Below are 57,671 nucleotides of genomic sequence, written 5' to 3'. Positions count from 1 at the left end.
TTGCCGATTACAGAATTTGCCGAAGGGGTGAAATATTATCGCCGCTACACCGATTTTTTTGGGCGCACGGGAACTAATGCTTGGGCGATAATTCGCACTGCCCTCAAGCACGGAGATATGTGGAAGGAACGGATTGAGGAGTGGCAGTCGCCGATTCTCAAACGCGAGGATTTGCCAGATTGGTTTAAGATGGCGCTGTTTAACGAGCTATATTTGCTTGCCGACGGCGGAACTTTATGGACGGCAGCAACCGAAGATGATCCTGTCGGACAGTTTGGGGTACTCGAATGCATGGACTATCGCTGGTACGAAAGTCTGGACGTGCGCTTGTACGGGTCGTTTGGACTGATGATGCTTTGGTCGCGTTTAGATAAAGCGGTGTTGGAGGCGTTTGCTAGGGCGATTCCGACGGGAGACGATACGCCTCGAATTATTGGATATAATAAAGCCCCAGCAATACGCAAGGCTAAGGGGGCAACGCCGCACGACTTGGGCGCACCGAACGAACATCCTTGGGAGAAGACCAATTACACTAGCTATCAAGATTGCAATCTTTGGAAGGATTTAGGTAGCGATTTTGTTTTGCAGGTGTATCGGGATTTCGTGCTAACGGGAGCGAAAGATGTCGCTTTTTTGTGGGAATGTTGGCAATCAATCGTAGAAACCCTCGCTTATTTAAAAAAATTCGATCGCGATGGCGATGGCATTCCCGAAAATTCTGGCGCACCCGATCAAACCTTCGACGATTGGCGATTGCGGGGGATTAGTGCTTATTGCGGCGGATTGTGGATAGCGGCACTAGAAGCTGCGATCGCTATTGGCAAAATTTTAATCGAAAATCCGCCCAGCAATCGGGATCTAGAGCCAGAAAATTACCCGCAATCGCTCCAAATTACCATTCAAACCTATCAAAATTGGTTGCAAGGAGCGCGATCGCTCTATCACGAAAAACTCTGGAATGGAGAATATTATCGTCTCGACAGCGAAAGCGGTTCGGATATTGTCATGGCAGATCAATTGTGCGGCCAATTTTATGCCCGCCTGTTAGGATTGCCAGATGTCGTAGAACGGCAATATGCCGAATCTGCCTTGAAAAAAGTCTATGAGGCTTGTTTTTTAAAGTTTCAAGACGGTAAATTCGGGGCGGCAAATGGAGTCAAACCCGATGGTTCGCCAGAAGATCCTAAAGCCACTCATCCGTTAGAAGTTTGGACGGGAATTAATTTTGGGCTGGCTGCATTTCTGTTGCAAATGGGAATGAGAGATGAGGCATTTAAGCTAACAGAAACTGTCGTGCGGCAAGTGTATGAAAATGGCTTACAATTCCGCACGCCCGAAGCGATTACAGCAGCAGGAACCTTTCGAGCGAGTCATTATTTACGCGCTATGGCGATTTGGGGAATTTATGGCGTTTTGACCGAGTTTAAAGAGATCGAATAAGTTTAGGATCGGATTGATAAGCCATCTGATTTAAATTGTGAAAAGTAGTGCGAGCATCTTGCTCGCGTGCGATTGTCTCGCACGCGCACGGTCAGATACTTGCACTACTAACCATCTTATAAATCATCTAGGATCGCTATAGAAAACAGGAGGGATTAAGATTGGCAAGAGTCCGCGTTCGTCAACACGTCAACCCACTCAGTCATAAATATCAAACTCCGATTCCACCTCCCAATTGGTATCAAATTTATGCCTCTGTGACTCAGCCATTACACCTCGATATTGGTTGTGCGAGAGGGAAATTTTTATTGCAAATGGCACACCTACACCCGCAGATTAATTTTTTAGGTGTGGAAATTCGCCAACCTCTAGTAGACGAAGCAAACGAACATCGCGATCGCATGGGATTGACTAACCTTCATTTCCTATTTTGCAATATCAATAACTCGCTCTCTTCCTTACTCGAATCTTTACCGGCCGGGGTTTTAAAATGGGTTAGCATTCAATTTCCCGATCCTTGGTTTAAGCAGCGCCACATGAAACGCCGAGTCGTACAGCCAGAGTTAGTCGATCTCCTGGCAACTCATCTGGTAGAGGAAGGAATCGTTTTTCTGCAATCGGATGTGGAATCGGTCGCTATCGAAATGCGCGATCGCTTTTTATCCCATCCTCGCTTCCAACAACAGCATTCAGAACTCTGGCTAGAAACCAATCCTTTTCCGGTTCCCACCGAACGAGAAATCGCTACTCTCGCTCATAAAAAACCCGTTTATCGAGTTTTAATAAAAATTGCGAAATGAATTGAGATCATCGTAGAATTTGCACGGGCATGACGAGATAAGTCATTTTTAAACCGCCCAGCGGCGTAACAATAACGGGTTGATTGCCTTCATTTAATTGCATCTGAATATCAGAAGATGGCAATGCCTTCAATCCATCCATTAAATATTTAATATTAAAAGCAATTTCCAGGCTATCCCCAGTAATTTCTGCACTCATGGATTCCTTGGCACTGCCCAAATCTTGAGACTCTACCGATAAAGATAATTGTCCGCGATCGCGATCGATGGTAAATTTAACCAAATTATTTTTTTGATCGGCTAGTACGGCAACTCGTTCTAAACTCCCAATCAGTCGCTTGCGTTCTACCGTCACCGTTCTGGAAAATTGTCGGGGAATGAGTTGTTGATAAGCTGGATAAGCTCCTTCTAATTTCAGACTGGTTAAACGGCGATCGCCCAATTCAAAGATAGTTTGACTTTCATCGACATATAAGGCGACACAATCAGTCGCTTGAGCCGTTGCTAGCATTCGTTCTAATTCTCGTAAAGCTCTAGCAGCAATAGTAACAGCAAAATTGTCTGAGGCGCGATCGCCTACTTCTGTATTTTCCAATAGAGTTTCCACCACTGCCAAGCGATGTCCGTCGGTTGCCGCAAATTCTAAACTATCTTGAGATCCAGCTAAATGCACTCCAGTCAACACTTGCTTGGTTTCATCGGTGCTAGCAGCAAACAACGTCCCTTTTAACCCGTCGCTCAAAGCCGATACGGGGAGTACGATGCCTTCTCCCTTTTTTACCTTCGGCAATTCAGGAAATTCCGTCGCGCTCATACCCCTGATTTGAAAGCGTCCGGAACTAGAAGTCAGGATAGCGAGCGGATTTTCTTCTTCTTCGTCTTCAGACGCCAGCGTAATTTCCTCTTCTGGCAACCGAGCTACGATATCGTTGAGGATTTTCGCGGGTAAGGTCAGTTTTCCCCCTTCGCTCACTTCGGCACTAAAACTGGTACGAATGCCGAGGCGACTATCGAAGGCAGTTAAACTGACTCGTTTCCCTTGCGTATCTGCTACGAAGAGAACGTTACCTAAGACGGGATAGGTAGGACGAGAAGGAACGGCACGACTGACCAGGGATAGATTAGCGTTCAGGTCGCTTTGAGAGCAAGTAAATTTCATCGGCAATCAGAATCGAGTTTTACCATAGAACAATAGTACTATATGCGATCGCGAGGGATCTTTCTTTGTCCATTCAACCATTCTTTTTCTAGTTTTTATCCTGTGGAAAACTTGTGGAAAATTCCCTCTAATTTTCCACAGAGTATATATACTTAATCTCTGATAACTCGTCTTCTCGCTCGAGCAAGCGATCGTAAAGGTCTAATACCAATTTTCAGGTTTTCGCGATCGACATTCTTCTCCCCTCTCCCTATTTGGGAGAGGGGTTGGGGGTGAGGGCGATCGACCATCTCTGTCATTAATGAATGAAAAATGATATAATCATAGAGAAAAACTTTCTTGAATAAAAGAAGTTAGAGTTTCTACGATCGTCCAATGAGAGCTGACTCCTAAAGAAAAACGAAAGCCGAGCCAGTGGCAGAAAAGCAGATTGTATCGTGAAGAAGTCGGATTCAGATCTGTCAGATGAGCCGCCTGCCAAAGATTGCCAACGCCAAACGCAAAGCATATCCGAACTTTAGAGCTCGGATCTAATTATCAATTAATAATTATCAATTATCAATTTTTGCCTTTTGCCTTTTTACTTCCGCGCAGCGGTACTAGTTACAGCGTTTTTTGTCGGAGGACTTCTTCTTCGATAAGGGATTGGAAGCGATGCAAACTTTCCACTAGATTCGCCTCTAACCAGCGATCTATCCCGATAGCTTCAAGAAACGCACCCACGATTCCTTTTGGCAGTTCGAAGGCAAGGGTGAGACGTAGGCGACATCCCCGCTCGGTCGGGAAGAATTCAGCACATCCAAAGTTGGGCAATCCAGAGACCGACTCCCAGGCAATCAGCTTCTGCGGGATGCGCTGGGTAATGCGTGAAGTCCATTCGGTCAGCAGAGGAAATCCTAGACCAAACTTCCAGCGTGATAACTCTTCGGTTCCCGGCAGGATCTTGACCTCCTTTACCAAAGGTATCCAACGCGGCACATTCTCGATATTTTTCCAAAGGTCGTAAACTTCCTCCGTCGAACAAGCAACCTCTACTTCCACACTGTGCTCGCTCATCATAATTTCACTCCATCGAGAGGGCTATGCAATCATGGTCAATTAATCAACCCGTTCTGAGCATTGGTTTTTGTTGGGGCGACGCAGAAGCTTCTAAGGGATCGTAGCCTAGCTGTTGAGCAATCCGTTCTCTAGCTAGGGCGCGGTACTCCCAAAAATGCTCTCCAGCAGCGCACAGACCTAAATACAGATTGAGAACTTGGGGCTTGTTCAGCAAAATCGTCCATAATTGTCGCCAAAACTGTCTCCGAATTTCCGGTCGGCGGATACCCTGATGCCAGATTAATTGAGTCACCAGCCGCAATCCCTTGCCGATAGGAAACTGCATTGTTTGCTTTTGTCTTAAACGTAAACCCAGACTAAGACATTGTTGGTAACAGCGCCTGAGATAGTTGGTAGGTTCATATAATTTCCATAAGCCTTCTACATACTCTCTAGCAATTTCTGCAATAGGACGGGTAGGAATGAAATTCATCAAAGTATTCTGATCTCCCGTCGGATGGATGCTGTCGCCCTCAATTAAACGCTGCTCTCCCTTGAGACGATTCCAGAGTGCCGTGTTGGGCGGAGCTTGAAGGATACCCAACATCGGTTGAGGAATACTGGTTTCTTCCACAAACTCTTGAATCCTCTCCCCCGCACCAGAACGCTCTCCATCAAAACCGAGGATAAATCCGGCATAGATCAGCAAACCGGCTTTATTAATCTTGCGACAGGCTTCCACCAGTGGATTGCGAGTATTTTGCAGTTTGCGCGTCAGTTGCAAACTATCTTGGTCAGGGGTTTCAATCCCCAGAAAGACGGCATAAAACCCTGATTCAACCATCAGGTGCAGTAATTCATCATCTTCTGCCAAATTGACCGAGGCTTCAGTGATGAAAGTAAATGGGTAATTGCGCTGCTTCATCCAAGGAATCAATTCTCTTAAGAAGCGTTTGACGTTGCGCTGATTGCCAATAAAGTTGTCATCGACGATGAAAACCGAACCGCGCCAGCCCAAGTCATAGAGGGTCTGCAACTCTGCTAAAATCTGGCTCGGTTCTTTCGTGCGGGGTTTGCGCCCGTAGAGAGAAATAATGTCACAAAATTCGCAGTTAAAAGGACAGCCGCGAGAAAACTGTACCGCCATCATTAAATAAGCGTCTCGCTCGAGCAGGTCAAAGCGGGGTATGGGGCTGAGTGTCACATCTGGTTTTTCAAGGGAACGGAAAGTTCCCGCTGGTTCGCCTTGAGCGATCGCATCCAGAAACAGGGGAACTGTCAATTCTCCTTCATCGAGAATAAGATAGTGTGCGCCGGATTCTAAGGCATCCTGGGGAACAGAGGTGGGGTAGGGACCTCCAACCGCTACTTTTTTACCCAACCGCACGGCTTTTTGAATCAAGGCGTGGAAATCGGATTTCTGCACGATCATGGCAGAGAGGATGACCAGATCGCACCACTCCCAATCGGCTTCTGTTTCTGGATTGACGTTGCGATCGTAAAATCGAATCTCCCAGTTTTTTGGTAGGAGGGCTGCGACAGTAATGATGCCAAGAGGTGGAATGACGGCTTTAAGTCCAGCGATTTCCATGAAGCGATCGTAAGACCAAAAGGACTGGGGAAACTTAGGGTAGAGTAATAGGGTTTTCATAAGCTCCTCAACAGATAGAGGGTTGAAATAACCGAGTTGGCGATCGCGTCGTTGCCGACTTCAATAAAATAATAAGATGCAGGTCTGCACGATGCAATACATCCTCGATCCGGTCAGACCTACATCACGCTATCAGTCTTTATTACTCTAGGCTTCCCTACCGTCGTAGAAGCCGCCGATGCGATGGTTAAAGCTGCCAGAATCGTCCTTGTCGGGTATGAAAAAAATGGTAGCGGTCGCGCGACGGTAATTATCAGAGGGAATGTATCTGAGGTGCAAGCCTCTGTTGCTGCGGGGGTTGAAACGGTCAAGCGAGTCAATGGCGGACAAGTTCTCTCCACTCACATCATTGCCCGCCCTCACGAAAACCTAGAATATGTTCTACCGATGCGTTACACCGAAGGGGTCGAGCAGTTTCGAGGGTAGGTGATGTTGGCAAAATCTATCTAAAATCTAATAATTTTTAATTAGCACTACCTAGGCGGTGGTTCGTCATATCTCTTGGGATCTTTCTTTTGCTTCTTAGTCCCATCTGATTGTTTTTTCTGTTTTTTAGATTCTCTATTGCCTTTTTTCTTTGACATAACGATTCCTAAATTGAATACTTAACACCAGAGAGGTAAGATGAACCAGTCGTCTAAAATATCTGGTAGAAGGCAATGTTTAACTCTCTCTGATTCGCGATCGGCGAAGTTGAGAGAGTCGTTTACTTTCCTATTTACGTACTAGGTTGAGTAGTTCTTTTGGCGATGCCAGTAGGTCAATCGCTACAAAGAAAATCTGGTCTTGAGGATCGAGTAAAAACCGCCAGGCAATGTTCATGCCAACACTAGAACCAAACCAAGGAGTTTGGACTTTGCCTGTAACTTTAATGGAGGTATATCCCTCTTCCATTGACTCAATAGTGCCTCGTTCTGGCATTAATTTGAGTCCCTGGCATTCTTCCCGCATATAGGCAAGGACGGCTCCGCGACCAATTATTGGTTTTTGGAAGGGTGGTTGCAAAGCACCATTAAGCGCGAATAGGTTAACAGCCCCTTCAAAGTCGTTAGCATTCATGTTGTTGATGTAACTTAGCACTGCGGTGTTAGTCACGCCTTCAATAGACGCTTGGGTACGAGCTGCTATCGTAGTGGGGACAACTACAAGTTCTCGAACTTTTTGGCGACTGCCAGAAGAATTTGAGTCAAATCCCATATCAACGACAGCATTACGCAAAATGGTAATTTGCTGTCCTGGATCGGCTGCTTGAATTGCTCTTAGCACCGCATTACCTTCATCGGAAAGCTGATAGCCTTGGGGAATTGGAGCTACAATCCCTTGTTCCATCCATTCTCCCAACTGATTCCAGAAGCCCAACTTCAGATTCGTGGTGAAGGAGCCATAAGAACGGCAGATGGGAGTGTCGGTATTGTTGGCTAGATCGCACATAACTTGCGTTTGCTCGGCAGGAGTCATCTGTTTGATCTGGTTAAGCAGTTTTTGGGCAAAGATCATACTGGTTGCGCCAGGAGCAGCAACCGTAATTGTTTTGCCCATTTCGGTATAGGCAAACCAGATTAATGCCAGTTGGTCTTCGGCATTGAGTCGCTCGAATCGCTCAATTGTACTTGGAACAACGCTTGCAACCTGAGTGTCAGAAAAAATAGACTGAGCGGACTTGATGGTAATAGACATGAGATCGATACTCCAAAAGTGGATTAAACGTGCATTGAATCGCCCAGAAATTTAGAGGAAAACCTCAATAAAAGTTGAAAAAAACTGTATGCAAATTGATATCTGCAATTAAACTGAGAACCCGTCAGTTGGATACTTAGCCTTTTTCCAGGCGGATAGACCACCAATTAGTTCAGAAACATTTTGATAACCGGCTTCACGCAGTTTGGTTGCTACCACAGCAGTTTGCTCATCCGTCTCTGCGTAAACATAAATGTCACGGCTCGATTCGAGGCTAGCAAGGGTAAGATCGGCAGGCTCGTCCATCGGCATAGGAATAGAACCCGTGATATGACTAATATTGAAGGACTCTCTGGTTCTTACGTCAATGATAGTTAGGGCTGGTTCGCCCCAATCGAGACGTTTTTTCAGATGACCAACGCCGGACTTATTCTGAATTGGTTCGGGAATGGGAATAAGTTTAGAAAATATAGCCATGAATTTCCTTCGGCACATTGCCGACTAAATCCTTAACGGGTGATGGAACAAAGTTGTAACGGTTTGAGAGCATCGATCGCGCTTTAGATCGGTGTCTTTTGTCGGCTTTATTTAAAGACTGTGCCTGAATCTAGATTCCATTCATGCCTCAAAAAATGTCGGTACATTGTTTCCCGAATCATCATTTGCTCATGCAGCATAATTAAAAACTCTTGAGCTTGTTCGCGAGACATATGCTGCACTTGGTCAGCAAAGCTTTTGAGGTGAAATTCCTGTTCTAAAGATAGTTCGGTTGGTTGATTTATCACTGTCTCCTGTGCCAATACTAAGGCGAAAACTAGAGCATCAATGGTAGCTAGATATCTTGGACTGGAACGAAATACCTAGCTCTGGTTACGCCTAGCTGATAGCAAATGCAGTCAGCAATGTGATGGCAACAAGTAGAGTAGCTCCTGCTCCCAAGGAGACATAACGCTTTTGCTGTTCTGGTGAGGGATAATCTGCCAAGTACATATCGGGTTCGGTTGCGTAGTTATTGATGATTCCCTCATCATCAATGGTGTAACCTTTTGGGAGAGGTGTATTAAGTAGTTGACTGTTATCAAAACTTGGATTGACTCGTATCTCAGCTGGAATTAATTCACTTCCATCACTAATATGATGCGCTACTACCTTATCTCTAAGGGTGATGGTTTTGGGTGTATTTTGTTTGTTCATGTTCAAAGTATAACATTTTTTAAAAAAACTTGCTTGCAACAATAATATTTAGTAAGATTTGAGACTCCTAATGATTGAGCGCAGTGTGTAAGTAGAAGTTGCTTGTTCGGTGGAGGAAGTTTACCTTAATGTCAGCAGAAGGCTACTGCTAGACCATCGGTTACGGGGAGGATAACTCTTAAAGCGGCAAGCCTGCGCTGCCGCACGAGCCTCATGAATGCTGACCCAACGCATCTAATGAAGGGATCGATGCTCTCAGTAGTTGGTGCATGCTGGCTGGATGAGCGATCGCCCAAAGGTTCAGACCCAGACAGACGCAGGCTAGGGTTAGCAAAATGTAGGTCGCAGCCATGACCACTCCAACGATGAACCAACTGAAGACGTGCAGCAGCATGGTCAAGGCAAAAAAGCTGGCAGTAACCATTGCTTGCCGCACTTGGGCTTGAGGGCGAAGTCGTCCTACCAGCAATACTGTTCGTAAGGTTAACAGCAAATTTGCTGGCACCATTAAGGTACAAATTGCGACGCAATGATTGCGTGAAAACTCAAACAGAAGATTTAGATCGAACATTAGTGTATCCTCATAACAAAAGTTAACAAAATGGCTTCAAAATCTTAAAATTTTGGATTTTCGCTATTTTTGAGCTTCTGCGATCGCAACAGTTCGCTCCCATTTAAAATTACTGTTCGGTTGGTTGGTTATTACAGATAGTGCTTTTGTCTATCAATAGACATAGGGGCAGCCATCAGTAAAATCCTCTCCAGAAGCCTTGGAGCAATACGGTTACACCACACCGCTAAATGGCTTTGCCATCCTACCAAGATTTCAGACGATTCCTCATGCAGTCCGGCAACGAGTACCTGAGCTACTTTCTTGGGAGTTATGGGCACTACCCACCGAAACCGCTGAAATTCTTGCACCATGTCAGTATCGGTCAGAGATGGCAGCAAAGCTATCACTCGAATATTGTAGGCAGCTAGTTCGCCGCGCAAGGATTGGGTGAAGCCTAAAACCGCAAACTTCGTCGCTGAATAAGTCGCCATCGTTGGTGCTGCTACCTTGCCCATCAAGCTAGAAACATTCACGATTCTTCCTTCCCTTTGTGCTGCCATGCGGCGGGCAATACAACGGGTGACAGTTAAGTTGAGACTCAATAGACTATTGATGGACGTAGAGCATAGGTATTTTCGTCTCCTAGATCTGAGCATTAACCAGAAGTTACTCTGCCATCACACTCTAACAAGGGGATCGCCGATCTGCGAAATTTCTCAATAGAAACCAGGGATTGTAATATCTTTATACACAGTTCTCAGAAACTTGGCATTCCAGTCAGGGGGCAAAAATACTTGTATAACCTTTGCGGTAAAAAGGTTATACCCTAATTTGTTTTTGGTTCCTCAGCGAAGAAAACTATGAGTGTATGAATTGCGATCGCGCTTTCTGCCCCAATTGCCATTCATTCGGGCAATGATTTGTCCTTTAAAGACGCGATCGCTTTCCTTAACATAAAGCTTAACAATATGAAGAGCGGCGAATTGATAATTGTTTGGTGATTTTTGGCTCGCAAATGCGATCGCTCGTCTGTAGGATGCTTGGCAATGCATCCTACAAACTGAAATTTAAGCTGATTTTACTAATTCTTTCACCTTACTCATAATGCTTGCCGGATCGATGCCTTGATGCGGGAATTGTTCCCACAGACCGCCGCAACCTTCTCGATAAGTGCCAAGATAAGCGTATTTGGGAGTAAATCCGCGCTCTAAGAGCCAGGAACCAAAACGGCTGCCCAATCCCGTTCGACGGTTGAACGATTCTATCACAAGGGCAAAGGGAGCATTGCCGATTTTTGCCATCATTTCTTCATCGACAACGTTTAGGGTTGGCTTGTTAATTAACCCTACATCTAGCCCTTCTTGTCTGAGACGCTCTACGGCATCGAGGGAACGGTAGAGAGCATCGCCAAAACTAATGATATAACCTTGCGTCCCCTCGCGAATCACCTCGTCTTTACCAGGAACAAATTGGTAGCCGCTGCCAAAGAAGTCGTTGCCCTTGCTGTCGAGAATATTGGGAACTTTAGAACGGGTAGAGAAAATAAACCGCAATCCAGGATCGAAGAACACGGCTTCTACGCAGGCTTTCATCTGATTTGCATCGGCGGGGAAGTACAGCCGTGTTTCGTAGCCGTCATCCAAGCCATTGTCGGCGAACATATTATTTAAACCGAAGTGGCAGGTGTTATCTGCCATGTCATCTATGCCAGCGTGGGAAAAATGGCAAAGAACGTTGGAGTAATTTAGCCTTGCCATCGTGATTTCTGAGACGCACATTTCCAAGAAGGCGCTGAAGGTGGCGAAAATCCCTTGCTTGCCCTTCTCCATGCCAAACCCGGCAGCAGCCGAGAAGTTGCCTCTCTCCATGATGCCGGAGGGGACAAATATTTCGGGATGGGCATCGCGAATCTTCTTCAAACCGCACGATCCTTCTAGATCGCTATCGATAACTCTTACGGTTTGCTTGCGCTCGGCTTCGCTCATGCGATTTAAAATTTCAACCACCGCTTCTCCAAACACGTTGCGGTTTGCCCCTAATTTGCTGCTAGAGCCAAGAAAAGTATAGGTTTGTTTGGGTTTCTGAATGCTGTTGAGGTATTCGACAGCAGCTGTTTGTCCGCGCGATTCGAGATATTTAATTGCTAATTCTACCGAAATTACGTCGTGACCGTGGTTGGAGCCTTCTAACCCTTCAATGCCAGGGCACATGGGGCGTTTGTTGATGAGAGCGATCGCGCCGGGAGTATTTACCGCTTCGCACAGGCGACGATAGAGATCGTCTACGTCTTCTCCATCTCCTTCTAGTACCTTCAACCCATGACCTGTTAAAGTTTTGGCGACGCTGAAGCCGGGTAAGTATTTAGAAGGATGTCCGGCAATGGTGACATCGTTGTCGTCAATAATCAGCTTGACGTTGAGATTCTGGGCAACAGCCAAGCGAGCCGCTTCGGCATCGTTGCCTTCCTGCTGGGAACCATCGGAACCGAGACAGAACACTATCTTGCCTGGATTTGCCATTGCCACGCCGTTGACGTAGGGCCACATATGCCCCAGTCGTCCAGAACTAAACTTCACGCCGGGAGTTAGTCCCAATTCAGGATGTCCTGGTAACTTGGAATCGGCTTCGCGATAGCGGAGAAGCTGTTCGGCTGGAAGTTTGCCATGTAAAACAGCCATTAGGTATTGGGTGGCTACTCGATGTCCTGCTTCATCAAAGAAAATCGGCACAAATTTATCCGATGCACCCTGGAAGAAAGCATCCAGGATAACTAGTTCTGGCACGGTGTCGTATGGTCCGCCCGTGTGACCGCCTACTCCTCTGGCAGCACCAGTTGCCGTAAAAAAGACGATCGCATCGCGGCAGAGTTGAATATTCGCTTTCAGGATCTCTCGCTGCTCGCTCGTCAGCGTGGCATTGGCTGGATCGAGTTTGAGAGGTTGATAAGCGCCGAGATCGATGGGAAAGCGAGTATTGGTAATAGTCATAATTGGTTTCCTGAATGCGTGTGAATTGGAAAGCGGCTAGAACAGCGCAGTCAAAATTAATACACCTATTTTTGCGTGAATATGCTTGAATTCATATACAAGTACTGATAAACATGCATAAACCCGCACGTAAATAAGTATAAACTCACAAACGTGCAAATTCAAGATCGAACACGCAACTTCAGGCAAATTAAGAATGCTAACCGCAGAACGACGACAATACATCTTGAACATTCTTCGCCGCGACAAAAAGGTGCTTTCATCGGAGCTGAGTACCATTTTGCAGGTTTCTGAGGATACAATTCGTCGGGATCTGCGAGAATTGGCAGAATCTGGTCTATTGCAGCGCGTTCATGGCGGAGCACTCCTCGTTTCTCCCGCGATCGCGAGTTATGCCGATCGCCAAAAGCAAGCACCCAAAGAAAAAGAAGCGATCGCTCGTGCAGCAGCCAAATTAGTTTGTCCGGGGCAGGTAGTCATTTTAGATGGCGGCACGACAACCCTTCAGGTAGCCCGTCATTTACCGCTGGATCTACAAGCGACAGTTATAACCAATAGTCCTCCCATTGCCGTCGCTTTAGCCGACCATCCCCTGATCGAAGTGGTCGTGTTGGGCGGACAACTCTACAAAAAAGCCTTGGTAAACATCGGTGCTGCTACGATTGAGGCATTGCGATCGATTCGAGCAGATTTGTGCATGTTAGGGGTGTGTAGTCTGCATCCAGAAGTTGGGATTAGCGTAACGAACTTGGACGAGGTGCACGTCAAACGAGCGATGATTGCTGGCGCAGCGGAGGTAGTTGGATTGGTGACGGAAGCGAAATTAGATACCGCCGCTCCCTATGTGGTGGAGTCCATTCATGCACTGACTTACCTCGTAACCGCACCAACAGTACCCGATGAAATGCTAGCCGCTTACAAAGCTTTAGGTTTGGCGATCGTCCGCGACGAGTCGGTGTAAGCGATCGAATAATACTTATCCTAAATAGAAAAAGCGATCGCGCTACTAAGAACCGTCGCGTTTTGTTTGACTGACAGGCTAAATAAAATAACATGACTTTAAATGTTCTCAAGACCCGATCGCGCTATCGTGCGTCTAATTAGCTGACCTATCTTGCTTTAGAAATTTTCTATGCTCTCTAAACTTCAATCTCGAAAAGCGAACCGTATTTGGCTTTATTTATTGCTGATCGCGATCGCGATCGCGATGCTATTTCCACTTTTGTGGTTGTTAGGTACGTCGCTGAAATCGCCCACCGAAGACATATTCGGCTTCCCGCCTAAATTATTTCCCACCCAGCCAACCTTCCAAAATTTCCAACAGGTTTGGCAAAATTACCCTTTTGGACATTATTTACTCAATAGTACGATTGTTGCCGCCCTCACCGTTGGTTTAAATCTGTTATTCTGTTCTCTGGCTGCCTATCCTTTAGCTAGGCTAGATTTTCGGGGACGGAACCTAATTTTTGCTGGGATTGTCTCCACGATTATGATTCCCTTTCAAATTGTCATGATTCCCCTGTATGTTCTCACGGTGCAGCTTGGCTTGAAAAACTCTTATCTAGGAGTCATTCTTCCCAGCATCGCCACGGCTTTCGGAATTTTCTTGCTGCGACAGGCATTTCAAGGCGTTCCCAAGGAGTTGGAAGAAGCAGCACGCCTCGATGGCAGTTCCGAACTGGGCATCTGGTGGCACGTCATGCTACCCGCCGTTCGTCCCGCGCTAATAACACTCGCGATTTTTGTCTTTGTTGGTTCCTGGAGCGATTTTTTATGGCCCCTAATCGTTCTCGATCCCGGATCTAACTCCATGACCCTACCTGTAGCCCTTTCTTACATTGCCAACCCTCGCAATCAGGATTGGCGACAGTCGGCGGCAGGTGCGGTAATTTCTATCGTACCTGTTCTTTTCCTATTTCTGTTGCTACAGCAATACATCATCCCCACGGATACGGGTAGTGGGGTTAAGGGTTAATTGAATTACTTAAATCCTTTTGCGCGAGAAGATTCCGACCAAACAAGCAATTCTCCATAACGGTAATGGTGTAATCTAGATTGCCAGAGCCAAGGATATTGCTAGACCAAGCGATTGCGATCCTGGCGTCTAGCGTATCTTTAACACTCCCACCGCTAGGTTGGGCTAAGATAAAAGCGCGATCGCTCTCATCAAAATTAGAGCAATTGTGGCTCTAAGTGTATGCATCCTTCTCATCAAAATCAAGCCCAATGGCTCAACCGAAGCCTACTACTGTTTGCCCTCGAACGAGACGGCATTCTTTCACGCTTCTTTCGACTGGCATTTATCAATATTCTTTCTAATTTGATGGTGCCCTTGGCGGGCTTTCTCAGTGTCGCCTTTCTCGGTCACTTATCAGAAATCCGCCATCTGGCTGGAGTTACGCTGTCTACTATTTTGTTCAACTATCTCTACCGAACCTTGGGTTTTTTACGCATGAGTACTACTGGCGTGACGGCTCAAGCAGTAGGACGAAAAGATCGAGAGGCGGTTTTGACCATTGGTTTGCGAAGCGGTCTAATTGCCCTATTATTGGGCATGATAATTTTGATTTTACATTCTCCCGCACGCATTCTTGGATTTGCCCTACTGAGCGCCGCCCCGGAGGTGAAAGCGTCGGGGCAAGCTTATTATGATGCCCGAATTTGGGGCGCACCTGCCACCCTTCTCAATTTCGTCCTAGTTGGTTGGTTTTTGGGACGCGAGCAAAGTGGCAAGGTTTTGTTTCTATCTATCGTCGGCAATGGAGCCAATATTTTGCTCGACTACATTTTAATTGTCCGCTGCGGGTGGGAAAGCGTGGGAGCGGGCTTAGCTACGGCAATCAGCCAGTATTTGATGTGTCTGGTGGGGATGATTTTAGTTAGTCGAGAAGTTCGCTGGCAGGAAATTCGATCGCTCGCGGGAAAAATTCTGGCTGCCTCTGCTGTGAAAGAGTCTTTCAAGCTCAATAGCAATATCTTTATTCGGACTCTAGCTTTTCTTTCTACCTTCTCGCTTTTTACCAATCTCAGTTCGGCAATGGGAACGATAGTACTAGCCGAAAATGCTTTGCTGTTGCAGGTCATCACGTTGGTAGTCTACGCGATCGATGGGCTTGCCTATGCAACCGAGAGCCTAACAGGAATTTTAACAGGTCAACGAGATAGCGATCGCCTGCTTCCCCTATTGCGCATGGCTGGCGAGACTAGCTTGCTGGTAGGGCTAACCTTAGCGCTATCATTCGCCCTCTTTCCCGACTCCCTATTTGGATTGCTGACTAACCACGCCGAAGTTCTCGACAGTCTCAATCGCGATGTTTTCTGGCTCTTACCCGTGCTGGGATTTGGCGCGATCGCGTTTGTGTTAGACGGTTATTTTCTGGGGTTGTCTGAGGGAGCTACGCTACGAAACACAGCCCTAGCTGCTACTTTAGTTGGTTTTGCTCCGATCGCGATCGCAGCATGGCTATTCCATAGCAGTTCTCTATTGTGGTTGGCAATGTCCGCTTTCATGGCAGCAAGGGCAGTCCTGCTAGCAGTACGAGTGCCGAGAATGCTCAAAGGATAGATGGCTGTAGAGCGAGATGTAAAGAAACATTACTGTTTCTGGGAATAAAAATATCAATTTCCTTAAGAACTAAAACCCACAAGCTCTCCTTGTTAGAGAATCGAGATTAGCTAGAGTTAAGAGTTTCGCCCCTCTAGATGATAACCCTCTTGCCGCATTTGGATCGTCAATAATGAACAGCAACAAACTGCCACCAAAACAGGGCTTATACGACCCACGATTCGAGCACGACGCTTGCGGTGTCGGCTTCATCGTACACATGAAGGGCAAGAAGTCGTACGAGATCGTGGAGCAGGGGTTGACCATTCTCGTAAACCTCGAACATCGCGGCGCGTGCGGTGCTGAGACGAACACGGGCGATGGAGCGGGCATTTTGATACAGGTGCCGCACAAATTCCTGAAAAAGGTGGCAGCAGCGGCAAACATCGCGCTGCCAGAAGCAGGTCAGTATGGGGTTGGGATGGTTTACGCTTCGCCCGATCGCACCACGCGCGAAAAGAGTCGGCGGCTGTTTGAAAAAATTGTAGCTCAAGAAGGTCAGCAGGTTCTGGGGTGGCGCGACGTGCCGACGGACAACTCGTCGCTGGGCAACACTGCGAAATCGAGCGAACCGTTCGTGCAGCAAGTATTCATAAAACGCGCTCCAGATCTCGTTGACGACTTAGCTTTCGAGCGGAAGCTCTATATTATCCGCAAGCGGGCACATACTGAAATCCGCGTGCCGCAGATAGATCCATACTGGTATCCATCGAGTCTCTCGTGCCGCACGATCGTTTACAAAGGAATGCTGATGCCAGTGCAGGTGGGGCAGTATTATCCCGACTTGCGCGATCGGGATCTAGAGAGCGCGTTGGCGTTAGTACATTCGCGCTTCAGCACGAATACCTTCCCTAGTTGGGAGCGATCGCACCCCTATCGCTACATCGCGCACAACGGCGAAATCAACACCCTGCGCGGCAACATCAACTGGATGCACGCGCGCCAGTCGCTCTTTCGATCGAAGTTGTTCGGCGACGATCTCAAGAAAGCTCAGCCAATCGTTAATCCCGACGGCAGCGACTCCGGCATTTTCGACAATGCTCTCGAACTGATGGTACTCTCAGGGCGATCGCTTCCCCACGCGATGATGATGGCGATCCCCGAACCGTGGACGGCGCACGAGTCGATGAGCGACGAGAAAAAAGCGTTCTATGAATATCACTCGTGCTTGATGGAACCCTGGGACGGACCCGCATCGGTTGCCTTCACCGACGGTACGGCGATCGGCGCGGTACTCGATCGCAACGGTCTGCGTCCGTCGCGCTACTACGTCACCAAGGACGATCTCGTCATTATGGCATCGGAGGCGGGGGTATTGCCGATCGAACCCGAACGAGTAGCGTTGAAAGGTCGCCTGCAACCCGGTCGGATGTTTCTGGTGAATATGGAAGAAGGTCGCATCGTCGCCGACGAGGAGCTGAAAAATAAAATTGCCACCGAGCATCCCTATCGCGAGTGGCTCGACAAATATATGGTCGAACTTGCCAAGCTAAAAGACGCGCCGGAGAGTAAAGACGGGTTTGAAAACTTGCCCTTACTACAACGCCAAATGGCTTTCGGTTACACCTTCGAGGAACTGCGCCTGCTGCTGACTCCGATGGCACGGGATGGCGTTGAGGCGGTCGGCGCGATGGGTGCGGATACGCCGCTGTCGGTTCTCTCGGATCGCCCCAAACTCCTTTACGATTACTTCCAGCAGTTGTTTGCCCAGGTAACCAACCCGCCGATCGACTCCATCCGCGAAGAAATCGTCACCTCGGCAGAGACGACAATCGGTTCCGAGCGCAACTTGCTCGAACCAGAACCAGCAAGCTGCCATCTCATCAAGCTAAAAACGCCGATCCTCAAAAACGAAGAACTGGCGAAGCTCAAGCACGTAGCCGAGGGCAATTTTAAATCCGTCGTCGTTTCGATTCTGTTCGATCCCCAGGAAGGCGCAAAAGGACTCGAAACGGTGATGGACGACATTTGCACTCAAGCCGATCGCGCGATCGCCGCCGGTGCGAATATCATCATCCTCAGCGATCGCGGCGTTAACCGAGATAAAGCTCCCATCCCCGCATTGCTTGCCGTTTCGGGACTGCATCACCACCTAATTCGATCGGGCACGCGTACGCGAGTCGGATTGGTACTCGAATCGGGCGAACCGCGCGAGGTGCATCATTTTGCCGTACTAATCGGCTATGGCTGCTGTGCCATCAATCCCTATCTCGCCTTCGAGACGATCAAGGCGATGATTCGCCAGGGATCGCTGCTCGGCATCGATCGCGAAACAGCCTATAAGAACTACATCAAAGCGGCGACCAAGGGGGTTATCAAGGTCGCCTCGAAGATTGGTATTTCCACCATTCAAAGCTATCGCGGCGCACAGATTTTCGAGGCGATCGGACTGAATCATTCGGTCGTTGACAAATACTTCACCTGGACTGCATCGCGCATCGAAGGGGCAGATCTCGAAGTCATTGCCAAAGAAGCGATTTTGCGGCATCGCCATGGGTTCCCAGATCGCGCGGTTAACGGTCATACCCTCGATGTCGGCGGCGAATATCAATGGCGCAAAGATGGCGAGGCACACCTGTTTAGCCCGCAGACCATCCACGCGCTGCAACGGGCAGTACGCGAGGGCAATTACGCACTTTACAAGCAATATGCGGCGCTCGTCAACGAACAAAATCAGCAATACTTCACGCTGCGCGGACTGCTGGAATTCAAGTCGCGCGAGCCAGTGGCGATCGAGGAAGTCGAGCCGATCGAGGCAATTATGAAGCGCTTTAAAACGGGCGCGATGAGCTACGGATCGATCTCGAAAGAGGCACACGAATCGCTCGCGATCGCAATGAATCGCATTGGCGGCAAATCCAATACGGGCGAAGGCGGCGAAGACCCCGAACGCTACATCTGGACGAACGAGCGCGGCGACTCGAAGAACAGCGCGATCAAACAGGTTGCCTCCGGTCGCTTCGGCGTTACGAGTTTGTATCTGTCCCAGGCGAAAGAAATCCAGATCAAGATGGCGCAGGGCGCGAAACCCGGCGAAGGCGGGCAGTTGCCCGGACGCAAAGTGTATCCGTGGATCGCTAAGGTGCGCCACTCGACCCCAGGAGTCGGTCTGATCTCGCCACCGCCGCACCACGACATCTACTCGATCGAAGACCTCGCCGAGTTGATCCACGACTTGAAGAATGCCAATCGCGAAGCCCGCATCAGCGTCAAGCTGGTGTCCGAGGTCGGCGTTGGTACGATCGCCGCCGGGGTTGCCAAAGCACATGCCGATGTGGTACTGATCTCCGGCTTCGACGGGGGCACGGGTGCGTCGCCGCAAACTTCTATCAAACATGCGGGGCTGCCTTGGGAACTGGGTGTCGCCGAGACGCATCAGACGCTAGTGCTCAATAACCTCCGCAGTCGCATCGTCGTCGAGACTGACGGACAGATGAAGACGGGTCGCGACGTAGCGATCGCAGCGCTGTTGGGTGCCGAAGAGTTTGGTTTTTCTACTGCGCCGTTAGTTACGTTGGGCTGCATCATGATGCGCGTGTGCCATCTCAATACCTGTCCGGTCGGCATTGCCACGCAAGATCCCCGACTGCGCGAAAAATTCACTGGCGATCCCGAATATACGGTGAACTTCATGAAGTTTATCGCTCAGGAAGTCCGGGAAATCATGGCGCAGCTCGGTTTCCGCACCATGGATGAAATGATCGGTCGCACCGACGTGCTGGAGCCGAAGAAAGCCGTCGATCATTGGAAAGCAAAGGGCTTGGACTTCTCGAAGATCCTCTATCAGCCGGAAGTTGGTTCGGAAGTCGGTCGCTACTGTCAGATCCCGCAGGATCGCGGACTGGAGAAATCGCTCGACATGACCGTACTACTGGATCTGTGCAAGAGCGCAATTGAAAGAGGCGAACCCGTCAAAGCTACGCTGCCGATTAAGAACGTCAACCGCGTCGTCGGCACGATCCTCGGCAACGAAATTAGTAAGCGTCACTGGGACGGACTGCCAGAGGACACCGTACACCTCCATTTCCAAGGCAGCGCGGGTCAAAGCTTCGGCGCGTTTGTGCCCAAGGGCGTTACCCTCGAACTCGAAGGCGATGCGAACGACTACCTGGGTAAGGGTCTCAGCGGCGGTAAAATTATCGTTTATCCGCCAGCGGGTTCTACATTTGTGCCACAGGAAAATATCATCATTGGCAACGTTACCTTTTACGGCGCGACGAGCGGCGAGGCTTATATCTGTGGCGTAGCGGGCGAGCGTTTCTGCGTTCGCAACTCCGGAGTAAGCGCGGTCGTCGAAGGGGTTGGCGATCACGGCTGCGAATACATGACTGGTGGCAGAGTCGTCGTGCTTGGCGCGACCGGACGCAACTTCGCAGCGGGCATGAGTGGCGGCGTAGCCTATATACTCGATGAAACGGGCGACTTCGCAACGCGCTGCAATCAGCAGATGGCAGATCTCGAAACCCTCGATGCTGAGGACATCGATACCGTTTACCAGATGATTCAGAAGCACGCCGACTACACTAAGAGCCAGAAGGCACTCGCAGTCCTCGCACAGTGGGAAGAAATGGTGCCGAGGTTCGTCAAAGTGATGCCGAGGGACTACAAGCGCGTGTTGCAAGCAATTAAGAATGCACTTGCCTCTGGTTTGAGCGGCGACGACGCGCTTGCGGCAGCCTTTGAAGAAAACGCCCGCGACGTTGCGCGTATCGGTGGTAGTTAGGCTTTCTAACTCCTGACTTCTGATTTCTTCAATTAAGATAAGATACGATTATGGGAAAACCAACAGGCTTTATCGAATATCTCCGCGAAGTCGCATTAGAAATCTCGCCGAGCGATCGCCCAATAGCGCATAAAAAATTAAATTAAAAATATTGGGAGGCGATCGCGTAAACTATGAGTCCGTCAATTCTAAAAGCAAAACAATACATAGAAGAACAGGAGGGGTGCTACCGCATTATCGGAAAGCGCGTTTCTCTAGATTCAATCGTCTATGCTTTTCTAGCGGGACAATCGCCTGAAAGCATCGTTCAGTCATTCCCCGTACTGACACTAGAAGAAGTTTATGGCGCGATCGCTTTTTATCTCGCCAATCGCCCAACCATTGATGCTTATTTATCTGAAGGACAGCAACTTTTTGAAACGCTAAGACAGCAAGCTAGAGAAAACAATGCGTTGCTCTATCAAAAGCTGTACGGCATTCAAAACAGTTCGTCATGAAAATTCGCTTCCAAGCAGACTCAGATCTTAACCAAGCGATCGTGACGGGCATTCTCAGGCGCGAGCCAACAGTTGATTTCCAGACATCAAACGTAGCAAATTTAAGTGGCTTAAGCGATTTGGAAGTCCTGACCTTTGTAGCACGAGAAAGTAGAGTCCTCGTTTCACACGACCAGAGAACCATGCCAAGATACTTTGCTGAATTTATCGTCACTCAAACCAGTCCTGGTGTAATTATTGTCTTACAAAGCTTGCCAATTGGCGAAGCAATAAATAGTCTAATCAAAATATGGCAGACATCGGAAGCAGAAAACTGGGTTAACCGCATTGCCTATTTACCTATTTGAGTCCGATCTCCTCATCATTGTTTTTTACACTAACGTCTAATACCATTTTTCATTCATTAATGACAGAGATAGTCGATCGCCCTCACCCCCAACCCCTCTCCCTATTTGGGAGAGGGGAGAAGAATGTCGATCGCGAAAACCTGAAAATTGGTATAACGTCCCCCACACAGTCCAAAATCCTAACGCTAAAATTGCTTGAGAGAACACTATGGGAAAACCAACAGGCTTTATCGAATATCTCCGCGAAGTCGCATTAGAAATCTCGCCGAGCGATCGCATTCGCAACTGGGATGAATTCCACCTGCCCATGCCGGAGGAGAAACTTCGCCAACAAGGCGCGCGCTGTATGGACTGCGGCACGCCGTTTTGTCACACTGGCACGGTCATCAACGGTATGGCAAGCGGGTGCCCGATTAATAATCTAATCCCCGAATGGAACGACCTCGTTTATCGCGGACTCTGGCGCGAAGCGCTCGATCGCCTGCATAAGACCAATAACTTTCCCGAATTCACCGGGCGTGTCTGTCCGGCGCCGTGCGAAGGCTCGTGCGTGCTTGGCATCAACAATCCGCCCGTCACGATCGAGAACATTGAATACTCGATCGTCGAAAGAGGCTGGGATGAGGGCTGGATCGAACCGATTCCGCCGACCAAGCGCACGGGCAAAAAAGTCGCCGTCGTCGGTTCCGGTCCTGCGGGTCTATGCGCCGCCGCCCAACTCAACACGGCGGGTCATTGGGTGACTGTGTTTGAACGCGCCGACCGTCCGGGCGGACTGCTCATGTACGGCATCCCCAACATGAAGCTGGACAAGGAGAAAGTCGTCTTGCGTCGCCTCAAAGTCCTCGAAGAAGAAGGCGTGAAGTTCGTCTGCAACACCGAGGTCGGCAAAGACCTGCCCGCCGAGAATCTGCTTAAGGAATTCGATGCCGTTATTCTCTGTACTGGCGCTACCAGACCGCGCAACCTCCCTATCGAAGGGCGGCAGTTGAAGGGCATCCACTTTGCCATGGAGTTCCTGAGTGAAAACACCAAAGCAATTCTAGACAGATACAAGAATGGCAGCTTCATTTCTGCCGAAGGTAAGGATGTGGTCATTATCGGCGGCGGCGACACGGGCACCGACTGCGTTGGCACTTCCATTCGCCACGGTTGCAAGAGCCTCGCGCAACTGGAAATCCTTCCCAAACCGCCGTCGGAACGAGCAGCAGACAATCCTTGGCCCGAATGGCCCAAGATTTATCGGATGGACTACGGACAGGAGGAAGCCGCTGCTAAGTTCGGCGGCGACCCGCGCGTCTATCTCACCACGGCGACGAAGTTTGAAGGCGATGAAACCGGACATGTCAAAGCCGTCCATACCGTACAGATACAGTGGGAAAAAAATGACAAAGGGCAGTTCGTTCCCCAACCCATTCCCGGCACTGAAAAAATCTTGCCCGCACAGCTCGTCCTGCTTGCCATGGGCTTTCTCGGTCCCGAACAACCGTTACTCGATGCTCTGGGACTCGATCGCGATGCGCGTAGCAACGTAAAAGCCGACCACGGTAAATATGCCACCAGTATCCCCGGCGTTTTCGCTGCTGGTGACTGCCGTCGCGGTCAGAGCTTGGTCGTTTGGGCTTTCAACGAAGGTCGCGGTGCCGCCCGCGAGTGCGACCTCTACCTCATGGGCAGTACGGACTTACCTTAACCTGAGTTCGATGATAGTGTTTTCAAGCGATCGAGGCAAGAGGGGAAGGGGCTTCGCCCCAGGGAAAAGGGGAAACTTTCATACGTCTTTTCCATGCACCCTCTTGCCCTTTCCCCATTCCTAAATGCCTCTTGAACCAGTCTGTCGAACTCACGTTACCTTAAATCCGATCCCAATTTGAAAAATGATGGCGACAAATAGATAGTTCAAACCCTAATGAGAACGGTCTTTCACAATCTAAAATCCGCCGTTCTCCTTGAAGCGGTTCAAGGAGCGTGCGGCGGCTTCGCCAAAATCTAAAATCCAAAATGGTATGAGTTTGGTAAGATTTTAAGTTCCCTTCGAGCTTCTAGGAGCCGATCTTTTTGATGCGGGTTTCCTTTGCCTAACGTTTTTCTTAGTCTGAGTTGGTTCTTTCACCCCTTTGTTCAATTGCCAAGCAAGGGCATTGAGAATGAGTTTCCCATAGCCAGCACAATTTTCTCGATAGTTTTCTTGCTCGGCGATGGTCGTTGCCAGTTTTTCTAAGGTTTTGGCAAATCGCTTGTCTTGAACTAACTCTTGCTCCTCCGCTGTTAGGGGTCGCGTTTTCTCCAGCACCGAGAGGATTATCGGGAAGTAGGGTTCGGCTTCCTGGGCTATCTGTTGAACGGCTAGTTGCAGCTTGACGAGTTCGATAATCTCTTGTGCTCCTTGAACGATGGGAGGCAATTGGCGAGAATTTGGTAAAATCTTAGTTTCTCTTAAGTGAGAGCTATCCGGCGGAACGTAAACAATATTGTCCTGAGTTAATCCGTCGGGAAATTCGTCGGCTGCTATTTCGCCTTTTTCCCACATTTGCTGGGCAATTTCTAAAGCTTTGGCTCGATTTTTTGGGGTATCTCCTCCTTTTGCCGCTACTTCAATGAGGATGCCTTCTTGAGAGGTTAAGGGTTTGGAGAGATCGCTAACAGCTACGAAATGGGCGACTGATGTCATTCTTGCCATGTTGTTTTTCTAGTAATTAGACAATTGTCGCTAGATAAATATTCTAAACTTTTGTATGTTGTCTTTTCGATCGCGCTTATCATGTCCAACCACGTCCCAACCATTCTCGCCCTAGATTTTGACGGCGTTATCTGCGATGGGTTAGTTGAATATTTCCAAACGACAAAACGAACTTATCATCAAATTTGGACTTCAGAGAAACAAACGATAAACGACGATTTAGCTCCTACGTTTTATCGCCTGCGTCCGGTTATCGAAACGGGTTGGGAAATGCCAATTTTATTACGAGCATTAGTTTTAGAAATTTCTGAAGAGACAATTCTCCAAAATTGGTCAATTATTGCGCGAAAAATTCTCGAATCCGAACGACTCGATCCCAAAGAAGTGAGTCAAAAGCTAGATAGAATTCGAGATGAATGGATCGCTTCAGATTTAGAAGGTTGGTTAGCCCTGCATCGTTTTTATACCGGAGTTATCGATAGAATTGCCCGCATGCTCAATTCTTCAGTCCAATTTTATATCGTAACGACTAAAGAAAGTCGTTTCGTGAAAAAATTATTGCAGCAACAGGGAATAGACTTACCAGAAAAGACAATTTTTGGCAAAGAATACAAACGTCCCAAATACGAAATCCTACGACAATTACTTGAAATCAATTCAGCTAGTCCGGTCAATCTTTGGTTCGTAGAAGATCGCTTAGAAGCGCTTGAATTAGTTCGCCAGCAACCCGATCTACAAACAACAAAATTATATTTAGCAGATTGGGGATATAACACCCAACAAACAAGAGAATCTATTCGCGATCGCCAAGACATTAAACTTCTCTCATTAGCGCAATTTAGTCAAGACTTTTCTGCTTGGTATTAAATCTTACTAAACTCGAATGGCATAGATTTAATGCACTAATTTCATCGCCAAAGAGATTTGGTATCAATAACTACTGGTTATCTTGGCAAGCTTTTCTAAGCTTGAAAGTGGCGATTTAGAAACGAAATAGCAACGCTGCCTCGCCAAACAGATTTTTTTCAAACTTCCTTGCTAAATATGAATCGATCGCAATGTCTGGGTAAAGTCTATTTAGTTGGTGCGGGACCGGGAGATCCGGGATTGCTCACCCTCAAAGGAAAAGTTCTATTAGAACATGCCGATGTCGTCATCTACGACGCACTCGTCAGTCCAGAAATTTTAGCGATCGTCAATCCCTACGCCGAAAAAATCGATGCCGGAAAGCGGCGCGGTCGTCACTCGCTTTTGCAGCAAGAAACAACGCAATTGTTGATAGAGAAAGCCCAAAATAATGCCGTCGTCGTGCGTTTGAAAGGGGGCGATCCGTTTATCTTCGGTCGCGGCGGCGAAGAAATGGAAGATTTGGTCAAGGCAGGAGTTCGAGTAGAAGTCATTCCTGGCGTCACTTCTGGCATCGCTGCCCCTGCCTATGAGGGAATTCCGCTGACCCATCGCAATTACAGTTCTTCGGTCACTTTCGTTACCGGACACGAAGCCAATGAAAAATATCGTCCCCAAATTAACTGGGACGCGATCGCTCGCGGTTCGGAAACAATCGTCATCTACATGGGAATTCACAACCTAACCAATATCATTGTACAGGTGGTGGCTGCCGGACGAAGCCTAGATACTCCAGTCGCCCTCATCCGTTGGGGAACCCGACCCGACCGAGAAACGTTAGTTGGCACCTTAGAGACAATCGCCCAACAAGTTGAAGAGACTGGGTTTGAAGCCCCTGCGATCGCTGTTATCGGCAACGTTGTCAATCTATATGGCGTGTTGCCCGCCCATCAATTTTGATCAAAAATCTGGGTAGTCTTTCCTAACTACCCAGTTCTTTAAATTATTAGCTTAAGCAAGAAATACAAATCTTTGTTCCCTCATCCCTAAATTTCTTCTCCCACAAGGGGCGAAGGGACTTCACTCCAAAGTTTTAAGTTGAGAGACCCTCTCCCGCTCTGGGAGAGGGGTTGGGGTGAGGGCGATTTGAGTTTTGTCACTCAACCAGGCTTAAACACCCACAGCTTTTTTGATAGAAGCAGCCAACTCGCCCTTAGCATACTTAGCTGCATACTCATCAAGCGTCATCTGCTTAATCTTGCTAGCGTTGCCAGCAGTACCGAATGCTTGATAACGTTCCGCACAAACTTTCTGCATATATTTGATCGAAGGCTTGAGGAAGTGACGGGGATCAAACTCTTTAGGAGCTTTTGCCAGTGCTTCGCGAACTGCGGCAGTGATTGCCAAGCGGTTATCGGTGTCGATATTGACCTTACGAACGCCGCTCTTGATTCCTTTTTGAATTTCTTCAATGGGTACGCCGTAGGTTTCGGGGATAGCACCGCCGTACTGGTTGATCAGGTCGATCAGGTCTTGGGGTACGGAGGAGGAACCGTGCATTACCAAGTGAGTGTTGGGCAAGCGGCTGTGAATTTCTTCAATGCGGCTGATTGCCAGAATTTCACCCGTCGGCTTGCGAGAGAATTTGTAAGCACCGTGGCTGGTACCGATCGCAACTGCAAGAGCATCAACTTGGGTTTGCTCTACGAAGTCAACCGCTTGATCGGGATCGGTGAGCAGTTGGTCGTGAGAGAGTTTCCCTTCAAAACCGTGACCGTCTTCTTTGTCACCCATACCAGTTTCTAGAGAACCCAAGCAACCGAGTTCGCCTTCTACGCTGACACCGATCGAGTGAGCAACTTTCACGACTTCGCGAGTGACGTTGACGTTGTACTCATAGCTAGCGGGAGTTTTAGCATCGGCTTCCAAAGAGCCGTCCATCATGACGCTGGTGAAACCGTTACGAATAGCTGAGTAGCAAGTCGCTGGTTCGTTGCCATGGTCTTGGTGCATGACAATGGGAATGTGGGGATAGGTTTCTACGGCAGCTAAAATCAGATGGCGCAGAAAGTTTTCTCCAGCATAGGAGCGAGCGCCGCGAGAAGCTTGTAAAATTACCGGGCTATCGGTTTCATGGGCAGCTTTCATGATTGCTTGAATCTGCTCCATGTTGTTAACGTTGTAAGCTGGAATACCGTATCCATTTTCAGCCGCGTGATCCAAAAGCAGCCGCATTGGTACGAGCGCCATAGATGTCCTCCTATTCTATTTTGAGTTGTTAGCTACTTACGTTGTTTAAGAAAGTCAGTTCTATTATTTGTTAATCTTAAGATAGTTTTCACATTTTGACGAACCGTTTTTATTTTGAATAATATCTGCACATTATTCTCGTTTTGTCAATAGAAACTGTACGGGCGGGTTTGAGGTTATCGCTATCGAATTAGATTGGTTACCCGAACAATTAACCAACTAAACCCGAACGGAGAGCGCGAACGGCAGCTTGAGTGCGATCGTCGGCACTTAATTTCGTCAAGATTTTGCGAACGTGAGTTTTGACAGTACCAAGGGTAATAAAGAGCCTTTGAGCAATTTCGGCATTGCTGTATCCATCGACGATCAGTTGCAAGACTTCTAATTCTCGCTCGGTTAGAGGGTCGGTTGTAGAAATTTGGCTACCTTGAGAAACGGTTTTAGCTTTCTTCGCTTGAGACAAAACGATGCGAGCGATCGCCGGATCGATCCAAGAATTTCCTTCCCAAGTCGCTTTTATTGCCTCTAGCAATAACTCCGTCCTCGTATCTTTCATGCAATAAGAATCTGCACCAGCCGCAAAAGCCGCTAGCACTTCGTTTTCGCTGTCGCGCAAGGTCAAAATTAAGATTTTGGTTGGGGCTTCCTCGTCGGCGGACTGAGATTGTTTAAACTGCTTGGTCAGTTCGATCCCATTGATATCTGGCAGTCCTATATCAACAATCGCAATATCCGGCCGGAGCCTTTGCAATAATTGAAGTCCTTCGCTTCCATTGACTGCTTCGCCAACCCATTCTATATCATCGCGCTGTTTTAGGGCAGTTTTCAGCCCTATCTGCGCTAGTTCGTCGTCTTCAATCAAAGCAACGCGAATCTTACTCATTCTACGATCCTAATTCCGATTGGCTCGTTAAGAGATTGGCTAATACCATTTTTCATTCATTAATGACACAGATAGTCGATCGCCCTCACCCCCAACCCCTCTCCCTATTTGGGAGAGGGGAGAAGAATGTCGATCGCGAAAACCTGAAAATTGGTAGAATCCTCTATCTAAAATCCGTCCCTCCTACTTACTTAAAAAACGGGGAAAAATCCCTTCATCGAATTCCCGCTCGCTAATGAAAAGGTTCGATCCAACCGCAAGACAGGGCGAGATCGAGAACGAGACGAGCAATGGCAAAACAAAAAACACTCTCAACTCCTAAGGCAGTGGGCAACCAAACACCTAGAACCAAATAGTCGGATGTTTCTATTGATGCTAATCCTCGCACTAACCCAAAAGCAAGAACCGCTCCGTCTTTGAGATGAGAATTGCCATCGTTGCGAATGATATAGCGATAGGTAACGCCAAACAGAAAACCGCTCAAAAGCGCGATCGCCACCTTTACCGCCAACTCTACCCCAACAGAAACTTGCAGTTGAGCGAGACTTTCGACTCGGACGGCTAGAACCAGGCTATTAACTAACGCGGCGATAAAATAAGCAAACGCAAAAGCGATCGCGCCTAATCCTCCTGCTTTACAGGATTCGATTCGTTCTGCCGCTGAGACTGCCACCAATTCTCCCTCCAAAAGACGACCGAATGGAAGTATCATAATTTTTGTAATGATTTATGCAGTTGTTTAAAAAGACAGATACAAACATGGATATTTTGGCATTAGGTTGGGTGACTGTTCTAGTACTATTCACTTGGTCAATTGCTATGGTTGTTTGGGGTCGTAACGGTTTCTAGTACGGTGGAAACAACTTCTATCCTCAATTTACTCTTCTTATTCGCGCTGGTTTTATTAGTCTTGGTTAGCGGCGGCATCCTCTACTTGACTACCGTAGAGTGGCGCGATCGCCGCCGTCAAGACAAAGATAAAAAAATGGGACGTTAGTTAGTGGTTAGCAGTTGGTAGTCGAATAACTAACTACTAACTAACAACAATTATCGCAATGACCGCAGCGAAATCCAGTTGCCTGTGTGGTAAACCCAAAAGCATTGAGTAAAAACTGCCAGCGACACCTGCGCGTCGTCAGATATTGCCTCATCAACAATTGCGGCTGTCGCTGAAGACGATCTCGGGCGGGAAAAGAGGAAGATTGACTCGGATTGAGCTGATAGTGAAAGGGGTCTAACCATTCCAATCGACCCGCACTATGCAGCAGCGAAAGGGCAATTTCTCCCTCTGGAAACTGTCGCGCGATCGCGTCTATTGTTCCCCGATTGGGGATTTTTTTAACAAGTTGTTGCGCTTGTCGATATTGCTGTTGCGATCGCAATAAAAAATAGCGATCGCGTTGTTTATCCTGGGGATCTAACCATCCTGTCGGTTCGCTTATCAAAGTTAGCGCATCCGTCGCTTGTCCGTCCCGTCCGCCTCGACCGACTTCTTGCAGGTATTCTGAAAGCAATAGCGGAGGGTGAAAATGGATGACCCAACGCACGTCGGGTTTATCGATCCCCATGCCAAAAGCGCTGGTACAAACCACAAATAGCCTATTTCCCGTCAGCCAACTTGTTTCGATCGCGCGTCGTTCTTGGGGACTCAATCCCGCATGGTAAGCCGCAGTTGGGTAATTTAACGAGTTTAGCCATTGGGCTAAAGCTTCGCTATCTCGGCGGGTACGGACATAAATTAATCCCGCTTGTTTCTCTTTCCTTCGTACAAATTTTAACAGTCGCTCGCGGCGGCATTTCGGAGTCCAGACGATCTTGACTTGAAGATTGAGGTTGTTTCTGTAAGGACTGGTTAGAAAGCATTCGGGTTGCCTCAGTTGTAGCGTTTCGCTAATAATTTTCTGGGCAGTTAAGTCCGCTGTTGCCGTAAACGCCGCGATCGCAATTTTTGTCCCAGACGGTTTAGACTTAAGTAAGGCAGGTCGCACCGCACCTAAGCGGCGATAGGCGGGTCGAAAATTTTCTCCCCATTGAACCAGACAATGGGCTTCATCGACAATCAAACCGTTAATTTTTAGTAGGGGGTGAGACAATCTTTCCCAGACGGGCGGACTTAATAGCGTTTCTGGGGAGAGGTAAAGCAATTTGAGTTGTTGTCTTTCTATTTCCTGTAAGGTTTGCCTTCGTTGAGTTCGCGGTAACTCATTATGCAATAAGGCTACCCGAAGACGGCGCGATCGCAAGTCTTGCACCTGATTTTCCATCAACGCTACCAAGGGAGAAACGACCAAAGTCAATCCAGTTTGCAACAAAGCTGGCAGTTGAAAACAAATCGATTTTCCCCCGCCAGTAGGTAAAATTATCAGAGCATCTTTTGATGCCAACAGCACGCGAATAATTTCTGCTTGAGGCGGGCGAAAATCTTCATAGCCCCAAATTTGTTGGAAAGTCCTGTGGATTTGCTGCCAGTCAAGAGCAGAATCGTTCATCAAAATCTGCCGAAATAACAGCTATTGTATAGAATGCCTATAGTGGCAGCAAGGCTTGGGGAAACTTCGGCTAAAATTTAATAGGCTCAATCCAGGATAAACAATGCCCAATCCCGGAGATCTCATCGGCGGGCGCTACCAAATCTTAAACGAATTAGGAAGCGGCGGATTTGGTACGACCTATCTAGCAAAAGATATGGAACTGCCTAATAAACCTAAGTGCGTTGTCAAACAACTCCAACCTAGGTTTAATAGCCGTGCCCTGTGGCAGAATGCCAAAGAGCGCTTCGGAACGGAGGCGATGGTTTTGCGTCGTCTTGGCAATCACGATCAAATTCCTCAATTAATAGCACATTTTGAAGAGAATGAGGAATTCTACCTAGTTCAAGAATTTATTGACGGAGAAGAACTCAGAAAAGAAGTCTGTCGCAAACCCTTTCATGAAACCCAGGTTATTGAATTTCTCAGAGACGTTCTACAAGTCTTAGATTTCGTCCATCAGCAGGGAGTGATTCACCGCGATATCAAACCCTCTAACCTGATTCGGCGGCAGTCTGATGGCAAGATAGTCTTAATTGACTTTGGGGCAGTTAAAGAAATCGGAACTCTCTCCTTTAACGCCGAGACGCAAACCTTGATGACCAGCGTCATCGGAACACCAGGTTACATGGCGCCCGAACAGCAGAACGGACGACCGTTTTTTAGCAGCGATATCTATGCTTTGGGAAGAACGGCTATCTATGCTTTAACGGGTCAGTCGCCGATGGAGTTAGAAGACACGGAAACGGGCGACCTGACCAACTGGGATAAGCATGTCTCCGTCAGTCCGAAGCTAGCAGCTATTCTCAACAAAATGATCCGTCCCAAATATTCGGAACGCTATCATTCTGTTGCTGAGGTTCTGCGCGACCTAGAACCTTTGCTGAAAATCGGACAAACGGTCGGAGGACGCTACAAGATCGTCGGATTTTTGGGCGGAGGGCGTTGGAGTTATACTTATGTAGCCGAAAACTTGTGGCGCAAATATCAATCGCCCTGCGTCATCAAACAACTCAAGTCCCAAGGAACCGCCGATGCAGTTATCGTTCGAGAAGCAGAACGTCGTTTCTCGACCGAACTGACAGTTTTAGAAAAATTGGGCGACCATCCTCAAATTCCCAAACTGTTGGATCATTTTGAGGAAGACGAAGAATTTTATCTCGTTCAAGCTTTTATTGACGGCAAGGATCTCGGTCACGAGATCTTACCGGGCAAGCGGTGGAGTGAAGACAAAGTGATTGCCCTGCTGCAAGATGTCTTGGAAATCCTAGACTTTATTCATAAAAATCGCGTTATCCACCGCGACATTAAGCCTTCTAATTTAATTCGACGGCGTTCGGACGACAAAATCGTGCTGATCGATTTTGGCGTAGTTAAAGAAATTGTCAGCGCCACCTCTGAAAAAAGCGGTTTTGGCAGTTCTACTCAACCGATAGGAACGGAAGGCTATATGCCTCCCGAACAAATGGCAGGCAGACCCGCATTTGGTAGCGATATTTATGCTTTAGGAATGACGGCAATTCAAGCGCTAACGGGCATCTATCCAGACCAGTTCGATACCAATCCCCAAACGGGCGAAATCATCTGGCAAGAAGGCGTACAAATCGATCCCAGGCTGGCAAAAATCTTGAATAAGATGATATGTATCGATTTAGCTGCCCGCTATCAATCAGCCGCCGAAATTTTAAAAGATCTGAAAAAAATTGGCAGAAACCTCAGACCTAAACTAATTAAAACAAATACCAACAATCGAATTAGTCTATCGACTAGACCGCCCTGGGTAAGGTCGCTAATTGGAATGATACTTATTCCGGGAGGGATTGGCGGTTTCTTATTTTTCCTGGTTTATGTCATTCAAGTTACCCAAACCGCGTTTCTGTTCCGACAAGCCGATCTAAAATTACGTTCCCAAGATTATCTATCGGCAATTAACTATTATGAGGATGGCTTGCAAAATCCGCCTCCTTTTTCTGGTGCTTTGCTTAACTTTGAAAAAGCTTGGATCCAAAAAGCATTTGCCCTAAGCGCTTTGAAACGGTACAATGACATGCTGCAATCTTGCGAAGCGGCGATCGCACTCAAGAAAGAAAGCGTGTATGGCTGGATTTGTAAGGGATCGGCTCTCGATGGCTTAGAAAGATATCAAGACTCCATTCAGGCTTATGGGAAAGCGATTTCTATCGATCCAAGTTCTTTTGAAGCTTGGCACAATCGCGGTCATTCTTATCTAAAACTGGGGAAAAAAGATGATGCGATCGCTAACTTTAACCAAGCCATTGCAGTCGGTCAAGGCAAAAATTTTGTGACTTGGAACGACATGGGAAAAATGTACTTTCAATACAAGGAATACGAAAAAGCGCGCGAATCTTATCAAGAATCGATTAAAGTAAAACCGGATTATTTACCCGCTTGGATCGGGTTGGGAAACGTACAAACTGTATTAAAAGAATATGAAGAAGCCATAAAATCTTTTAACGAAGCCCTCGAAATTAACGATGAAGCCTTTGAAGCTTGGTATGGAAAGGGCAGGGCAGAAGAAGGATTGCGGCGGTACGAAGAAGCGGTTAGATCTTATGAAAGGGCAATTTTTATTAAGCCGAATTATCAACCCGCGATCGATGCCCGTCAACGAGTCATTGGTCAAATGAGATAACATTAGAAATCTTGGTTTGTCAGATAATTTTGTTATGATTGACAGAATAAAATAGCTCGGCAAGCAACCAATGACTAAGGCGATCGCAATTCTGCATCTTTCCGATATCCATATGGGAAGTGGTTTTTCCCACGGTCGCATTAATCCCAAAACGGGTTTGAACACACGCTTAGAAGATTTTGTCAATACCTTAAGCCAATGCATCGATCGCGCCATTAACCAACCCGTAGATCTGGTGTTATTTGGGGGAGATGCTTTTCCCGATGCCACGCCGCCGCCTTACGTTCAAGAAGCTTTTGCCTGCCAGTTTCGCCGCTTGGCAGATGCCAAGATCCCGACAGTTTTGCTGGTAGGAAACCACGACCAGCATTCTCAAGGCAATGGAGGTGCGAGTTTGTCTATTTATCGCACCTTAGCCGTCCCCGGATTTATTGTCGGAGACAGCATCAAGACTCACCGCATCGCGACTCGCAACGGCGAGATACAAGTGATTACCCTTCCTTGGTTAACTCGTTCGACACTGCTGACGCGTCCAGAAACCGAAGGATTATCGCTTGCCGAAGTCAACGATTTATTAATTAAAAAACTCGAACCCGTTTTAGAAGCGGAAATTCGCCAACTCGATCGCACGATTCCAACCGTTTTATTAGGTCATTTGATGGTAGACCGCGCTAATCTGGGAGCAGAACGTTTTTTAGCCGTTGGGAAAGGTTTTACGATTCCCATTTCCCTGCTCATCCGTCCCGAATTCGATTATGTGGCATTAGGTCACGTTCACAAACACCAAAATCTCAATCCATCCAACGATCCCCCCATTATTTATCCTGGCAGCATCGAACGGGTTGATTTTAGCGAAGAGAAAGAAGAGAAAGGGTACGTCTCAATCGAAATTGCCAAAGGAAAAGTTACTTGGGAATTTTGTCCCTTGCCCGCGCGTCCCTTCTGTACGATTGAAGTGGATGCTTCAGAAAAAGACGATCCGCAGGCTGCAATTTTAAACGCTATTGCCAAAAAAAAGATCGAAAATGCTGTTGTGCGACTGATTTATAAAATTCGTTCCGAACAGCTAGATGCGATCGATAATGGGGCAATTCAAGAAGCACTTAAATCAGCCCATAGCTATACTATCCGCCCGGAATTAGTCAGTCAATTAGCTCGCCCTCGCCTGCCCGAATTAGGGGTTGGCACCAGTCTCGATCCCATCGAAGCTTTAAAAACTTATCTCACCAGTCGAGACGACCTCAAAGATATTATGCCCGATCTTCTAGAAGCCGCACAGAGTTTACTCGATAGCGATCGCGACAGTTGGCTGGAGACAGAAGAAGAAAAAGGGACAAAAACTCAATTAACCCTAGAAATCGGCGAGTAACTACTCGCTGGTTGCTGATTTAATCATCTTCCCATTCTTCATGAGCGAGTAGATCGATAACCGGATCTCTGAGTAGATAGCCATTTTTTTCTAATTCATACTCGACGCAGATCCATTCGCGAGGAGGAATAAACTGACAGAGAACATAAATTGGCTGTTGGCGATCGACGACACCGCTTTCGACTAATTGACGCGCTTCATCTTTGATCGCGTCGATGGAGTAAGAAAAAATTGTTTGCATAGATGACTTACCCCCTCACTTTTATTTTGCTGGCGATCGCCTCCAAGCTGCGATCGTATCTCTCTACTTTCACTATAGACAAAAATAGAGACAAAAACTTGAAAAACCTATAAAGACTTATGACGCTAAAAGCTTTGAAAATTCAGGATTTAGAATCGGTTCTGCCAATAGACTTTCCTCACAAAGCCAAGACAATTTTCACGGATTCTCAGCTTTTATTTTCTAATATCAAATCCGTTTAATTAGCCATAATATGTAGTGCGACCAACAGGAGTCGCGAGCGGGACTTGTTATTGTGGTCGTTCAACCGGATTTGATATAAGAGATCGAACGAGTATTTTTTCTTCCAAGCTTTAGTTAAGTATCAACTATTTTTGGCTATTTATGCTCTTCTTTTCTAGACTAATAACCTAGCTTGAAGTTATTCTAGATTCGCTTGCGATCGCCGATTTGGTGACCTTTTACTAAATTATCCAGTTCTTGACTTTTTTCTGTCTTAATAATATCTGCCAGTTTACCCCAATAGGAGCAATACTTTGTCCGCGATCAAGCGATTTTCATCTCTTTTATTTGTTCTTTACTGTGCCTATCTCCTCAAAACAGCATTAGGCATTAATTTGAGTCAAACCTATAGCGCGCCAACCGTATTCAAAATCCCGCTAAAAACTATCGATCGCACGGTAAAAATTAAGAAAATTTATCGTCATGCTCGGACGAAACCTGCCGTCTTAAATACTCAGGATGAGAAAAAAGCTCCTAAAGAGATTTCATAGCCTGAATTGGTCTCTATAATAATCTAATCGAAGAATTTTTATTTAGACTCTAGTTTTTCGGAAACTTTATTAATCAGCCAACTTAGAATTGCCCCAAGAAATAAGATTCCAAGAGCCGGATTGAACAGCGGTTGCCAAAGCTTATACCAAATGTCAAAACCGAGGGGAACGCCGAGATAATGACCGACAACCGCGATCGCAAACCACAAAAAACCAAAGATGACTAGAAAAACATCTGCGACTAATAAACGATTTAACCAAGTTAGAAATTGCTCTTTCATAATTGAAAATAGAAGTTTGTTTTAGATTATAAAGTGGTGGATAAAAACCTTTCGTATCCTTCTTTTAATTTTCTCTTTCCATTATTTTCGATAATGCTTCCATGAGCCATAATTACTCTGTCAAAATCCCAACAAAGTATTTGTCCAATCGTACATTTGACCTTATCGGTTTCTCGCGTAGCAAACTTTTCTAATAACGAGGGTTCTAGCTTTTTATAGCCTCCCATGAATCTGAAAGCTAGCTGAGTTTTTAAGGAGAAGCTTTCATCGAAATGATAGGCTGTATCTGTCAGTATCAAAGTCTGGCTTTCTCGATGAAAAAACACAATTTCGTTTAATGCCGACGATCCAATTAAATCAAAAAATTTGAATCCCTCAAACAACAAGTATTCAACTTCATCGGCGTTGCCAACTTTGCCGTTATATAGGATCTTGTCAATAGGAATATCTGGTCTCTTAGATTCTAGACCTGGGGCAGCCCATACTTTTGCATGGAAATAAATGGCTTTAAATTCAGTAACAAAAAGGTGATGATAGAGATTTGGGGCAATAATCGCAGTAACCTTGCCTATCTCATTAATTTGATGAATGGTTCTCTCATCGACTTTAATTGGAGAGATGACGATTACCTCGCCATTTGCCAGCCGAATGACAGTCATTCGCGTACCGACTTCAAATCCCCAGAACCTTAGTGGTTGTTCGCCAACCCAGATGTTTCGATCGATTTCTCTCAACATAGCGATCGCACTAAACAAAATTCAGATAATATCAATTCGTCATTCAAGCTGACAATATTTGTTCTGCCGTTAGTTTTAGATTTGGAAAAGTTTGAGAAACGAGCGATTGGTTTCCTCTAAACTCAGTTATTTTATAAAACTGACACCTTATTTTCGAAAGGGTCAACAATCCAGTATTCAGAAATCCCTATTGTTTGATATTCAATTGCCTTTCGCTGATAGTCTCGCTCAACCGATTCAGGACTAACGACTTCAACGACTAAAGGAGGAGGAGATTGAAGTTCGTGTTTGCCCGTCGCTGGAGGCTTTTCTAATAATAGACCGTCCTCAAGTTCGTAACGTTTATCGGTTCCGTCGTCGTAAGTAAGATATTGCTCAAAAGTCAACCGTTTGGATTTAACAACCATAGAAATAGCCTCTTAGTATAATGCCATTTTGAACTAAAGTTTTGGCTTTTGAATCAATTAGGAGATCGAGTACTCAGTTTCAACGCTACTAACTCGATAAACAAAGAGATTTGATTTGACTTTGCCAAGCCGCTAAATCTGCCAAAGCGCGATCGCGATATTTGCTGTATCTTTCCTGTTTGTTGCGAATTCGTGCGGGCAACTCCGGTAAAATGCCAAAATTCGGCGGCATGGGTTGAAAATGTTTCGGGGAGGCAGAACTGATAAATTCAAATAACGCTCCCATCATCGTTGTCGCAGGCATGGAGACGGGTTCTAATCCCAACGCTATTCGCGCCGCATTCGTTCCCGCCAACCAACCTCCTGCGGCAGCAGCGGTATAGCCTTCCGTTCCGATCAGTTGACCTGCGGCTAATAACGTCCTTCTGGATTTAAATTGCAAGGTGGGAGAGAGTAACTGGGGAGAATTAATAAACGTATTGCGGTGCATGACTCCCATGCGGACAAATTCCGCATTTTCCAACCCAGGAATTAATCGGAAGACTCGCTTCTGTTCTCCCCAGCGCAAATTGGTTTGAAAGCCAACCATATTCCACAACTGACCCGCTTTATCTTCTTGGCGCAGTTGAACTACTGCGTAAGGACGCTTCGATTGATTGTGGGGATCGCGAAAATCGCCGAAGCGAGAGTCAAAAATCCCTACGGGTTTGAGAGGGCCGTAGCGCATGGTATCTTCTCCGCGTCGCGCCAACTCTTCGATAGGGAGACAGCCTTCAAAGAATTTGGCGTTTTCGCGCTCAAAATCTTTCAATTGTGCTTGTTCGGCGTTACACAGTTCTTGCCAGAAGTGCAGATACTCCTCTCGATTCATGGGACAGTTGAGATAGGCGGCTTCTCCTTTGTCGTAACGGGAAGCGAGAAAGGCAATATCTCGATCGATCGATTCTCCCACGACAATGGGACTGGCTGCATCAAAAAAGCTCATATACTCCATTCCGGTAAAGCGCTGCAAGTCTTCTGCTAGGGCCGGACTGGTAAGGGGTCCAGTGGTGAGGACGATTATGCCTTCTCCGGGAATCTCTGCGATCTCTTGGCGGCGGAGTTCGATTAAAGGGTGATTTGCCAGGGTTTCGGTTAACTCGCGGCTAAATACGGCGCGATCGACCGCTAAAGCACCGCCAGCGGGAACGGCGTGTTTATCTGCGGTGCGGATGACAATGGAACCGAGGCGGCGTAATTCTTCGTGGAGTAAACCCGCCGCGCGATCGCTTTGATTTGCCCCAAAGGAATTGCTACAAACTAACTCTGCTAATTCTTCTGTATGGTGTGCGGGACTCATCCGAACCGGACGCATTTCATATAATACGACCGGAACCCCTGCTTGAGCAATTTGCCAAGCAGCTTCCGTTCCTGCCAATCCCCCACCAATAACTTGAATTTTTTGATCGGTCATCTAATAGCCAAAATTCTCTTGAGTTTTTCTATCTATAACGATCCTATTTGAATTCTGAATGTAGTGCTAGCGTTCTACTCGCGCGGACATTATTCCGTAGGTAATTTTTTTTAGCGTAGTGCGATCGCGATCGAATCGATTCTCTTAAATGGGTTAATAATTGAGATAAATAAAAACGAGTTCTCTGACTTCAAGTCAGACCTATCGTTATGTCACGAGTTGCTCTAGTCACGGGGGCTGCAAGCGGGATCGGTCGCGCTTGTGCCAAAAAACTTGCTCAACTAGACATCAAAGTTGTCATTGCAGACCTCGATCCAGATAAGGGAAAGGCGGTAGCTGCTGAGTTGAATGGTAGCTTTGTCAGTGCCGACCTAAGCAAGCGCGAAGATTGTCAAAAAGCAGTTACAGAAGCGATCGCGCGCTACGGTCAACTGGATATCCTAATCAACAATGCAGGTTTCCAGCACATCAACCCGATTCCCGATTTCCCAGAAGATACCTGGAAGAAAATGATCGCGCTAATGCTGACGGCTCCCTTTTTACTAACCAAATACGCTTGGTCTTATCTAATTAAATCGGGGCATGGGCGGATCGTCAACATCGGCAGCGTCCATAGCTTAACTGCCAGTCCCTTCAAAGTCGGTTACGTTACAGCTAAACACGGTCTTGTCGGCTTCACGAAAGTTGTCGCCTTGGAGGGAGGCGAACATGGTTTGACTTGTAATACTATCTGTCCGGCTTACGTGCGAACGCCCTTAGTCGAGAAACAAATCGCGGATCAAGCCCGCACTCGCGGCATTCCGCCCGAAGAAGTAGAAGAAAAGGTGTTGTTGCAAAAAACTGCCATCAAAAAACTCCTCGAACCCGAAGATGTCGCCAATTATGTGGCTTTTTTATGTTCCCAGGAAGCTTGGGCGATTACTGGTTCGGTACAGGCGATCGATATGGCTTGGACAGCACATTAGTAGGACTTGCGAGCAAGAAATTAATAAAAATTAGCTAGTTGCCGATCAAAAAAGATTAAATTAACAGGAAGCCTGAATTTTTTGCGTTTCAAATTCGCCATCTGATTCTAGCTATTTTAAGCGCTTAAATTCGGCTTCTTTATTAATTTCAAAAGATTCTTTAAAACTCCGTTCAAGTTTAATCTGGAACAGTTTCTCTGAAAATTTATCGAATTATTCACAAAGTTTTGCTATCTTTGGCTCTACCTTACACCTGCATCTGTAGCTGCACAAACAGATTTTGTCTGCTTCTTTTCCTGCGTCTACTAGATGATAGTCAAAATAGGAATCGATCGCATGAGAGTTACAACCTCTGTATTACCTTCAATCCGGCAACAGCAAAGTAACCGGAGTACTGTAATCTGGTTTTTGCTTGCTTATACCTTCTTGTTTATCTTGGCACAACTTCCCATCTGGTTAAATGAATTTTTGCCATTACAGGACTACCCGAATCACTTAGCACGCATGTACGTGCTTCTCAACCATCACAACGATCCGGACTTGCAAAAGTATTACCAAGTTAACTTTATGATTTTGCCTAATTTGGCGATGGATATCATCGTCCCATTTCTAGCAAAATTTGTTGGACTAGATATTGCAGGCAGATTAATGCTAGTCCTCAATATTTTTATGCTGACAAGTGGCAGTGCATTTTTGAGTTATGCGCTCTTTAGAAGGATAAATTTTTGGTCTTTGATGACCTTTATGGCAGTATACAATCAAGCCTTTATTATAAATTTTATTAATTTTCTTTTTGGAACTGGGCTAGCCTTATGGTGTATTGGGATATGGATTTTAATGAGAGAAAATAAAACTTGGTTGAGATTAGTTTTATTTAGCTGCCTGGCTAGTATTTTATTTATCTGCCATCTTTATGGCTTCGGAATTTATGGATTAGTAGTAGTTTCCTATGAGATTTATTCATTCTTTAAACAAAGAAGCTATTTTAAAGGAGCCATTTTTCAAAGATTATTAGTTCTATTCGGTCAGTTTACTATTCCTGCAATTTTATATTTATCTAGCCCTACATCGGGTGGAGAATCAATTAAGTATTTAACCCCCGTCATTACCAAACTTAAGTATGTGAAAATGAGGATGACGGATAACTATAGTCTATTTTTAGATAATATAACCATAATTTTGATATTTTTTATCCCGATCGCAGGAATTTTGCTAAAAAAGCTTCGTCTCAGCAAATATATGATCTTACCTCTCTGTGCTGTGACTGTCGCTTATTTTTTAATCCCAGCCAAAGCAGTGACTAGCTCTCATGCGGATTGGAGAATATTAGTTCCTTTATTCTTTCTGTTTTTATCGAGTATGGAGTTTAATGCCGATAAACTGTTTAATCGAGTCATCATAGGTTTACTTATTGTTGTTTTTTCAGTGCGTATATTCGTAATTAATTCAGCTTGGAATGCCGTTCAAGCTGAGTACAAAGAAATTTTGACTGCAATCGGGCAGATTGAGAAAGGAAGTCGTCTTTTCAGTGCAAGAGCGTTTAATAATTATTATGCAACGATACCTTTTATTCACGCACCAACTTATGCCACGATCGAGAAATCTGCTTTTGTTCCCTCATTCTTTGCCTTTGGCACTCAACAACCAGTTGCATTTCAGCCTCAATATGTCAATTTAGCTGAAAAAACTATGGCAACGGGTTACGAAGAGGGTGAAGGAGTAAGGTGGAAGCTTGTTTTAGATAACTATGACTATGTTCTTATCTCTAATGAAGAGTTGATGAAAAAAGTTCCTAAAACGAACCTACAAAGCGTTTTTCAAAGCCCACACGTTCATTTATATAAAGTAAAAAACTGATAAAAATAAGAGGCTCGATTTTGAGATGTTATCGAGTCTCAATCCTTAAATTTAAGCTCATGTGTTTGCCCTGAATATCGCGGTTTAAGCCAAAAGAATCGCGATCGCTAAAAAGGCAACAATTGATAAGCTTGATTGAACAAATAGTGGAAGTGCAATAGATTTAGACATTTTTCTTTCGTTCCTTTCTATCTATTTACATTATAACTTTTGTAAATTTTTGTTGCGATGACTTGACTTCGATCATAATGTTGTAATTTCCGTATAACCTTGGTTCGCCATCCTGCTAATATTCAGAAATTGCTAATGCTTCATGGTTTTTACCTCCTTGCTCATCGTCAGGCGATCGCTCTAGCTTTTACTTCTACCATCGCGCTGTTACCTATCAATGAACCTCATCCATTGGGAGGAATAGGAGGGATGAATATTGGCAAGAAGCTTTTGGCGATTCATCCAAAACTCATACCTACATTTAGGGACTACAAAAATTTTCCGCCGATTTCCTGAAAAAATTTTTTTGGCATTTTTACCCTTCTTCATCCGTAACAGTTCTATTAGTGGCGTTTCTGGTACACTAACTTAGCGAAAGCTCTACCGAGCATCAGGAAATCTATCAATGGGAAGAATCATTAGTACTGTCAACATGAAAGGCGGCGTTGGAAAAACAACGCTGACGGTAAATCTAGCTACTTGTTTGGCAAAAAATCACGAGAAACGAGTGCTAGTTCTCGATTTAGATTCACAAATCAGCGCAACGCTGAGTTTAATGTCGCCTCACGACTTTGCTAAAACGCGAAAAAAAAGAAAAACACTGACCTATTTACTCGATTCAATTATTCAACCCAATCCTTATAATAAGTTGGATATTTACGATATTATTTGCCCTTCTATCTGCAACATACAAGGACTCGAATTACTGCCGGGAGATATCGAGCTTTATGACGAATATATTGTCTCAGAAATGTTGCACAAACAAGCAATAGAGCAAGAGGAGACTAATTTTGATAAAGTCTGGAATCACTTTGAAAGAATATTAATTCAAAAGATTCTAGAGCCAATTAAAGATGATTACGATTTCATCATTATGGACTGCGCTCCGGGATATAATTTATTAACCCGTAGTGGGATTGCTGCCAGCGATTTTTATTTGCTCCCTGCTCGACCCGAACCTTTGTCTATTGTGGGAATGCAATTATTAGAAAGACGCATTAGCAAGCTAAAAGAAAGCCATCAAAACCAACAGGATATAAATATTCGTTTGTTGGGAGTCGTCTTTATTCTTTCTGGCGGCGGATTATTAAGTCGATATTATCAACAAGTCATGAAGCGAGTGAAGGAAGATTTTGAGCCTCAACATTTATTTCAAAATGCTATCCCAATGGATGTTAATGTGGCTAAGGCAGTCGATATGTTTATGCCAGTTGTTGTAGGAATGCCGAGTTCGAGTGGAGCAAAGGCATTTGCGAAATTAACTGAAGAATTCTTGGCAAAGTTATCGTAATAGAAGAGAGCAATTAGAAATTTAGAGGTCAGGATTAAGGATTTTTTATCTTCTATTTCCTGGCTTCTAAACTCGATCCGAAACTAAAATGAAGCTCCAGGCAACAAAAGAAAAACTAATCCTAGAAAATGCCGATGTTGTTATCTGGCGTGGTTTATTCAATCGCGATGAAAGCAAGCGATTTTTTGGGGAATTATATCATGCGATCGCGTGGAAACATGAAGCTATCAAATTTTTTGGGAAACAGGTTCTTCAACCGAGATTGACTGCCTATTACGGCGAGAAACCCTATCCCTACTCAGGCATTATTATGCAACCACTACCTTGGATCGATCCACTGCTAGAAATTAAATCTAAAATTGAACCTATAGCCAATACGAAATTTAATGCCGTTTTACTAAATTTATATCGAGATGGTAGCGATCGCATGGGGTGGCATAGCGATGACGAACGAGAACTTGCCCCAGGTTCGGCAATTGGTTCGGTGAGTTTCGGTGCAACAAGACGCTTCATGTTTCGTCGCCGAGACAATCGCAAGATTAAAATTGATTTAGAGCTTGCAGATGGCGATTTTTTAGTAATGCAAGGAGAAACTCAACTGTTTTGGCAACACCAAGTTCCTAAAACCGCTAAGAAAATTGGAGCTAGAATCAATCTAACATTTCGGGTCATTCGTTAAAGCCTCTTTACTGTAAGAATTCAGAGAATTAGCCACAAGCGTGGCAAAATCAAATCAGCCACGCTTTCAACTGGCGCAGGCATAATGAGTAAGGCATAGTAATGACAAGTAAGTTTGTTACTAAGATGCTTATGTGCCAAGATTGCCAAGAAGTTATTGAAAAACTCCAGATCGACCAAGATAATATCGATCGGCGACTGATTTGTCTATCTCTTTTAGGATATACGCCTAGCGAAATAGCTGAGATAACTTTTTCTACAAGTGATGCAATTAGAAGTAGATTGGCTAAAAAAATTTCTCCTAGACTAGAAAATCTCATGGAAGTCGATAGCTTGAGAGGAAACTGGACTAGAATTCTTAACTTTTTGTTGGCTCGAAGAAATAGGTATAGATTGGATTTGCCTCCCCTTCCTAAAACTACGTTTTTTTTATTTATGAGCATGGGAGGAAAATTTTTACTTAATAGAAATGAGATTGATAGTTTAACTAGGATCGGAGCAACAGAATCCTATTTAATCACTCCCTCTAATGCTTGTGATACCCTCTCTAATTTAGTAGATAGTGCTTCATTTTTTAGAATAAGAACACCTAATCGGCTTACAACTCAATATTTGGCTCATCATCTAGTTAATCGATTTAAAAAAACACAAAGACTAGCTATTTTCTATAATCAGAATAGCATTTATAGTAGCTCATTTAAAGAATCGCTTTGCCAACACCTGCAAAATTCTGAAACGATTCAAATTTTACCATGTTGTCAAGCTTTAGATCGAGATTTTTTGTCAGATATAAAACCTTATATAGAACACATAAGAAAGCAAGAAGTAAATATTTTAGTTATCGTTCCCAATGGAGGAATTGAAAAGACGTTCTACAATGCCGAACTTATTAGTGCAGCGAATATTAATGACTGCTTAATTGTTGGTTCTGCCACCTTCGCTTATCAAAATATTTTAGATTGGCTAGATGTTAACATCAGTAGCGGGTTGCTTAATAGAAACAACTTAAGCAATTTTCTTTTTGTTGTCCCGTGGCATTGGCGGAGTCAATCTAATGGATTTAATAGCAATAATTCTTTAGCTGTAGATTTTTGTAAATTAGCCGATCGCTTGTGGGGTAAAGATCGAGTTAACTGGCGAAGTGCAACTGCCTATGATTCTGTGTTGATTGTTATCAAAATATTGGAGAGAAATGCAAAACAAAACTGTCATACTTTATTTGAAAACATGCACCAGTTTTATAAAGATGGAAGTAAAAGTATCCAGGGAATAACAGGAACGATTCAATTTGATAAAAATGGCGATCGCATCAATCCACCAACAGAAATTCTAACTGTCCAATGGTCAGATCGAGGTCATTGTGAATTTATTCCAATAGAAAATTAAAGAGGCAAGCTTTTGCCTCTTTTAAATAGAGTCCAAAAATAGCATTAATTCCTATTTGCCAGGTTGCCGATTCTCTAAAAGAAGATAGTTATTGTTCAGTAAAATCAAGGAGAAATTATTATGACGAAGTGGCAATTTTGGGTCGATCGCGGCGGAACATTTACCGATATTGTTGCCAAATCTCCCCAAGGAAAAATAATCATTCACAAACTCCTCTCAGAAAATCCCGATCGCTACAAAGATGCAGCCGTTCAAGGCATTCGAGAAATCCTCAAAATTTCTCCCGGCGAACCAATCCCAGCACAACAAATTGAAGCGGTGAAAATGGGAACGACAGTAGCAACAAATGCGCTACTAGAAAGAAAAGGCGATCGCACCGTTCTAGTTATTACTAAAGGATTCCAAGACGCATTGCGAATTGGCTATCAAAATCGTCCCGATATCTTTGCCCTCGAAATTATTTTGCCAGAAATGCTCTATGAACGGGTAATAGAAGTTAAGGAACGCTACGATGCACGCGGACATGAATTAATCCCCGTTAATGTCGAACCAGTCGAAAAAGAATTACAAGCAGCATACGACACAGGAATTCGCAGTTGTGCGATCGTTTTTATGCATGGCGATCGCTATCCCGAACACGAAAAAATAGTTGCCCAAATAGCCAAAAAAATCGGCTTTTCTCAAATATCAGTTTCCCATCAAGTTAGCCCCTTAATGAAGTTAGTCAGTCGGGGAGATACTACCGTCGTCGATGCTTATTTATCCCCAATTTTAGGTCGATATGTAAACCAAGTCAGTAGTCAATTATTGGGAGAAAATCAGCAAAAACAGACCACAAAATTAATGTTCATGCAGTCCAATGGCGGACTAGCAGACGCTCAATTATTTCATGGCAAAGATAGCATTCTTTCGGGTCCGGCGGGGGGAATTGTCGGTGCAGTCAAAACCTGCGAAATAGCAGGATTTAAAAAGATTATCAGTTTCGACATGGGGGGAACCTCCACTGATGTTGCCCATTACGACGGCGAATACGAACGCAGCTTTGAGACCGAAATCGCGGGAGTCCGACTGCGTACTCCCATGATGTCCATTCACACTGTCGCGGCGGGTGGCGGTTCGATCTTGCAATACGATGGGTCGCGATATCGAGTCGGACCCGAATCGGCGGGAGCAAACCCCGGTCCTGCCTCCTATTCTAGAGGCGGTCCGCTAACCGTGACCGATTGCAATGTCATGGTGGGAAAATTGCAACCCGAATTCTTTCCCAAAGTCTTTGGTCCTAATGCAGATTTACCTTTAAATGTCGCGATCGTTCGCGAAAAATTTGCTCGATTAACTCAAGAAATCGGCGACAATCGCACTCCCGAACAAGTTGCTTCTGGATTCCTTGCGATCGCAGTTCAAATTATGGCAAATGCCATTAAAAAAATCTCGCTGCAACGAGGATATGATGTCTCAGAATATACGTTATGTTGTTTCGGCGGTGCGGGGGGTCAACACGCTTGTTCGATCGCTGATGCTTTAGGAATTAAACAAATATTTATTCATCCTTATGCGGGAGTTTTATCTGCCTATGGCATTGGGTTAGCAGAGATTCGGATTTTGAAAGAAAAGGGAGTCGAAGCAAAATTAACTCAAACTTTACTTCCTGAATTAGAGACCATTTTAGCCAGATTAATTAACGAAGCAAACGCAGAATTAGATTCTCGCGAATTCCAAACCACTGAAAAAACACAAATTCTTCGCAAAGTTCATCTTAAATATGAAGGAACCGATTCATCTTTAATCGTCGATTTCGATAAGCTGTCTGAGATGCGACAAAAATTTGAAGAAGTCTACCAGCAACGATATGGCTTTGTCATGCCAGAAAAAGCTTTAATTGTTGAAGCAGTTTCTATTGAATTAATTTGTCCGACTTATACATCAGAGGAACCGATTATCGAACGCAAAACTGATGAATTGCCTCAACCCATAGCAACAATCAAAATGTATACCGCTGATGCTTGGCATGATACACCAGTTTACCAGCGAGAAAATTTACAACCAGGAGATATTATTCAAAGCCCCGCTTTAATTATTGAACCAACTGGAACTAATGTAATCGAACCGGGTTGGCAAGCAGAAATTAACAATAAAAATCATTTAATTTTAAAACATGTAAAAAACAGAAAAACGCGAAAAGATATCTCCAATCAGAATCCAAAATTTAAAGATCCGGTCATGCTGGAAATCTTCAATAATCTTTTCCGTTCTATCGCCGAACAAATGGGAACAATGCTACAAAAAACGAGCTATTCAGTTAATATCAAAGAAAGATTGGATTTCTCCTGTGCAATATTCGATCGCTCGGGTCAATTAGTAGCAAATGCCCCTCATATTCCCGTTCATTTAGGGTCAATGAGCGAAAGCGTTCGCAGTCTGATAAACGCTCGCGGCGATACGCTCAAACCGGGCGATGTTTATGTTTTAAATAACCCCTACAATGGCGGCACTCATTTACCCGATATTACAGTCATTACCCCTGTATTTCAGAATTCTGAATCTCCTCTCTTTTACGTTGCTTCGCGAGGACATCACGCAGACATCGGCGGCATTACGCCAGGTTCTATGCCACCCAACAGCAAAACGGTACAAGAAGAAGGAATATTTATCGATAATTTTCAATTAGTAGAACAAGGGAAATTTCGAGAAAAAGAATTACTAGAATTACTGACTTCTGGAAAATATCCTGCTCGCAATCCCATCCAAAATCTCGCTGATTTACAAGCACAAATTGCCGCCAATGAAAAAGGCTTACAAGAATTACAGCGAATGGTCGAGCATTACGGATTAGAAACCGTACAGGCGTATATGCAACACGTTCAAGATAATGCAGAGGAATGTGTCAGACGAGTGATTAATGCGCTTAAAGATGGAAGTTTTACTTGCGAATTAGATATGGGTGCGAAGATTAAAGTTACCATTAGTATCGATAAAACTAATCGCAGTGCCACGATTGATTTTACGGGAACATCGCCACAATTAACGAATAACTTTAATGCTCCTAAAGCCGTTTGTAAAGCAGCCGTTTTATATGTCTTCCGAACGCTAGTTAATGACGATATTCCTCTTAATGAAGGCTGTCTCAAACCCTTAGAAATTATTATTCCAGAAGGCTGTTTATTAAACCCACAATATCCGGCGGCTGTCGTAGCAGGAAATGTTGAAACATCTCAAAACATTACCGATTGCCTTTATGGGGCATTAGGGGTCATGGCAGCTTCTCAAGGAACGATGAATAATTTTACCTTTGGCAATGAAAAATATCAATATTACGAAACCATTTGTGGCGGTTCTGGTGCGGGTGCCGATTTCGATGGAACCGACGCAGTTCACACTCATATGACCAATTCTCGCCTCACCGATCCCGAAGTGTTAGAATGGCGATTTCCCGTTTTATTAGAAAGCTTCTGCATTCGTCCCGACAGTGGCGGCAGGGGAAAGCATCGCGGCGGCAATGGAGTCATTCGTCGCATTCGCTTTTTAGAATCCATGTCAGCAGCAATTCTCTCCAGTCGTCGCAAGATTGCTCCCTTTGGTTTGCAAGGTGGCAATGCAGGTAAAGCTGGGAAAAATTATATCGAACGAAGCGACGGAACGATAGAAGAATTAGAAAGTACTGCGATCGCGCAGATGAATCCTGGCGATACTTTTATTATCGAAACCCCTGGTGGCGGTGGCTATGGAATGTGTTGAATTGATATTAAATCAATAAGACGCGATCGCAGGAATCGATTATCTGATATACAAATATACAAACAGGATGTGCAAGAGGTTAGAGTTAAAATAACTGACCCCAATCTCTACACCAAATAGTAGCTTCAGATGATTCCCCGATTACCGCTTCAGGAAAGCTTAAAGCCAGAGTATTTACTTTTCTTAGAAGCTTTGGCAAAAACACCCTTTTCAGGAGAAATTCGACCCGATTTTGCCAGTCGGTTGCTGATGTCAACCGATAACAGCATCTATCAAATCTTACCGCAAGCAGTAGTCTTTCCCAAATCCGAGCAAGATTTAGTGCATCTGTTTGGGTTAGCTAACCAAGAACCGTTTCAGGCAATAACCTTTTCTCCTAGAGGCGGAGGGACGGGAACCAACGGTCAATCGCTTTCTCCTGGCATTATTATTGACACCTCTAAGTACATGAACCAGATTTTAGAGGTAAATCTGGAACAAGGATGGGTGCGAGTGCAACCGGGAGTGGTTTTAGACCAACTGAATGCTTATTTGAAACCTTACGGGGTCTTTTTTGCACCTTCTCTATCGCCGAGCAATCGTGCCACCATTGGAGGAATGATTAATACGGATGCTTGCGGTAAAGGATCGCGGATTTATGGACGCACCAGCAATCATATCTTGGAATTAGCTTGGGTGCTGTCGGATGGGACAACAGGGCGATCGCGCTCTATCGATTCTACTTCTTTAACTCAATTCAAGCAACAGTCAGGTCGCTTGGGAAAAATTTACCGTCAAGTCGATGAAATTGTCACGACAAAACGAGAATTAATCGAGCAAATTTTCCCGAAAATGCCTCGGTTTATGACGGGATACAATTTGGCGAAAGTTTACCGGGACGAGACTTTCAACCTCAATTGGATTTTGGCAGGTTCGGAGGGAACCTTAGCCGTTATTACCGAAGCCAAATTAAAGTTAACACCAATTCCTAAATATAAAGCCTTGCTAGCGATTCACTATCGCTGTTTTGACGATGCTTTGTCAGATGCAGAAAACCTAATAGAGTTGGAACCAGAAGCAATAGAAACTATCGATGAAAAAATATTAGAACTGGCAAAACAGGATGCAATTTATAGCCAAGTAAAGGATTTTGTTGCTGGCGCACAGACGCTCAATTTAGTTGAATTTGTCGGCTCTAATCAAGAGGAGATTCAAGAAAAAGTTAGCAAGATTTGTCATGCCATTGAAGAAGACAGAAGGAATAATTTGGAAGGGTCAACAATTGCCTCGAAGAATAGCGAGCAACCCCAGCAAGCGATAGGATATTATCTGGCGAAGAACGCAGAAGAAATCGCTAATCTGTGGGAGTTGCGAAAAAAAGGCGTGGGATTGCTGGGTAATACCAAGGGAGAACGCAAACCGATAGCCTTTATCGAAGATACTGCCGTCCCGCCGTCTTCCTTAGCTAGCTATATCCGAGAATTTAAAGCTTTACTAGACGAATATCAGCTCGATTATGCTATCTACGGTCACGTAGATGTAGGATGCTTGCACGTGCGACCCGCGTTAGATATAAAAATGTCAAAAGATGAAGTCGCAATTCGGGAACTATCCGATAAAGTCGTGGCACTGGTACGAAAATATGGCGGCGTAATGTGGGGAGAACACGGCAAAGGATTTCGTAGCGAATATACCCCCGCTTTTTTTGGAGAAGAGTTATATCAGGATTTACGGAGAATCAAGGCAGCTTTTGACCCCGACAATCGCTTAAATCCAGGAAAAATCGTCACTCCCTTCGACAGTTCCGCAGAAGTCGTGCGAGTCGAAGCGCCTTTGCGAGGTCATTTTGACCGACAAGTTCCAGCTTCAGTGCGGTCTGAGTATGAAGTTGCCTTCAGTTGCAATGGCAATGGAGCCTGTTTTAACTTTAATCCAGATGAGGTAATGTGTCCGTCGTCTAAAGTGACGCGCGATCGCATTCATTCTCCCAAAGGTCGCGCCAGCTTGCTTAGAGAATGGTTGCGGCAATTGAAAACCGCTAGACCAGAGGAATTAGCCAGATCGGGCAATTTTTTCGCTAAAGTCTGGAATACCCTTGGAAAAGCTTGGGGAGTTTATGACTATTCCCACGAAGTTTATGCAGGGATGCACGGTTGCCTTTCCTGTAAAGCTTGTGCGAGTCAATGTCCGATTCATGTCGATATTCCACAGATGAAAGCAAAATTTCTGGAACTCTACTACACTCGTTACTTCAGACCTTGGCGCGATTACTTCATTGGGAATATCGAAACCCTCGCCAGTTGGCAATCTCAAGTCCCATGGCTAGCGAATGCATTAACTCAGAATCCCGTTACTCGCTGGCTGATTAAGCAATCTTTCGCTGCGATCGATCCGCCTGCGCTGAGTACGTTTACTCTCAAGCAGGGATTGGCACAGAGACAAGCACCAGAATTTAACCTAAATCAATTATCTAATCTCAGTGCAGCAGAACGAGAAAATAGCGTCATTTTGCTCCAAGATGCCTTCACCAGTTTCTACGAATCTCACTTGGTTCTCGATACCTATGATTTTCTTTGCCAGTTAGGATACACCGTTTACGTAGCGCCGTTTTTTGTCAATGGCAAGCCTTTGCACGTGAAAGGGTTTTTGAAGGAATTTTCTGCGATCGCACAGAAAAATGCCGAGTATCTAATTGAGCTAGGAAATTTGGAGATTCCTATTATCGGCATCGAACCGAGCATCGTTCTTACTTATCGAGATGAGTATGTCAAAATTCTCGATGCAAAAGCAACTTTGCCAAGAGTTCAGTTACTGCAAGAATTTCTAGTCACTCAACTGGAACGACTGCCAAAAGTTGCCACCTCGGAACCTTATTATTTATTGGGTCACTGCACTGAAAAAACAATTGCCTTAGCCTCTCAAAAACAATGGCAGCAAGTTTTTCAAGCGGTGGGAATTCCTTTAATCCTAATGTCTGCGGGGTGCTGCGGCATGGCAGGAATTTACGGTCACGAAGCCGAACACTACGACGAATCTAAAGGAATCTATCAGATGAGTTGGGGAAAGCACATTCCATCATCTCCAGAAGAAAGACAACGCTTTTTAGCGACTGGCTATTCTTGTCGTTCTCAAGTCAAGCGGTTTGATGGATTCGTGCCTTTGCATCCGCTGCAAGTTATCAAAAGTAAAGCTTAGTGTCCGAGGAGGGTGTTGCTGAAAAGTAATGATATGTGCTATGTAATCTGGAAATCCTATTGTTTTGTATGATGTTGATTTAAAATTATTACCCATTCAGCAATACTTGGTTAAACTCCTACTTCAAAAATTAAACGAAGATACGGTTAATTTCTGGTAACTTAAATCCCTTTCAATTCATAGTTGTTTTGAGTTATCAGGTTCCGGGGAAAGAGGCAGTTTTCTCGACCTCGGTATTATTTTCCTAAATTGTCTTTTCTGAAGAAATTATCCAGGGTTTCAACCGTGAAAACAAATCATTTTGAGGGTGCAGCCAAAGAACATTTGCAGTCGTTTTATGGTAGTCTAAGACCTGGCTCAATTGCAGGCAGTGAGAAATAAAGCGTTTAGTTTTCATGTTAAAAGCTTCATATCCACGCTCTTGCATAAACCGAAAAAGTTCTGGAACACTTGAACCTGCCTTTTCAAGATGCTGCTTCTCGACTTCCATTAATATTGCTGGTCGAAGACGACGGAGCGTCACTATGAACTATACCACTCTCTCCTACATAGCGTGCGGCTAAAAGAGTAATCATGCCAATATTCGCACCGATATCAATAAAGCTATCACCTGGTTTAACTGCTGCTTGTATCAAAAGTATAAGCTAGTTTAAATTTTAACTTGTATAATTCGTCGCGTTGTTGGAAAACCGCTACCACGCTCTCGTTGGCTTCCCTTTTGCCGCAATCTCATCGAACAATTTAGGTGCGCGAGCGCTTGGTACAGCGTTATCAAATCGAGCTTCTTAAGACTTGTTCGCGATTAAATCAAAAATACAGAATTTGTACTGTACATCAGCATTCATCAAGCCTATAATTTGTCAAGCTCTGTCACAAAAATTCACTCTATGGCTGAATGGATTACAAGTACTATGGAATCTCTTGACTACTGGGGGATTGCCTTATTGATGTTTTTAGAAAATTTATTTCCGCCTATTCCTTCAGAACTGATTATGCCGCTGGCTGGGTTCACGATCGCCAAGGGAGACATGGGATTCGTTCCAGCCGTTTTAGCAGGCGTGATTGGAACGGTGTTAGGAGCATTTCCTTGGTACTATCTCGGTAAAGCTGTGAGCGAGGAACGCTTAGAACATTTAGCCGATCGATATGGGAAGTGGATTACTGTCTCTTCTAAAGATATCAAAAAAGCCAATAATTGGTTTAGCCGACATGGAGTTAGGGCAGTATTTTTTGGTCGTTTAGTTCCAGGGGTTCGGACTTTAATTTCTCTACCTGCTGGGATAAATCATATGTCATTTATCCCTTTTGTTCTTTACTCGACTATAGGCACGAGCTTATGGGTAATTTTTCTAACAACGCTTGGTTATCTTTTAGGAGACAACTATGAATTGGTCGATGAATATCTAGGACCTGTTTCTAAAATTGTTCTACTAAGTCTGGTTATTTGGTTTATTATTTGGATAGTCAGAAAACGCAATCGTCGTTACGAGTAAATATCTGTGGTTAAGGATTATCTAAACCACAAATTTATTACCACCGAACCGCTAGGAAATAGGGGAGAGACTGGAGAGCAGTTAGTTTGGGATAGCATCCGAGCAAATTTTCGCGATCGCGATTGTATCGGCTACTGGCGCTATCCTATTTTTTCTCAGATTGGTAAATTTCGCCAAGAACCGGATATTTTAATTGTCGATCGCGAACTCGGTTTAGTTGTTATTGAAGTTAAATCAATTCCCATTGACAAGATAGTTAATATAACGGGTCATCGTTGGGAATATCAAAATTTTTATACCCCATTTGGCAATCCCTATCAACAAGCAGAAAATCAATTATTTACCATCCTAGAATCTTGCGATCGCGAACCAATTCTACAAGATAAAATTAGTGCTAGAGCATTGGTCGCTTTACCCTTAATTAGCCAACAACAATGGCAAGAAAGAGGTTTCGATAAATTGCTCAGCAATCCGCCTATTTTATTCAAAGATAATCTCTATTCTGCTTCATCTGTTTGCGAATTGATTCAGGAAACACCACCCGTAAAACCGGGTTACAAACTGACGCTAAAACAGTGGCAATTATTGCTATCAATATTATCGGGAACGCCGTTTTTTTGCCGACCTTCCCATCGCGTTCTCACTCCCGATCGAAGTCGTGGCAAGATATTACAAAAATTGCGATCGCACATTTCTGAATTCGACTGGCAACAGGAAAAAATTGCCAAACAAATTGCTCCAGGCGCTCAACGAATTCGAGGAATTGCCGGTTCGGGAAAAACAGTTTTATTATGTCAAAAAGCTGCCCATATTCATCTAAAATATCCCAACTGGAAAGTTGCGTTTGTTTTCTTTTCTCGCAGCCTTTACCATTCCATTATTCAACAAATCGATAAATGGCTGCGTCACTTTAGTAATAACGAACGAGGATACGATCCTAAAAATGCTAATTTAAAAATTCTCCATGCTTGGGGAGCGAGAAAACAACCAGGCTTATATAGTTTAATTTGCCAAGCGGCTGGCATCCATTCTTTGACTGTTAATGAAACAGCAAGTCAAAAACCTAATGAAGCGTTAGCAGAAGCTTGTATTCAATTGTTGAAAGCAACAGCAATTCCTCAATTATTCGATGCTATTTTAATCGATGAAGGGCAAGATTTAATCGTCGATAAATATAAATTTGGCGATCGACAACCTTTTTATTGGATGGCATATCAATCTTTGCAACCTGTCGATCCCGTTCGTTCGGAACAAAGACGCTTAATTTGGGCATATGATGAAGCTCAAAGTTTAGAAAGTTTAACAATTCCAACCGCTAGCGAATTATTTGGAGAAGACTTAGGTCATCTCGTCACCGGACAATACAAAAATGGAATCAAAAAAAGCGAAGTCATGCGTCGTTGTTATCGCACGCCACATCAAATTATTACCGCCGCACATGGACTTGGCATGGGATTATTGCGTCCTCAAGGAATGCTGACAGGAATTACTCGCGCAGAAGAATGGAAAGCAATTGGTTATGAAGTCCAAGGACGTTTTATTCCCGGTCAAAAAATTATCCTCAAACGTCCTCGCGAAAATTCTCCCAATCCCATTCCCGAACTATGGCAAGGAGACATTATTGAGTTTAAGGCTTACGAATCTCGACAGCAAGAATTATTTGTACTAGCCAAAAACATTAAACACAATCTTAGATACGATGGTTTGCGTCCTAGTCAAGAAATTCTTGTCATTGTCGTAGGAGAATTTTTTGATGCAATTCAGCTAGAAACTCAGGTAGCTAATTTTTTAATGAGACAAGGAATTGATATTTTTATTCCTGGCAATAGTAAGTGCAATACCTTACTAGATGAATCTGGCAAATGTCGCAATCCTAATAAATTTTGGCACGAAGGTGCGGTAACGATTTCTCGCATTCATCGTGCCAAAGGAAATGAAGCAGATATGGTGTATATCGTTGGATGCGATCGCATTGCAGAAGATGAAAGCAATATTTACCTGCGAAATCAGTTATTTATTGCCTTGACCAGAGCGAGAGCCTGGGTAAAATTAAGTGGCATTGGCACTTATCCAATGTATGAAGAAATCGAGCAAGTAATTCGCAGTAGAGATACTTTTACTTTTACCTTTCATCATCCCCCCAAGCGAGAAATTAATGTAACAGATGCCAGCGAACTTTTAAAAAGATATGCTTTGGGAGGTAGAAACTTTCAAAATATCGATCTGAGCAATGCAGATCTAATCGGCGTGAATTTGAGTCATGCTAATTTGATCGGTGCTAATTTAAGAGGAGCTAATTTACAACGCGCACAATTAGATGGGGTAAAATTAATTGCTGCCGATTTGAGTCATGCCAATCTAAAAGATGCCAGTTTGAGAAATGCAAAATTGATGGGAACAATTCTGCAAGGAACTAATCTAAGTAATGTCGATTTAAAAGGTGCCGATTTAAGCGAAGCAGATTTAACAGGAGCAAAGTTGAAAAATACTAAATTAAATGAGGCAATTTTAGAAGGAGTAAAAATCTCAGAGTAGCTAGTCATAGGCATAAAGTTATTTTATTGTGACTTTATTTTGCCAAAACATCGATCTCAAATCCGTTTAATTAGTCATAATAGGTAGTACCGAAAGCGTAGCGCGTGCGTTAGCGCAAGCGCCTCTCTCGCCAATGGTTCCTGAAAAGCGACTCCTGTTAGTCGCACTAGGGGTTATTGTATTGGAACCCAAAAATCAAGCTGAGATCTTGTACCAGTCGCATTAGCCGTCGGGGAATGAATTCCCCGTCTTATATATAAAGTCCATTAAAATGGACTGAAAATATATGAGGCAGCGATAGAACATCGAGGGGCGAACTGTTGAGACGAGCGCAAGATTTCATTTTAAACAGACTCTAGCATCTTAGACGGAGAATTTCTCCTTTAGCTACTGCTCCCCGAACAAAATTTTAATCTAGTTGACTGACACACCCTCATCCCAACCCCTCTCCCAGAGCAGAAGAGGGACTTTCCACTTAAGAATTTGTCCTGAAGTCCCTTCGCCCCTTGTGGAAGAAGGGATTTAAGGATGAGGGGGCAAAGATTTGTCAGTCAACCAGGAATTTTAATATAGCCAGTCCCAAGAGCCACTATAGTGATACCTTCAGAAATAGCGTATGGTTTAATTGCTAATGATCACGATCGCATTGCCCAAAGGAGCACTCCTGTCCGATAGTATTAATCTTTTTAAAAGTGTAGGACTCGATTTTAGCGCATTTCTCGACGACCGCAACCGCCAACTTCAGATTGCCGATCCCACCAATACGGCTAAAGCGATATTGGTAAGAGCGCAAGACGTTCCCGTCTATGTAGAATACGGTCAGGCACAGTTAGGTATTGTCGGCTATGATGTTTTGCTAGAAAAGAGTCCTAAAGTAGCAAATTTAGCCGATTTAAAATTTGGCTACTGTCGCATGTCGGTAGCAGTACCGGAGGCTAGTTCTTACAAGCGATCGCTCGAACTCCCCCCCCACGGTAGAGTTGCCTCAAAATTCGTTCACTGTGCTAAGGAATATTTTCGTAAGTTAAATTTACCCGTAGAAATTATTCCCCTCTATGGTTCGGTCGAATTAGGGCCAATTACAGGAATGTCGGAGGCAATCGTCGATTTAGTCTCTACGGGACGCACCTTACGGGAAAATGGGCTGATTGAAATTGACGTTCTCTTTGAAAGTACTGCAAGGCTGATTGCCCATCCATTAAGCTATCGCCTCGGCTTGTATAATTTGCATGATTGGGTAGAAAAGCTGTCTCAGGAGACTCTACAGAGAACTTATACCAATTTTCATTAGTCGCGATCGACATTCTTCTCCCTTCTCCCTATTTGGGAGAGGGGTTGGGGTGAGGGCGATCGACTATCTGTGTCATTAATGAATGAAAAATGGTATTAGAAAGAGATTTACCATGAATGAATTACCGGATGAAAAAAAACTCCTAGAACTCCTTGAACTTGCCAAAGATGCCGAACACAAAGCTAGGGATCTCTATGAAATGGGAGAAAGATTTAGCCAAAAGTGGGAGAAACGGTTAGAGAGTAGGCGAGAAACAACAGGGCAAAAACAAGGGTAATGATTACA

General features: G+C 45.0%; 53 protein-coding genes and 1 pseudogene (1 of these 54 cut by a window edge). 31 read left to right on the top strand and 23 right to left on the bottom strand.

Annotation, left to right across the window (positions count from 1 at the left end):
• A protein-coding gene (locus NIES593_RS01550; RefSeq protein WP_073597893.1) for a GH116 family glycosyl hydrolase crosses the window boundary here: on the top strand, positions 1–1,440 show its 3' portion. It extends 987 nt beyond the left edge of the window; only the last 1,440 of its 2,427 coding nucleotides appear in the window; its start codon lies beyond the left edge, outside the window; the stop codon is at positions 1,438–1,440.
• Between the two features lie 161 nt (positions 1,441–1,601).
• Entirely contained in the window at positions 1,602–2,240 is a 639-nt protein-coding gene (gene trmB / locus NIES593_RS01545) for a tRNA (guanosine(46)-N7)-methyltransferase TrmB (protein ID WP_073597892.1), read from the top strand.
• A 7-nt stretch (positions 2,241–2,247) separates the two neighbouring features.
• Here the strand turns inward: trmB and dnaN are convergent, their stop codons facing one another.
• The 4 genes from dnaN to NIES593_RS01530 all read right to left on the bottom strand — a co-directional run bounded on the left by dnaN (position 2,248) and on the right by NIES593_RS01530 (position 6,088).
• The gene (dnaN, locus tag NIES593_RS01540; protein ID WP_073597891.1) at positions 2,248–3,399 is read right to left on the bottom strand and encodes a DNA polymerase III subunit beta; all 1,152 of its coding nucleotides are present in this window, start codon (positions 3,397–3,399) and stop codon (positions 2,248–2,250) included.
• 152 nt (positions 3,400–3,551) lie between these two features.
• Entirely contained in the window at positions 3,552–3,698 is a 147-nt protein-coding gene (locus NIES593_RS23860) for a hypothetical protein (protein WP_175561003.1), read from the bottom strand.
• Positions 3,699–4,002: 304 nt separating this feature from the next.
• A complete protein-coding gene (locus NIES593_RS01535) occupies positions 4,003–4,455 on the bottom strand; it encodes an SRPBCC family protein (protein ID WP_073597890.1) in 453 nt (150 codons plus the stop codon).
• 46 nt (positions 4,456–4,501) lie between these two features.
• Positions 4,502–6,088 carry a B12-binding domain-containing radical SAM protein gene (locus NIES593_RS01530; RefSeq protein WP_073597889.1) on the bottom strand — a complete coding sequence of 529 codons (1,587 nt, stop codon included), beginning with the start codon at positions 6,086–6,088 and terminating at the stop codon, positions 4,502–4,504.
• 123 nt (positions 6,089–6,211) lie between these two features.
• Here NIES593_RS01530 and NIES593_RS01525 point away from each other — a divergent pair, with 123 nt between their 5' ends.
• The gene (locus tag NIES593_RS01525) at positions 6,212–6,514 is read left to right on the top strand and encodes a carbon dioxide-concentrating mechanism protein CcmK (protein WP_073597888.1); all 303 of its coding nucleotides are present in this window, start codon (positions 6,212–6,214) and stop codon (positions 6,512–6,514) included.
• 288 nt (positions 6,515–6,802) lie between these two features.
• On the opposite strand, the gene NIES593_RS01520 is transcribed toward NIES593_RS01525, so the two are convergent.
• The 8 genes and pseudogenes from NIES593_RS01520 to NIES593_RS01485 form a co-directional block, all read right to left on the bottom strand.
• Positions 6,803–7,765 (bottom strand): orange carotenoid protein N-terminal domain-containing protein, encoded by a 963-nt coding sequence (locus tag NIES593_RS01520; protein WP_073597887.1) that lies wholly within the window; start codon positions 7,763–7,765, stop codon positions 6,803–6,805.
• Between the two features lie 108 nt (positions 7,766–7,873).
• The gene (locus NIES593_RS01515; protein WP_073597886.1) at positions 7,874–8,242 is read right to left on the bottom strand and encodes a rhodanese-like domain-containing protein; all 369 of its coding nucleotides are present in this window, start codon (positions 8,240–8,242) and stop codon (positions 7,874–7,876) included.
• Between the two features lie 107 nt (positions 8,243–8,349).
• Positions 8,350–8,547, bottom strand: coding sequence for an NblA/ycf18 family protein (locus NIES593_RS01510; protein ID WP_073598047.1), 198 nt, complete (start codon positions 8,545–8,547; stop codon positions 8,350–8,352).
• Positions 8,548–8,641: 94 nt separating this feature from the next.
• Positions 8,642–8,959, bottom strand: coding sequence for a photosystem II assembly protein Psb34 (psb34, locus tag NIES593_RS01505; protein WP_217651780.1), 318 nt, complete (start codon positions 8,957–8,959; stop codon positions 8,642–8,644).
• Positions 8,960–9,170: 211 nt separating this feature from the next.
• Entirely contained in the window at positions 9,171–9,467 is a 297-nt protein-coding gene (locus NIES593_RS01500) for a hypothetical protein (protein WP_245817214.1), read from the bottom strand.
• Between the two features lie 194 nt (positions 9,468–9,661).
• Positions 9,662–10,114: pseudogene (locus tag NIES593_RS01495) on the bottom strand (SDR family NAD(P)-dependent oxidoreductase); the annotation flags it as partial.
• 243 nt (positions 10,115–10,357) lie between these two features.
• Positions 10,358–10,564, bottom strand: coding sequence for a M23 family metallopeptidase (locus NIES593_RS01490; protein ID WP_073597884.1), 207 nt, complete (start codon positions 10,562–10,564; stop codon positions 10,358–10,360).
• 15 nt (positions 10,565–10,579) lie between these two features.
• Complete coding sequence (locus NIES593_RS01485) at positions 10,580–12,499, bottom strand: transketolase C-terminal domain-containing protein (RefSeq protein ID WP_073597883.1); 1,920 nt, start codon at positions 12,497–12,499, stop codon at positions 10,580–10,582.
• Positions 12,500–12,695: 196 nt separating this feature from the next.
• Here NIES593_RS01485 and NIES593_RS01480 point away from each other — a divergent pair, with 196 nt between their 5' ends.
• The 8 genes from NIES593_RS01480 (at position 12,696) to gltD (ending at position 23,363) form a co-directional block, all read left to right on the top strand.
• Positions 12,696–13,460: a DeoR/GlpR family DNA-binding transcription regulator gene (locus NIES593_RS01480; RefSeq protein ID WP_073597882.1), complete on the top strand. Its 765-nt coding sequence runs from the start codon at positions 12,696–12,698 to the stop codon at positions 13,458–13,460.
• Between the two features lie 171 nt (positions 13,461–13,631).
• A complete protein-coding gene (locus NIES593_RS01475; RefSeq protein WP_073597881.1) occupies positions 13,632–14,474 on the top strand; it encodes a carbohydrate ABC transporter permease in 843 nt (280 codons plus the stop codon).
• Between the two features lie 222 nt (positions 14,475–14,696).
• Entirely contained in the window at positions 14,697–16,064 is a 1,368-nt protein-coding gene (gene gntT / locus NIES593_RS01470; RefSeq protein WP_073597880.1) for a guanitoxin biosynthesis MATE family efflux transporter GntT, read from the top strand.
• Between the two features lie 172 nt (positions 16,065–16,236).
• On the top strand, positions 16,237–20,826 hold the full coding sequence (gene gltB / locus NIES593_RS01465) for a glutamate synthase large subunit (protein ID WP_073597879.1): 4,590 nt from the start codon (positions 16,237–16,239) through the stop codon (positions 20,824–20,826).
• Positions 20,827–20,999: 173 nt separating this feature from the next.
• Complete coding sequence (locus NIES593_RS01460) at positions 21,000–21,323, top strand: DUF433 domain-containing protein (RefSeq protein WP_073597878.1); 324 nt, start codon at positions 21,000–21,002, stop codon at positions 21,321–21,323.
• Positions 21,320–21,670, top strand: a complete 351-nt coding sequence (locus NIES593_RS01455; RefSeq protein ID WP_073597877.1) for a DUF5615 family PIN-like protein — start codon at positions 21,320–21,322, stop codon at positions 21,668–21,670. Before NIES593_RS01460 ends, NIES593_RS01455 begins: the two co-directional genes overlap by 4 nt.
• A 59-nt stretch (positions 21,671–21,729) precedes the next feature.
• Positions 21,730–21,927: a hypothetical protein gene (locus tag NIES593_RS23375; RefSeq protein ID WP_139253599.1), complete on the top strand. Its 198-nt coding sequence runs from the start codon at positions 21,730–21,732 to the stop codon at positions 21,925–21,927.
• Entirely contained in the window at positions 21,879–23,363 is a 1,485-nt protein-coding gene (gene gltD / locus NIES593_RS01450; RefSeq protein WP_073597876.1) for a glutamate synthase small subunit, read from the top strand. The genes NIES593_RS23375 and gltD overlap by 49 nt, the downstream gene beginning before the upstream one ends.
• 330 nt (positions 23,364–23,693) lie before the next feature.
• Here gltD and NIES593_RS01445 read toward each other — a convergent pair whose 3' ends face one another.
• Positions 23,694–24,350, bottom strand: a complete 657-nt coding sequence (locus NIES593_RS01445; protein WP_073597875.1) for a hypothetical protein — start codon at positions 24,348–24,350, stop codon at positions 23,694–23,696.
• Between the two features lie 81 nt (positions 24,351–24,431).
• On the opposite strand from NIES593_RS01445, the gene NIES593_RS01440 reads away from it, so the two are divergent.
• Positions 24,432–25,217, top strand: coding sequence for an HAD family hydrolase (locus NIES593_RS01440; RefSeq protein ID WP_073597874.1), 786 nt, complete (start codon positions 24,432–24,434; stop codon positions 25,215–25,217).
• A 177-nt stretch (positions 25,218–25,394) separates the two neighbouring features.
• Positions 25,395–26,156 (top strand): uroporphyrinogen-III C-methyltransferase, encoded by a 762-nt coding sequence (gene cobA, locus NIES593_RS01435; RefSeq protein ID WP_073597873.1) that lies wholly within the window; start codon positions 25,395–25,397, stop codon positions 26,154–26,156.
• A gap of 210 nt (positions 26,157–26,366) precedes the next feature.
• Here cobA and fba read toward each other — a convergent pair whose 3' ends face one another.
• Together fba and NIES593_RS01425 are read right to left on the bottom strand one after the other, a co-directional pair.
• On the bottom strand, positions 26,367–27,446 hold the full coding sequence (fba, locus tag NIES593_RS01430; RefSeq protein ID WP_015146024.1) for a class II fructose-bisphosphate aldolase: 1,080 nt from the start codon (positions 27,444–27,446) through the stop codon (positions 26,367–26,369).
• A gap of 211 nt (positions 27,447–27,657) precedes the next feature.
• Positions 27,658–28,329: a response regulator gene (locus NIES593_RS01425; protein WP_073597872.1), complete on the bottom strand. Its 672-nt coding sequence runs from the start codon at positions 28,327–28,329 to the stop codon at positions 27,658–27,660.
• A 62-nt stretch (positions 28,330–28,391) separates the two neighbouring features.
• On the opposite strand from NIES593_RS01425, the gene NIES593_RS23855 reads away from it, so the two are divergent.
• Complete coding sequence (locus NIES593_RS23855; protein WP_175561002.1) at positions 28,392–28,565, top strand: hypothetical protein; 174 nt, start codon at positions 28,392–28,394, stop codon at positions 28,563–28,565.
• On the opposite strand, the gene NIES593_RS01420 is transcribed toward NIES593_RS23855, so the two are convergent.
• The gene (locus NIES593_RS01420) at positions 28,562–29,041 is read right to left on the bottom strand and encodes a hypothetical protein (RefSeq protein WP_073597871.1); all 480 of its coding nucleotides are present in this window, start codon (positions 29,039–29,041) and stop codon (positions 28,562–28,564) included. The genes NIES593_RS23855 and NIES593_RS01420 overlap by 4 nt on opposite strands.
• Positions 29,042–29,088: 47 nt before the next feature.
• Here NIES593_RS01420 and petN point away from each other — a divergent pair, with 47 nt between their 5' ends.
• Together petN and NIES593_RS23850 are read left to right on the top strand one after the other, a co-directional pair.
• A complete protein-coding gene (gene petN, locus NIES593_RS01415; RefSeq protein ID WP_015146021.1) occupies positions 29,089–29,178 on the top strand; it encodes a cytochrome b6-f complex subunit PetN in 90 nt (29 codons plus the stop codon).
• Positions 29,144–29,326 (top strand): hypothetical protein, encoded by a 183-nt coding sequence (locus NIES593_RS23850; RefSeq protein WP_217651790.1) that lies wholly within the window; start codon positions 29,144–29,146, stop codon positions 29,324–29,326. Before petN ends, NIES593_RS23850 begins: the two co-directional genes overlap by 35 nt.
• Positions 29,327–29,366: 40 nt before the next feature.
• Here the strand turns inward: NIES593_RS23850 and NIES593_RS01410 are convergent, their stop codons facing one another.
• On the bottom strand, positions 29,367–30,818 hold the full coding sequence (locus tag NIES593_RS01410) for a RecQ family ATP-dependent DNA helicase (protein ID WP_073597870.1): 1,452 nt from the start codon (positions 30,816–30,818) through the stop codon (positions 29,367–29,369).
• A 103-nt stretch (positions 30,819–30,921) separates the two neighbouring features.
• On the opposite strand from NIES593_RS01410, the gene NIES593_RS01405 reads away from it, so the two are divergent.
• Together NIES593_RS01405 and sbcD are read left to right on the top strand one after the other, a co-directional pair.
• Positions 30,922–33,510: a protein kinase domain-containing protein gene (locus NIES593_RS01405; protein ID WP_073597869.1), complete on the top strand. Its 2,589-nt coding sequence runs from the start codon at positions 30,922–30,924 to the stop codon at positions 33,508–33,510.
• Positions 33,511–33,580: 70 nt separating this feature from the next.
• Positions 33,581–34,879 (top strand): exonuclease subunit SbcD, encoded by a 1,299-nt coding sequence (gene sbcD, locus NIES593_RS01400; RefSeq protein WP_073597868.1) that lies wholly within the window; start codon positions 33,581–33,583, stop codon positions 34,877–34,879.
• A gap of 19 nt (positions 34,880–34,898) precedes the next feature.
• Here the strand turns inward: sbcD and NIES593_RS01395 are convergent, their stop codons facing one another.
• A complete protein-coding gene (locus NIES593_RS01395) occupies positions 34,899–35,120 on the bottom strand; it encodes a DUF4327 family protein (RefSeq protein ID WP_073597867.1) in 222 nt (73 codons plus the stop codon).
• Positions 35,121–35,656: 536 nt separating this feature from the next.
• Here NIES593_RS01395 and NIES593_RS01390 point away from each other — a divergent pair.
• Positions 35,657–35,893 (top strand): hypothetical protein, encoded by a 237-nt coding sequence (locus NIES593_RS01390; RefSeq protein ID WP_073597866.1) that lies wholly within the window; start codon positions 35,657–35,659, stop codon positions 35,891–35,893.
• Between the two features lie 38 nt (positions 35,894–35,931).
• Here the strand turns inward: NIES593_RS01390 and NIES593_RS01385 are convergent, their stop codons facing one another.
• From NIES593_RS01385 to trmFO, 4 genes are all read right to left on the bottom strand, one after another.
• Entirely contained in the window at positions 35,932–36,174 is a 243-nt protein-coding gene (locus NIES593_RS01385) for a hypothetical protein (RefSeq protein WP_073597865.1), read from the bottom strand.
• Between the two features lie 26 nt (positions 36,175–36,200).
• Complete coding sequence (locus NIES593_RS01380; protein ID WP_073597864.1) at positions 36,201–36,911, bottom strand: DUF4336 domain-containing protein; 711 nt, start codon at positions 36,909–36,911, stop codon at positions 36,201–36,203.
• A gap of 131 nt (positions 36,912–37,042) precedes the next feature.
• Positions 37,043–37,318: a Uma2 family endonuclease gene (locus NIES593_RS01375; RefSeq protein ID WP_073597863.1), complete on the bottom strand. Its 276-nt coding sequence runs from the start codon at positions 37,316–37,318 to the stop codon at positions 37,043–37,045.
• A gap of 88 nt (positions 37,319–37,406) precedes the next feature.
• A complete protein-coding gene (gene trmFO, locus NIES593_RS01370; protein WP_073597862.1) occupies positions 37,407–38,771 on the bottom strand; it encodes an FADH(2)-oxidizing methylenetetrahydrofolate--tRNA-(uracil(54)-C(5))-methyltransferase TrmFO in 1,365 nt (454 codons plus the stop codon).
• Between the two features lie 209 nt (positions 38,772–38,980).
• Between trmFO and NIES593_RS01365 the strand changes: the two genes are divergently transcribed.
• From NIES593_RS01365 to ydiJ, 8 genes are all read left to right on the top strand, one after another.
• The gene (locus NIES593_RS01365; protein WP_073597861.1) at positions 38,981–39,736 is read left to right on the top strand and encodes a 3-hydroxybutyrate dehydrogenase; all 756 of its coding nucleotides are present in this window, start codon (positions 38,981–38,983) and stop codon (positions 39,734–39,736) included.
• 336 nt (positions 39,737–40,072) lie between these two features.
• Positions 40,073–41,593 (top strand): hypothetical protein, encoded by a 1,521-nt coding sequence (locus NIES593_RS01360; RefSeq protein ID WP_073597860.1) that lies wholly within the window; start codon positions 40,073–40,075, stop codon positions 41,591–41,593.
• Positions 41,594–41,863: 270 nt separating this feature from the next.
• Entirely contained in the window at positions 41,864–42,100 is a 237-nt protein-coding gene (locus tag NIES593_RS01355) for a hypothetical protein (protein ID WP_217651779.1), read from the top strand.
• A gap of 109 nt (positions 42,101–42,209) precedes the next feature.
• Positions 42,210–43,094, top strand: coding sequence for a ParA family protein (locus NIES593_RS01350; protein WP_073597858.1), 885 nt, complete (start codon positions 42,210–42,212; stop codon positions 43,092–43,094).
• Between the two features lie 88 nt (positions 43,095–43,182).
• The gene (locus NIES593_RS01345) at positions 43,183–43,773 is read left to right on the top strand and encodes an alpha-ketoglutarate-dependent dioxygenase AlkB family protein (RefSeq protein ID WP_073597857.1); all 591 of its coding nucleotides are present in this window, start codon (positions 43,183–43,185) and stop codon (positions 43,771–43,773) included.
• A gap of 101 nt (positions 43,774–43,874) precedes the next feature.
• Positions 43,875–45,158 carry an ABC transporter substrate-binding protein gene (locus tag NIES593_RS01340; protein ID WP_139253598.1) on the top strand — a complete coding sequence of 428 codons (1,284 nt, stop codon included), beginning with the start codon at positions 43,875–43,877 and terminating at the stop codon, positions 45,156–45,158.
• 120 nt (positions 45,159–45,278) lie between these two features.
• Positions 45,279–48,893: a hydantoinase B/oxoprolinase family protein gene (locus NIES593_RS01335; RefSeq protein ID WP_073597855.1), complete on the top strand. Its 3,615-nt coding sequence runs from the start codon at positions 45,279–45,281 to the stop codon at positions 48,891–48,893.
• Positions 48,894–49,022: 129 nt separating this feature from the next.
• Entirely contained in the window at positions 49,023–52,067 is a 3,045-nt protein-coding gene (ydiJ, locus tag NIES593_RS01330; protein WP_073597854.1) for a D-2-hydroxyglutarate dehydrogenase YdiJ, read from the top strand.
• A gap of 244 nt (positions 52,068–52,311) precedes the next feature.
• Here the strand turns inward: ydiJ and NIES593_RS01325 are convergent, their stop codons facing one another.
• Positions 52,312–52,557: a hypothetical protein gene (locus tag NIES593_RS01325; protein ID WP_073597853.1), complete on the bottom strand. Its 246-nt coding sequence runs from the start codon at positions 52,555–52,557 to the stop codon at positions 52,312–52,314.
• 397 nt (positions 52,558–52,954) lie between these two features.
• Between NIES593_RS01325 and NIES593_RS01320 the strand changes: the two genes are divergently transcribed.
• The 4 genes from NIES593_RS01320 (at position 52,955) to NIES593_RS23845 (ending at position 57,663) form a co-directional block, all read left to right on the top strand.
• The gene (locus tag NIES593_RS01320; protein ID WP_073597852.1) at positions 52,955–53,560 is read left to right on the top strand and encodes a DedA family protein; all 606 of its coding nucleotides are present in this window, start codon (positions 52,955–52,957) and stop codon (positions 53,558–53,560) included.
• Positions 53,561–56,095 (top strand): pentapeptide repeat-containing protein, encoded by a 2,535-nt coding sequence (locus tag NIES593_RS01315; protein ID WP_083602263.1) that lies wholly within the window; start codon positions 53,561–53,563, stop codon positions 56,093–56,095.
• Positions 56,096–56,726: 631 nt separating this feature from the next.
• Positions 56,727–57,386, top strand: a complete 660-nt coding sequence (gene hisG, locus NIES593_RS01310) for an ATP phosphoribosyltransferase (protein WP_073597850.1) — start codon at positions 56,727–56,729, stop codon at positions 57,384–57,386.
• 112 nt (positions 57,387–57,498) lie between these two features.
• Complete coding sequence (locus tag NIES593_RS23845; protein WP_175561000.1) at positions 57,499–57,663, top strand: hypothetical protein; 165 nt, start codon at positions 57,499–57,501, stop codon at positions 57,661–57,663.
• The last annotated feature ends 8 nt before the right edge of the window (positions 57,664–57,671 follow it).

The sequence above is a fragment of the Hydrococcus rivularis NIES-593 genome (assembly GCF_001904635.1).
Taxonomy (GTDB): Bacteria; Cyanobacteriota; Cyanobacteriia; order Cyanobacteriales; family Microcystaceae; genus Hydrococcus; species Hydrococcus rivularis.
Note: the sequence above shows the minus strand (reverse complement) of the source record. Positions and strands in the feature narration are given on the sequence as shown.

Excerpts from the sequence above, each read along its gene's own strand:
- NIES593_RS01335 (WP_073597855.1), top strand. The coding sequence starts at position 45,279 with ATGACGAAGTGGCAATTTTGGGTCGATCGCGGCGGAACATTTACCGAT.
- NIES593_RS01360 (WP_073597860.1), top strand. The coding sequence starts at position 40,073 with ATGAGAGTTACAACCTCTGTATTACCTTCAATCCGGCAACAGCAAAGT.
- NIES593_RS23845 (WP_175561000.1), top strand. The coding sequence starts at position 57,499 with ATGAATGAATTACCGGATGAAAAAAAACTCCTAGAACTCCTTGAACTT.
- NIES593_RS01385 (WP_073597865.1), bottom strand. The coding sequence starts at position 36,174 with ATGAAAGAGCAATTTCTAACTTGGTTAAATCGTTTATTAGTCGCAGAT.
- NIES593_RS01460 (WP_073597878.1), top strand. The coding sequence starts at position 21,000 with ATGAGTCCGTCAATTCTAAAAGCAAAACAATACATAGAAGAACAGGAG.
- NIES593_RS01325 (WP_073597853.1), bottom strand. The coding sequence starts at position 52,557 with ATGGAAGTCGAGAAGCAGCATCTTGAAAAGGCAGGTTCAAGTGTTCCA.
- NIES593_RS01320 (WP_073597852.1), top strand. The coding sequence starts at position 52,955 with ATGGCTGAATGGATTACAAGTACTATGGAATCTCTTGACTACTGGGGG.
- NIES593_RS23375 (WP_139253599.1), top strand. The coding sequence starts at position 21,730 with ATGACAGAGATAGTCGATCGCCCTCACCCCCAACCCCTCTCCCTATTT.
- NIES593_RS01530 (WP_073597889.1), bottom strand. The coding sequence starts at position 6,088 with ATGAAAACCCTATTACTCTACCCTAAGTTTCCCCAGTCCTTTTGGTCT.
- NIES593_RS01350 (WP_073597858.1), top strand. The coding sequence starts at position 42,210 with ATGGGAAGAATCATTAGTACTGTCAACATGAAAGGCGGCGTTGGAAAA.
- NIES593_RS01445 (WP_073597875.1), bottom strand. The coding sequence starts at position 24,350 with ATGGCAAGAATGACATCAGTCGCCCATTTCGTAGCTGTTAGCGATCTC.
- NIES593_RS01420 (WP_073597871.1), bottom strand. The coding sequence starts at position 29,041 with ATGATACTTCCATTCGGTCGTCTTTTGGAGGGAGAATTGGTGGCAGTC.
- gntT (WP_073597880.1), top strand. The coding sequence starts at position 14,697 with ATGCATCCTTCTCATCAAAATCAAGCCCAATGGCTCAACCGAAGCCTA.
- NIES593_RS01520 (WP_073597887.1), bottom strand. The coding sequence starts at position 7,765 with ATGTCTATTACCATCAAGTCCGCTCAGTCTATTTTTTCTGACACTCAG.
- NIES593_RS01395 (WP_073597867.1), bottom strand. The coding sequence starts at position 35,120 with ATGCAAACAATTTTTTCTTACTCCATCGACGCGATCAAAGATGAAGCG.
- dnaN (WP_073597891.1), bottom strand. The coding sequence starts at position 3,399 with ATGAAATTTACTTGCTCTCAAAGCGACCTGAACGCTAATCTATCCCTG.
- NIES593_RS01345 (WP_073597857.1), top strand. The coding sequence starts at position 43,183 with ATGAAGCTCCAGGCAACAAAAGAAAAACTAATCCTAGAAAATGCCGAT.
- NIES593_RS01500 (WP_245817214.1), bottom strand. The coding sequence starts at position 9,467 with ATGGTGCCAGCAAATTTGCTGTTAACCTTACGAACAGTATTGCTGGTA.
- cobA (WP_073597873.1), top strand. The coding sequence starts at position 25,395 with ATGAATCGATCGCAATGTCTGGGTAAAGTCTATTTAGTTGGTGCGGGA.
- NIES593_RS01480 (WP_073597882.1), top strand. The coding sequence starts at position 12,696 with ATGCTAACCGCAGAACGACGACAATACATCTTGAACATTCTTCGCCGC.
- NIES593_RS01455 (WP_073597877.1), top strand. The coding sequence starts at position 21,320 with ATGAAAATTCGCTTCCAAGCAGACTCAGATCTTAACCAAGCGATCGTG.
- NIES593_RS01485 (WP_073597883.1), bottom strand. The coding sequence starts at position 12,499 with ATGACTATTACCAATACTCGCTTTCCCATCGATCTCGGCGCTTATCAA.
- gltB (WP_073597879.1), top strand. The coding sequence starts at position 16,237 with ATGAACAGCAACAAACTGCCACCAAAACAGGGCTTATACGACCCACGA.
- psb34 (WP_217651780.1), bottom strand. The coding sequence starts at position 8,959 with ATGAACAAACAAAATACACCCAAAACCATCACCCTTAGAGATAAGGTA.
- gltD (WP_073597876.1), top strand. The coding sequence starts at position 21,879 with ATGGGAAAACCAACAGGCTTTATCGAATATCTCCGCGAAGTCGCATTA.
- NIES593_RS01535 (WP_073597890.1), bottom strand. The coding sequence starts at position 4,455 with ATGAGCGAGCACAGTGTGGAAGTAGAGGTTGCTTGTTCGACGGAGGAA.
- NIES593_RS01380 (WP_073597864.1), bottom strand. The coding sequence starts at position 36,911 with ATGTTGAGAGAAATCGATCGAAACATCTGGGTTGGCGAACAACCACTA.
- sbcD (WP_073597868.1), top strand. The coding sequence starts at position 33,581 with ATGACTAAGGCGATCGCAATTCTGCATCTTTCCGATATCCATATGGGA.
- ydiJ (WP_073597854.1), top strand. The coding sequence starts at position 49,023 with ATGATTCCCCGATTACCGCTTCAGGAAAGCTTAAAGCCAGAGTATTTA.
- NIES593_RS01475 (WP_073597881.1), top strand. The coding sequence starts at position 13,632 with ATGCTCTCTAAACTTCAATCTCGAAAAGCGAACCGTATTTGGCTTTAT.
- NIES593_RS23860 (WP_175561003.1), bottom strand. The coding sequence starts at position 3,698 with ATGACAGAGATGGTCGATCGCCCTCACCCCCAACCCCTCTCCCAAATA.
- NIES593_RS01425 (WP_073597872.1), bottom strand. The coding sequence starts at position 28,329 with ATGAGTAAGATTCGCGTTGCTTTGATTGAAGACGACGAACTAGCGCAG.
- NIES593_RS01440 (WP_073597874.1), top strand. The coding sequence starts at position 24,432 with ATGTCCAACCACGTCCCAACCATTCTCGCCCTAGATTTTGACGGCGTT.
- NIES593_RS01490 (WP_073597884.1), bottom strand. The coding sequence starts at position 10,564 with ATGCATTGCCAAGCATCCTACAGACGAGCGATCGCATTTGCGAGCCAA.
- hisG (WP_073597850.1), top strand. The coding sequence starts at position 56,727 with ATGATCACGATCGCATTGCCCAAAGGAGCACTCCTGTCCGATAGTATT.
- fba (WP_015146024.1), bottom strand. The coding sequence starts at position 27,446 with ATGGCGCTCGTACCAATGCGGCTGCTTTTGGATCACGCGGCTGAAAAT.
- NIES593_RS01375 (WP_073597863.1), bottom strand. The coding sequence starts at position 37,318 with ATGGTTGTTAAATCCAAACGGTTGACTTTTGAGCAATATCTTACTTAC.
- petN (WP_015146021.1), top strand. The coding sequence starts at position 29,089 with ATGGATATTTTGGCATTAGGTTGGGTGACTGTTCTAGTACTATTCACT.
- NIES593_RS01515 (WP_073597886.1), bottom strand. The coding sequence starts at position 8,242 with ATGGCTATATTTTCTAAACTTATTCCCATTCCCGAACCAATTCAGAAT.
- NIES593_RS01410 (WP_073597870.1), bottom strand. The coding sequence starts at position 30,818 with ATGAACGATTCTGCTCTTGACTGGCAGCAAATCCACAGGACTTTCCAA.
- NIES593_RS01405 (WP_073597869.1), top strand. The coding sequence starts at position 30,922 with ATGCCCAATCCCGGAGATCTCATCGGCGGGCGCTACCAAATCTTAAAC.
- trmFO (WP_073597862.1), bottom strand. The coding sequence starts at position 38,771 with ATGACCGATCAAAAAATTCAAGTTATTGGTGGGGGATTGGCAGGAACG.
- NIES593_RS01340 (WP_139253598.1), top strand. The coding sequence starts at position 43,875 with ATGACAAGTAAGTTTGTTACTAAGATGCTTATGTGCCAAGATTGCCAA.
- NIES593_RS23855 (WP_175561002.1), top strand. The coding sequence starts at position 28,392 with ATGACACAGATAGTCGATCGCCCTCACCCCCAACCCCTCTCCCTATTT.
- NIES593_RS01365 (WP_073597861.1), top strand. The coding sequence starts at position 38,981 with ATGTCACGAGTTGCTCTAGTCACGGGGGCTGCAAGCGGGATCGGTCGC.